We start from the raw sequence: 57,671 nt of genomic DNA, 5'->3' as shown, positions 1-57,671 counted from the left end.
CAGGCAGACAACAAAAAAAGGGAAATAATAATAGCAAGAAAGGGATTATTCTTGCGGCTATTGCCGGCATACTTATGTCTTTCTTCTACCGTTTTGTGGCTGCTGCCATGGACCTTAACAATTTTGACTCTCCGACTCCGGGCATGGCTACTCCATACACCGCTTTCTTTATATTCTCAATCGGTATCTTCCTGAGCAACTTCCTATTCAATACAGTTGTTATGAAACGCCCGTTTGTAGGAACTCCTGTAAGCTATAAAGAATATTTTGCAGGAAAAGCAAGCACACATCTGGTAGGTATCCTCGGAGGATGTATATGGGGATTGGGAACTGCTTTAAGCTATATAGCCGCAGGAAAAGCGGGAGCTGCCATCTCCTACGCTCTCGGTCAGGGAGCACCTATGATTGCCGCCTTATGGGGTGTATTTATCTGGAAAGAGTTCACCGGTAGTTCCAAATCAACCGACAGACTTTTAGGAATCATGTTTATTCTGTTCATCACAGGATTATCATTCATCGTTTTATCCGGAGGAAACTAATTATGAAAATGAACCATATTCTTTTCCTACTAACAGCAGCCTTCTGTTTTCCTTCAATAACAGTTGCCAAAATAATTGAGGCCAGTTCGCCGGACAAGAAAAATGTGATAACTATCGAGACTGACAATCAGGTCAGTTACAGCTTATCCCGGAATGGAACAAAGATTCTTGATACTTGCCCGCTCTCACTTACAGTCGGAAACGACACTTGGGGAACAGACAAATGTAGAAAGATAACTCGTAAAAGCGTTTCGGAAAAAGTGGAATTTATTGTGCCGCGTAAATATAAAGAGGCAGTGGATAATTATAACCAGGTTGAGCTTATTTACAAAGACTATAAGATCGAATTCAGAGTCTATAATGACGGAGTGGCCTATCGTTTCGTAAGTACTGTAAACAATAAACAGCCTGTGAAGAAAGAGTCGGTATCTTTCCGCTTCGGACAGGATCATACCTCGTACACTCTTTTAACCGACCAGCTACAAAACTGGTTTGAGCAGGATTATACGGTAAAGCCGATCAATGCATTACCCAAAGACAGTTTCTCTGTAGCGCCTGTAATGGTCGAAGTAGACAAATACAAAGTATTATTAGCAGAAGCCAATCTCTATAATTATCCGGGAATGTACTTACAACCCGCCCTAGAATCCTTCCATGGCATTTTTGCCAATTATCCGGATAAGGAAGTGCCATACGAAGGGGATAATAAAATCTATGCCTCCACACGCAAAGACTATCTTATTCCCACCTGCGGGAAACGGGTCTTTCCATGGCGGGTGACCGGTATCTTCGACAATGCTTCTTCCATATTACAAAGCGAGCTTATATATTTACTCTCCGAGGAGAAAGAACAAGCCGCCGACTATACATGGGTTAAACCCGGTAAAGTATTATGGGACTGGTGGAATGACCGTAATATCTATCATATAAATTTCAAAAGTGGCATTAATACCGATACATATCTCTATCTGGTAGACTATGCAGCCAAACATCACATCGAATATGTCCTGATCGACGAAGGCTGGTCGGCACGTAACGATCTGTTAACCCTCAATCCCGATGTTGACATTCCGCGTATCTGTGAATATGCAACAAAAAAAGGAGTAGGTATCCAGTTATGGTCGAAATGGGTAAACATCATGCGACAAATGGATGAGGCTTTTGCACAATTCAGCAAATGGGGAGTGAAGGGAGTCAAAATAGACTTTATGGACCGTAATGATGCCAAAATGGTTAACTTCTACGAACAAGTAGCTATTAAAGCCACTCAATACAAATTATTAGTAGACTTTCACGGTTCTTACCCCAACGAGGGCATGAGACGCAAATACCCGAATCTGATGACACGCGAAGGAGTAATAGGACTGGAGTATAACAAATGGAGCAAAAGAGCCACGGTTACACATGATGTAATCATCCCTTATCTGCGTATGTGGGTAGGCCCAATGGACTATACTCCCGGAGCTATGCTTAACGCACATCCGGAAACATTCTATGAAAATCAACATGAACCGATGAGTCAGGGCACACGTAGCCACCAGTTAGCCATGTATGTAGTCTACGAAAGCCCGTTGCAAATGATTTCGGACAGTCCTACTAAATATGACAAGAATCTCCGGAGTTTTGAATTTATCAAAAGTATTCCTACAACCTGGGATGAGACAGTCCCTTTGGAGGGAGAAGTGGGCGAATATATCGCTCTTGCACGCCGGCATGACGATACATGGTATATCGGAGTAATCAACGGAGCTACCCCACGGCATATTGAGATTGATTTATCATTCATAGGAAATGGACCGAAGAAAATAAAAGCACATATAGATGGAGTAAATGCCGGCCAACAGGCGAAAGACTCCCAAATAATAGAACAAGTTATCAAGGACAACGAAAAACTGCCCATAGATATGAGCAGAGGAGGAGGATATACAGGTATTATTCATATAGAGAAGTAACATTTTACGGTTACTCAACAAAGCAGGCTGCCTCTTTATATCGAGACAGCCTGCCTTTATTTTATTCCCAATCGTTTCAGACGGTAATATCCAGTAAAATCTTTCCTTTTGCGTTCAGAACTTTCACTCTCAGTTCGTCTTTTTTCTTTTCCAGAATCATCACCGTAGCGCCATCCATTTTATATCCGCCACCGATAATAACCGGATAATTGTTGCCCAGCTCACCTTTCGGATGATAAGCATATTTATGAGTATGTGCATTCAGACTGATATTGAAAGGTGCTTTCTCCAATAGTTTGGTCCACAGATTTGCACAAAGGTTCTTTCCGTCATTTCCATAAAGAGGAATATGATGAATAAGGACACGTTTCCCGGCTTTCTTGAATTCTTTGGAAGACAACTCCTTTTTCAGGAAATCAACTTGTTCATTACGTAACTGGGTAAAATCATTCAAACCGTAATACACCCAATGGTCATCCGGTTTGTCTTCCCCACAGTCCAGCATAACGATACGGGTATCCCCCCAATTGAAAGAGCCGTAAGTCCTGTCCCCTACGTAGTCGTAGTGGTCGCGCAAACCGATAGAATAGGCATTGCGGATTTCATGGTTGCCACGCATAAAGAAAGTCGGTATACGGTCGCCACACACTCCTTCTGTCAGTTCACTGATAAAACTGGTTGCTTGATTATGGTCCACCGGGTCGTCTACACAGTCACCATTGAAGACAACGAAGTCATAATTGACATTCTTGATTTGCTGACACAAAGCTCGGAAGGTTTGTGTATGCTGATGCAGGTCATTAAAGACAACGGCAGTAAAAGAGTCTGTATCCGTTGCCGGAAGTGTAAACTCACTGAAGGCCGACTGCGCCGTATTGCCGAACACCTTTTTATACGCCTGATAAAGCAGAATTTCTTGTGAGCATACACGGTAATAATATTTCTGACCGGGTTGCAGGCCGTCTATACGTATTTTGTGCAAGTAGTTATTGCAAACCACCTGTCCGTCGACAATCGTACGTGCACGTTTCAGTTGGGTAGTGTCCGTTCCATATTCCACCCAGCAATAAGCAGGAACGGTGGTTTCCCACATCACTGTAATACCGTTGCCTACCGGATTCTGCAAGTAAGGTTTCATGCGGAATATCTTATCCGCCTTTTCGGCAGTACGGAGTTCCACCAATATAGGACGATGATCGGAAGCCATCGGTTCATTTATGACTTTTGCAGATATCACAGCAAATCCTTTCGCATTCTGCTTTAGCGTAGCAATGTAATCTATCGTCTCTTTAGGATCAGGCGCAGGGAATGTATGCTGTTTCGGATTAGAGAGTATCTGAAAATCCTTTTGCAGTTTTTTGATAAAGCCGGATTCCGGTTCAGCATTCATGTCACCGGCCAGAAAGAGAGGCTTGGTAGAGGAGGAAGTGAAAGCCTTCACCAGCTCTAATGATTTCATACGGTCTTCTTCGGTCAGCGACATGTGAGTGCAGCAATAGATATAATCGGCAAATTCCGCCAGAATCAATGTACGCGCTTCTTCCCTTCTCGGCAAAGGTAAGGTCTGCAAACGAAGCAGGACTTGTTTCGTCAACAGTCCGATCCCATATTTTCCTCCGTCATAGTCTATTGCAGGTGCAAAATAACCATGCATTTGAGTACGTTCGGCAATTTCGCCCAACACATACTTCTGCCCGCTTCGGTTTGTCATGCTGTCAACTTCCTGTATAGCCACCACATCCGGGGATGTATTGTTTATAACATTCGCTATACGCTGGAAATTACATACATTATCCATACCGTTTGCATTCTTGATATTGTAGCTCATCAGTTTCAACGTATTCTGAGCTTGTGCCGAAAAAATAAATAGAGCGGCAAAAATGAATAAAAGATTCTTTTTCATGTTTCTCATTGGGGGTTAATTAAATGAGCCTCAAAGGTAATAAAAAAATAAAAGCTACAAAGGCATGAACGATACCTTTGTAGCTTTTATTTTTAGTTCCGGTTCTATCAAATAACGCCGCGTACTCTGTCATCAAAGGCGGAAAGTGCAGCTTTCGCCCCTTCTCCCATAGAGATAATGATTTGCTTATAAGGCACGGTGGAAACATCTCCGGCTGCATAGATTCCGGTCACGTTGGTGCGACAATGTGCGTCAATCACAATTTCACCCGGACGATTGGTTTCCACCACTTCGCGGAATGCGCTACTATTGGCAGAAAGACCGATTTGTACAAACACTCCGTCAAGTTCCACCAGACGTTCTTCTTCCGTTTTGCGGTCTTTGATACGCAAAGCAGTCAGTTTGTCGCCGTTTCCTACCACCTCGGTAGTTTGTGAGCTGACAAATACTTCTACGTTCGGTAATGTTTTAAGGCGTTCCTGAAGTACATTATCCGCTTTCAGTTCATCCATAAATTCAAAGACAGTTACTTTAGAACAAATACCTGCCAAGTCGATAGCCGCCTCGATTCCGGAATTTCCTCCGCCAACTACCGCTACGTGCTTTCCTTTGTAGAACGGGCCGTCACAGTGAGGACAGAAAGCAACACCGCGACCGATATACTCCGCTTCTCCCGGAACGTTCAGCCTACGCCAGCTTGCACCGGTCGCAATAATCAATGCAGGAGCCAGAAACTTTTCACCGACAGAAGTCGTCACCAGTTTCTGCTTTCCCAGTATTTCCACTTTCTCTATCTTACGATGTTCCAACAGATCGACCGGATAACGCAGCAAGTGAGTTTTCAGGTTATCTGCCAGTTCGCTGCCCGTTGTTTCAGGAACAGAGATTAGGTTTTCGATGCCGACAGTCTCTTTCACTTGCCCACCGACACGTTCGGCTACAATAGCTACACGCAATCCTTTACGGGCAGAATAGATAGCAGCCGACACTCCCGCAGGGCCTCCACCGGCAACAATCACATCATATTCTTTCACCTCAGCCACCGCTTTGGTTTCATCAATTCCATATTGTTCTTCCAATTTTGCAAGCAGCTCGCCGAATTCGCCACGGCCTACATGGAGCAATTTGCCGTCAGCAAACACGGAAGGCACTCCCTGTATCTTCAATGCATCTACTTCGTCCTGGTAGAGCGCACCATCCACCATTTCATGCGTAATGGAAGAATTGAGTGTTGTCATCGCATTCAAAGCCTGTACAACATCAGGGCAGTTCGTACAAGTCAGCGAAACGTAGGTAACCAGATGTATCGGGCCTTTCAGTGCTTTCACCCGATTGCAGACAGCCTCATCGGGGAAGTTCTTCCCTTTGCCGTCCAAATTCAGTATAGCCAACAATAGCGAAGTAAACTCGTGCCCGTTGGGGATTCCCCGGAAAGTGATTCCAGTACGGTCACCGTTCTTCAATAAAGCAAATTTCAGTCTGCTTCCTTCATTCACTACACAAGTGATGTGGTCGGAGCAGTCTGCTACGTCTCCTAGCAGTTCAACCAGTTCAGTTCTGTTTTCATGACTGGATGATACCGATATATCAAAAGTAAAATTCGCCTCCAGTCCGGCAAAAATACCCTTCAGTTGTTCTTTTAATGCAGATTCTAACATATACCTTTTTCTCCTTCTATTTTTTTGAAAAGAAAGGCCGGCAGCGTCTCCCGTTACCGGCCCTTCATAATCATCATTATCAAGATCTATCAAATCTTACCTACCAGGTCGATGCTCGGTTTCAGGGTAGATTCACCCTTCTTCCACTTGGCCGGACAAACTTCTCCGTCGTGAGTCGCTACAAACTGAGCAGCTTCCACCTTACGAAGCAATTCGCTCGCATCACGGCCAATATTGTTATCATTCAATTCCACCACTTTAATCTTTCCTTCCGGATTGACAACGAATGTACCACGGTATGCCATACCTTCTTCTTCGATATATACTCCGAGTGCACGGCACAGAGCACCTGTCGGGTCTGCCAACATCGGATATTGAATCTTACGGATACTTTCAGAAGCATCATGCCAAGCTTTATGTACGAAGTGCGAGTCAGTACTTACCGAGTAGATTTCTACGCCCATTGCTTTGAACTGGTCGTACTTTTCAGCCATATCCACCAATTCAGTAGGACATACGAAAGTAAAGTCGGCAGGATAGAAGAACAGAATCGCCCATTTACCTTTCAGTTCATTGTTGGTTACAGTCTTGAAAGCTCCGTTTTGAAAAGCCTGAACACTGAATTCAGGAAGCTGAGAATTTAAAATTGGTTCCATAATCTTTATTACTTTTATTGTTATTAATTGATTTGACTTATAACATCAGAAACTTCGTTTTGTTTCTTGTTTCTGATGCAAAGATAAAGGCGGAAGACCCGCCCTTGCAAAAAAAGTCCAATCGAATAATTCTATGCGGCGATAGATGAAACCGATAAGTCCGCTAAAAGTCCTATTTTTAAGATTCCCATCACAACCGGGACTGTCAAATTCTCACTAAGAGAAGAAATCGTGCATAAAGCAACGCATATATATACTATATCCAGCCTTTTTATGCATATAAACAAGACAAATATGCAAGAAACAACCGTTTCCCGACTTGTTTCCCGGTGAGATACAAAATGTTTCAAGGTGCGAAACAATCTGGACACGATAAAGAAGGATTTTAGACACCTATTTGAAGCACTATTTATTCTAGTTGGCATAAGGGCAAGAAGCAACTGATATTATCATTTTCAAACAGGATCATTAATATCTTCTTCCACACACACCACTAATCAGCAAAAGAGTGACACATTAACAGGGAATAGCCCAATATGATAACATTCGCAAACTCACTAATGCTAAATCCTTCGAGTTTTTCCCTTCAGGCCTACGCCGAGCCGTATATTTCAGAAAATAGAATGATTGAATATACAATCCTTCATATCCGGTCTTTTTCCGGACTATTTATAAATAAGCAGTACTCTCCCCTAATTTTAAGGCGTACGGAGATAATTTAAAAGAGAAGTTTGTAATTTGGTCAAGAGAAAAGTACTATAAGTCAAAGCCCGAATATTATAAATCGCTTTATTTGCATCACCATTTAAGTCTATTTGTATTCATTCTTATTATAAACTTTAATATCTGCACTATGAAGAGAAAGGTACTATTAAGCACATTGTTCCTAATGCTCCACATGACGGTAGTATTAGCACAGCAAGTAACTATTTCAGGGCAAGTGTTGGATGAGAAGAGCGAACCTCTGATCGGTGCTACGGTAAATATCGAAGGCACTACCAACGCCGTAATTACAGATTTAGAAGGAAAGTTCACTCTAAAAGCACTTCCTTCCGAAAAGATTGTCATCAGTTATCTGGGATATAAACCCAAGACAGTAGCTATCGGCAAGAACCGCAAGTTTAATATAACGCTGGATCCGTCAGTAACAGAAATGGACGAGGTAGTAGTCGTAGGCTACGGTAGCCAGAGAAAAAGCGACATTGCAACCGCTGTTGCGTCAGTTAATATAAAAGATATTGCCAAAAGCAGTTCGGCGCAAACCCTGCAAGCACTACAAGGCAAAATCAGCGGTGTGCAGATTATCCCGACAGACGGTTCGTTATCGAGCGGAATGACCTTCAGAATCAGAGGTGTCAACTCTATCACAGGCGGAACCCAACCTCTGTTTGTCATCGACGGTGTCCCCATGCCTACTCAACAGATCACCAATGAAGATTCCGAAACGGTGAATAATCCATTGTTAGGATTGAACCCGAACGACATCGAATCCATGGAGATTCTGAAAGACGCAGCGGCGGCAGCTATTTATGGTGCCAAAGGAGCCAATGGCGTTGTCATCATCACCACCAAACGGGGAGCAGCCTCTACCAAACCTAAATTCTCGTTCAGTCTGACAGGAGGTCTGGATATGAATCCAAATATTCCGTTGGAAGTATTATCTCCGGAAGAGTACGCAAAGAAGATGCTTGATTACGGAACATACGATAGTCCGAACCTCATCAATTTCTGGCAAAACGTGATTGACAACAAAGGTTGGAACAACCCGTCCGTACACAATTGGATGGATGAAATTACCCGGACAGCGAAAAAATACGAAGCAAACGCAAGTATATCCGGAGGAACCAAAGGAACAACCTATATGCTCTCACTCGGATATCTGAATAATACGGGAATTATCAAACGGTCTGCATTCGACCGTTTCACCTCACGCCTGAACTTGAATCAGGAGGTCAATTCCCAAATCGATATCGGTATTAATCTGTCTTACTCTACCTCTAAAGACAAGAATCCGGTCAGCGACTGGTCACAGTCGGGAGTCATTCTCAATGCCTTGCAGATTTCTCCTTTCCTGTTTTATCCGGGACTGGCAGATATCATGAATTACAGTAACGTGAACATAATGAGCCCTCTGGTAGCAGTCGATCAGGTCAATATCAACAATCGGTATAGTGAGCTCAATGGTAATATCTACTTCAACTATAAGATATTGAAAGACCTCACGTTCAGTACCAGCGCCTCTTATCGCCAGTATTCCATGGATCAGGACAAGCTCTGGGGTTCGGATACCTGGTACGGGCAATCGGAAAGGGGACGCATGGAAATCAGCAACCAGGAAGAAAACAGTTGGGTATATGAAGCACGGCTGCAATATGCGAAAAGCATAAAGAAGCATTCTTTCTCACTAATGGGAGCTTTTGAGGCCAGCAAATGGTCGATGAAAGATGTCTACAACAAATCAACAAACTTCGAAGACATGGCCGTCGGTATATGGGGAATAGACAAGGGGCTGGTCACTTACGCTCCCAAATACACGTATGACAGCAATCAAATGGTATCGTTTATCAGTAGGGGAACCTATACTTTCGACAATAAATATGTATTAAATGCCTCTTTGCGTGTCGACGGCTCCTCCAAGTTCGGAGCCAATAACAAATACGGCTATTTCCCTGCTGTCAGTGTCGCATGGCGCGCTTCTGAAGAAGAATTCATCAAGAAGTTTGATTTCATATCCAACCTGAGGGTACGCACCAGCTTCGGTATGACGGGTAATAATCAGATTCCCTCTTATCAATCTTTATCCCAGTTGGAAAACAATAAGGTGGTAATGCACGGAAGCACGGTGGAAATCGGGCGTTATCCTTCCAACGTAACGAATGACGACCTGAAATGGGAAAGCCAGAAACAGTACAACATCGGATTTGATTTCGGCGTATTGGATAACCGTTTCTCTATTACGGCAGACTTTTACTACAAAAGGATTGACGATATGTTACTGCAAGTAAACATTCCTTCTACTTCCGGCTATACCAAAGCCTGGAAAAATGCAGGTTCAATGGAGAACAAGGGTATGGAGTTCGCCATTAACGCGAACTGGTTTAAAGGCGCTTTCAATTGGTCGACGGACTTCAATATCTCCTTCTACAAGAACAAAATCCTGTCACTGGACAAGGGACAATACCAGCAATTCTACGACAGAGGGATTAATGCCAAAATTACCAGTGATGTCCTGCTCAGAGTAGGAATGCCGGTAGGTATCTATTACGGCTATATCAGCGACGGAACTTACAACAATGATACCGAAGTCATCAACGGATACCCCGGCCCTAACCTCGGATTGGGACAACTCAAAGTTGTCGATGTCAATAAAGACGGTGTTATCGACTCGAACGACCGTACACCGATTGCGGATGTCAACCCCAAACATACAGGAGGAATCGGGAATACATTCTCTTATAAAGGTTTCGACTTGTATGCCTTCTTCCGCTGGTCATACGGCAACGACGTAGTAAACGGCAACGCCTACTATCTCGTAGGAACGACTAGTATCAACAACGTCTTGAAGAGTGTCTACAAAGATGTATGGTCTGCCAACACCCCCACTAATAATTATCCTTTGTACGGCCGAGGAACCTGGGGAGAAAGCGTACTTAGAAGTGATCTGGTAGAAGACGGTTCATTCTTACGTCTGCAAACCCTGACCCTGGGCTATACCTTCCCCGCCAAGTTAACCGGCAAAATGGGACTCTCCAAAATGCGCATAGCACTGACCGGAACGAACTTATGGCTCTGGACCCGTTACTCCGGCTTCGACCCCGAGGCAAATACTGGTTACGGAACAGTAGCCCGTCTGGCTCCCGGACTCGACATGAGCCCGTACCCGAGACCACGCTCCTTCTCGCTTTCAATCGAACTAGGGTTTTAATCATAAAAGAACAAGGACATGAATAAGTTTAACATATTAATTGCAATGCTTGTATGCCTGAACATTTGTGGCTGCTCCGATTTTCTGGAAGAAGACCCCAAAGGCAAGCTGACAACTGACAATTTCTACAACAGTGAATCCGATGCGCGGCAAGCCATTAATGGTGTTTACCGCAGATTATCCGATTCGTGGGTGACGGGATACAATATAAAGCAAATCCCCAACGACTTGCTGAAACGCGCAAGCTGGGACGAAGCAAGCGGACTGAGTAACTTTACATACGGTTCTGAGAACACATATATCGCCGGTATGTGGCAAAATCACTATGCAGTGATAAAAGACTGCAATTCTGTGATAGACAACGTGACTACCAACAAAGAGAAAATCAACAACTGGGAAAGATATGTCGGACAGGCACATGGCATCCGTGCTTTCCTGTATTTCGACCTTGTCAGGTGGTTTGGTGATGTGCCGCTGGTATTGACCGATACCAAATCTCTTGACGGACTGGAGGTGACACGCACTCCGCAGAAAGAAGTGTTCCGGCAAATCATAGAGGATTTCGAATACTGTATCAGTCACACAATGGATAAGGGTGACACTTCAAAAGGCTATCAATACGGCAGATTGACCAAAGACGCCTGCCATGGTTTTCTGGCTAAAGTATATTTATGGCTGGGTAGCGTAGCACAACGGGACGGGAAAGAAATACTAGGCAATGCAGCCGACAATTTCGAGAAGTCACTTGAACATTCAAGTGCTGTTATTCAGGGCGGACGTTACAAACTGGTGGACTATTATCCGGATGTATTCAATGCCAAGACCCGGGACAAGGCACCGGATGAAGTTTTGTGGTGTGTTCAGGGATTGACAGGTGACGATACGGGAACATGGACAGGCATGATGTTCGGTATCAGAGGCAACCAAAATCTCGGAGGTTCGTGGGATAACATCTCAAGTTCGGACTACCACCGCATGATGTATGAACCGAGCGACTCTATCCGCCGTTTATGGAACTGCCCGCGAATGACCATACAAGATGACGGAACGTTATGGGGCTGGGACTACAAGATGTATTGGGACACAAGGGGCGACCAGAAGCTGAGCGAGGCCACGGAAAACAATAACTGGCTTCAATGGAGTATCGGCAAATTCAGACGATATCCGTTGGCAGACCCTTCATCATACAATTACACCAACTTCGGTATGGATGAACCTCTGCTCCGCTATGCGGACGTATTACTGATGTACGCGGAAGCATACAACGAAGTCAACCACGGTCCCGGCGACTACCGACCTTCTTCAGGAATGGACATGAGCGGAATCTCCATACAGTCTGCTTACGACGCTGTCAACCTTGTGCGCAAACGTTCGCGAATCGCCAACGAAGGCATTATGCACCAGGATGTACTGCCCCGTAAATTAATTACCGACTATGCTACCGAAGTAGACGAATGTGTACCCGACTGGAAACCCGGAGCATACGGTTATATCTACGACGGAGTGAGAACTGCCTGGGAGTATAACAGATACGGCGATGATTATACAGCCTTCAGAACTGAAATACTTAACGAACGGGCACGCGAACTAGTAGCCGAGTCGACTGACAGGTGGTGCGACCTCGTCCGCCGTGGCATCCTGGTAAAGCAGATGCAGGCATGGCGGCAATACAACCCGTTCATCAGTAATACGGAACGGGAAATCACAACTCCCGGAGCTCCGGAGAATATCCAATCCCGCAATATGTTATTGCCCGTGCCTTTGAGTGAAATAGATGTGAACAAGAACCTGACTCAGAACCCGGGATATTAATCTTTTGTGTCAACTTAAAACGATAAGAGAATGAAAACAACCTATACTAAATTCATACTTCTGCTCGCAGCAACTACATTTATTGCGTGCAATGAAGAGGAAGCCCCCAGCTTACATATCTCCGCCAGTGCAGACAAGACAGAGGTAAAGGTAGGAGAACCCGTTACATTCAGTATCCGGCATAATGCAATGGCCGTATCCATTTACACCGGAGATGACGGGCACGACTACAAGAGCAGTGCCTACTATCTACTGCTAGGAAAAACCAACGATGATTTACAAAACAACAATTATCGCCCTATCGATCCGGAAATTACACCGTATAATTGTAACTTTGCCGATACACCCGCCGGTTCCACTTCCATTACAGACAATCTCGCAGAAGTTGTGAACGCAGGCAGTGGCGATAACCTGATAGGTTCGGAAGCCGAAATCGAGTATGACGAGTCCATTCAGCAGAATGTACTGAAAATCACATCCGTTCATCCCGAATGGTGGTATCAAGCACTCCGCCTGCATACGGACGCCAAGCTGGGAACAAACAAAAAGCTGAATTTACGGATGAGATTCGACAAAGACATCCTGGGAGATGTCAGTTCGGGAGAACAGCGTCCGGACATAACAACCTTTCAGGTAGTCATCCGCCTCGGCGGCATCGGAGTCGGTGAAACGGAGGTTATATTCAGAGATGAAACCGTCTGGGACATATACTGGAATCCCAATACCGCGTTTACAGACTACTCCGTTGATTTGTCGAGTGTTATAGACGCCTGGCAGGGAGCTACGGGAAAAACTATGGGTACATTGTCATACATACAGATCTTATTTACTCCTAGTAATAATGCCGGATATTTAGGCGATTACTACATAGCTTCCGCAAGTTATGGTGATATAGACTATATTCCGTTCTCCACAGGCCAGTCTCTGAACATCAATGACAACTCCGGAATATTGAAATATCAATATACGTATACGCAACCGGGTAATTATCAGGTAGTCGTAATAGGCACCAATACAAGTATGAAAAACTATTCGGATAGCGGGTATAAAGACAATGTAGGAAACAATATTCATGCGAGTGAATATGATTACAACACTCAGTTCTCTACCATTGACATAACCGTTCGTCCATAACACAGACGTTTTTTGCTTATGAGATATTATAAACAAATCATTCTGTCACTTATCGTTCTTTCCTGTGCATTCATAACCGGCAATGCACAGGAAGAACTCCTGTTCCGTCATCTGACCAGAAACGAGGGACTGCTACACGATAACGTGACCTGTATCGTACAAGACTCCTTAGGATATATGTGGTTCGGAAGCCATAGAGGGCTTAATCGATACGACGGATATTCCATTGATTCCTACAAGTACGAAAACGGTATTATAAATTCAGTCTATTATAACAGAGTTTATAGTATTCAGATAGTAGGCCGCTATATCTGGCTGGCTACGGAAGCCGGACTGGCTTGTTTTGATATCAGAACCAAGCAATTTGTCAGTTACCGGACAGAGGCTCAACCCGATCCCGCCTTTTATTCCAAAGTCAGGATGCTCAAGCAGGGCATTGGTAATCAGTTATGGCTCATATCGGATAACCAAATCAGATTGGTAAAGGTTGAATCTTCCGAAAAAGATAACGGGGAACCGGTCATTTCTGCCAGAAAGATAGGAGACGCTTACAATTATATTTCCGACGAGTTGAACCCGAAGGTGGCAACAGACAGCTTGGGAAATGCCTGGATTTCAGGAAAAAGGTATCTGTCCGCCTACAAGGTTGACGCTGAGGGAGAACTGAAGTTTTCCGGCAATATCAATAATAACATAGGTTCGGGAGTCAGGGATATTTGTTATGATAACGGAGATTTATGGATCATCTACCAGGAACATCTGGCTAAATATAAAATCGAAAACGACGGCAGTTATACACTTGCCAAGCAGGTCATGTTCCATACTCCGGGCGGGGTACTGTCCTTATGTGTTGACCCCGAATATGTATGGATAGGAGCAAACGAAGGGCTTTTCCAAGTATGGAAAAGCAATGAGTCCACCTCTGTCATGGAACATAAGCACTCACCGTCCAATCCCTATTCGGTAGGAAGTGACATCAACAATATCTTCCTCGACAGGGACAATAATCTATGGGTATCCGCCTGGACCGCAGGCGTGTCTTATGCCAATACAAGGGCCCGTTTTTTCAAAACAGTCAGATACAGTCCTTTCAGAACGTCCGATACAAGTATCGGTTCCGAATTTATCAGTTCCGTACATTACAGCAAGGATGGCCATGTATATATGGGAAGCAAGTTTGGCGGATTGAGCAGTTTCGATATCAGAACAAAAGAGGTGATATGGGATTATTGTCACCTTCCCCAGTTATTTCCGAGTATCACAAGTATACAGTCGGATAGCAGGAATATCTATGCAGCTGTCAGAGATAATATCGTCATTATCAATAAAAAAACAAGAGAAGTTACCCACTCACTGCGGACAATCAACGGCGGTTATATTTTCTGGCTGGATTTCGACAAGTTCAACCGTTTGTGGGTCACGACGTATGCCGGACTGGAGTGTTTCGAAGAGATCAACGGTCTATGGAAAAACACGATGACCTATACCAGCCGGACACCCGCTCCCTGTAATCTGTCCACCGACTTGCTTCACAACATATATAGCGACACAACTAAAAATGAACTCATTATCACATCGGCAATGGGTATCAACCGTGTCATATTCGATAATGAAGGCAAGGTAGTCCGTATCGTCAAATATCTGGCGAGAGAAAACGACGAGAACAGTTTAAGCAGTAACTACATCTGGCCTATCGACAAGGGAAGTGACTCTACTTACTGGATAGGCACCATGGGCAACGGGCTTAACAAAGTGACACTGATAGACAGGCCCAACGGGATTTATGACTACTCAGCCGAAAGTTACGGGATAGAAGCCGGAGCGACGTCCAACGACATAGAGAGTATCGAAGTCGACAAGTTCGGGCGTGTATGGTGCGGAGGCTTTAATCTGAACTACTTCGACGACGGGATAAAACGCTTCAATGTATTCGACACAAACGATGGCTTACAAAGTTATGTGTTCGGTACTTCCTCTTCCGCCAAGGATGACGAAGGAAACTTATACTTCGGAGGAGCCCACGGCCTGAACTACTTCACTCCTATTGCCGAAACTCCGCATAACACCTCATATCGTGTTTACTTTACCGGTTGCCATATCAACGGAAAACCTGTAGACTCGGACATCGAATTTTCCAACAGTCTTGAACTCAAGTATCCTGATAATAATTTCTCCGTCAACTTCACCTCATTATCTTACAGTAACCAGCACCACATACGCTACCGCTACAAACTGGAAGGATATGATAATGAATGGCGATATATAGAAGCAGGCAAGGAACCAGCCGTAGCTTATCAGAAAATTCCGTTCGGTTCGCATACCTTACTGGTGGAAGCAGGCGACTGGCAAATATGGAGTAATGAACAATATGCATTGCAGATTTACTCCCAACCCCCTTTCTGGATGACTTGGTGGGCTTATACCCTATATATTCTCGCCATTCTGGGACTGTTCTACGTAGGTTTCCGTTACTTCATCAAGTGGACTCAGATGAAGAATACGATTTCCATGCAGAAAGAACAGGAACGACAGAAAGAGGAAATGATGCAAATGAAAATGAGATTCTTCATGGATGTTTCTCATGAGTTCCGGACCCCGCTGACCTTGATAAGCCACGCTATCAATGAGATTGCTGAAGACGAGGACATTTGCACAAACAAATATGTAAATATCATAAAGCATAATACAGGCAAACTGTCGAACATGGTCAACGAACTGCTTGATTTTCACCGGGCAGAAGTGAAGTCCGCCCAACTCAGGACGACCTATACTTCTATTCCTGAATACGTGAGCGATATTTACGAAGAATTCAAAGGCTGGGCGGAAGCCTCCGACATCCATGTGAACTTACAAATTGACAATCCGGAGATCGGGATGTGGATAGACCCGGAGCATTTCGGTAAAATACTGTCGAATATCCTTTCCAACAGTATACGCTATTCTCATGCCGGCAGCGAAATCAACATTCAGGTTGCTAAAGGATACGTGAATGACATTGTTCCCCGCTATAAGGATTCTTTCTGGAATACCAAAGATATGATTCCCGGCGAACAGGCGATAATAAGAGTGAGCGATACAGGGATTGGCATGGAGAAAGCCGTACTGCCTACCATTTTCAAACGTTTTCATCAGGTGCAAAATAATACAGGTAAACAGCATACCGGTTCGGGCATCGGGTTATCTTTGGTCAAATCTCTTATCGAACTCCACCACGGCGGAATTATCATCAGCAGCAAGCCAGATGCAGGAACCGAAGTTATCATAGCCCTGCCGATATCGGACACCTATCTGGCCAAAGAGGAAAAGATAGAAGAAAGTACTTTCGTACTAAAAGACTATTTATCAAACTATGCAGTAGAGTACGAACCATTGGAGATAGAAGAGACCACAGCTATTTATATGGAAGGCAAACCTACGATTCTGCTGGTGGACGACAACCACGAAATACTTATGATATTAAGGGAGTATTTCGTAAAAGACTATAATATCATCATGGCTATTGATGGACAGGAAGCCTTGGACAAATGTAACCGCAGCCTCCCGGACATTATCATTTCAGACGTAATGATGCCCAGAATGAACGGCATAGAACTGTGTGCAACTCTAAAGAAGAACTTACAGACTTGTTTTATTCCTATCATTCTGCTTACTGCAAAATCGCAGGTTGAGGACCAGATTGAAGGGATTGAAATGGGAGCGGATGCATACATCCCCAAACCCTTCAACCCCAGACTTCTCAAAGCAAACGTCCGCAATCTTCTCAATAAAAGTCATCAGATGAGGAATCTGCCTACTGCCAACAACGTCCGGCAGGAGATTCAGGACAAGAAACAAAGAGAAGTGTTCGGCAAACTAGTGGAATTGGTCAATGCCAATCTAACCGACCAGCAATTCTCCGTCGACCACCTCTGCCTCGAACTTGGAATGAACAGGACCAAACTGTATAGCTTTATCAAGTCGACAACCGGAATGTCTTTGGGAAATTACATCCGTAAGATTCGGTTGGACAAGGCAGCAGAATTGTTAAGAACCACCGATATGTCAATCAGTGAAGTCGGTTATGCCGTCGGAATCGAAAGTCCGTCTTATTTCACGAGAACATTTAAAGAGCAATTCGGCAGTTCACCCTCCGAATTTATCAAGCATTAGTCACATTAATATTTATATTATGAAGAAATTAATCCTCAGTATCCTGGCATTCAGTCTCGCTACAACTGCTTTGCCACAACAGGTAAAAGAAATAGAAATCCTTCCCAATGAAAAATGGTGGGGAGGAGCTACCGACCTCGGCAATAAAATGCCTTTCTGCGATAACACAACAGAAGCCGACCTGCAAACCCAGAATTTTAATAACCAGACTACCCCGTTACTTATCTCGAATAAGGGGCGTTATATCTGGTGTGACGGTCCATTCCGGTTTCAACTGAGAGACGGCAAAATCCGCATAGAATCCGCCAGAGGAACAATAGAGCACGCTACCGCGGGAAACACATTAAAAGAGGCTTACCTGGCCGCTTCCGGAAAGTACCTCCCACCCACCGGTATATTGCCGCCCGAACTGTTCTTCTCAAAACCGCAATACAATACCTGGATAGAGCTTATATATAATCAGAATCAAGAGGATATCCTGAAATATGCAAGAAGTATTATCGACAACGGATTTCCTACCGGCATACTGATGATTGACGATAACTGGCAAAAAGATTACGGAAACTTCAACTTCCGCCCGGACAAGTTTCCGAACCCCAAAGCAATGGTTGACGAACTTCATGCCATGGGATTTAAAGTGATGTTATGGGTAAGTCCGTTTGTGTCACCCGATAGCGAAGAATTCAGGTATCTAAAGACAAAGGGATATCTGGTAAAAAGAAAAGGTAGTGACCAGCCGGCAATTCTCGATTGGTGGAACGGTTCCAGTGCCTGCTATGACCTGAGCAATCCCGACGCTTATAACCATTTACGGAGTACGCTCAAGAAAATGCAACAAGACTATCATATCGACGGTTTCAAATTCGATGCAGGAGACCCGGAAAGATATCCGGAAAAAGAGGTAGATGTTTTCGACCGCCAATCGTATGATACCGAACAGACTTATTTATGGGCCAAGTTGGGGCTCGAATTTCCATATAACGAATTCCGCGCCTGTTGGAAATTAGGCGGCCAGCCTTTAGTGCAACGCCTGGGCGACAAGAAATACTCATGGGACGGAGTGGCAAGTCTGGTACCCTCAATGATAGCCGCCGGTCTGTTGGGATATTCGTATGCCTGTCCCGACATGATTGGAGGCGGAGAATATTCCAGTTTTCAGGGTATTGATGCGTCCGGTTTTGACCAGACATTGATTGTACGTTCCTGCCAGATACATTCCATGATGCCGATGATGCAGTTTTCGGTAGCCCCCTGGCGGATTCTAAATAAAGAGAACCTGGAAACGTGCATCAAGTATGCCAAATGGCATGAGCAACTGGGTGATTATATACTCTCACAGGCAAAAAATGCCTCTATTACAGGAGAACCCATTGTACGTCACATGGATTATGCCTTCCCTAATCAGGGATTTGAAGAATGCAGGGACCAGTATATGTTGGGGGATAAATACCTGGTAGCCCCCATTATGTCCAGCGGCAATACACGTACAGTAAAACTCCCCAAAGGTAAATGGAAAGATGATCTGGGAAAAGTCTATAAAGGAGGTAAAACGTATACCCTCGATGTCCCTCTTTCACGGCTTCCCTGGTTTGTAGAAGTTAAATAATCCCGAATATTCACACTTCATATATAGTATCCCATGAAAAGACTCTTCTTATCTCTTTTTTGTATTCCGGCTCTGTTATTGACTTTCTGCAATGACAAAGTAAACTCCAAAGAAGAAACAGAATCTCCCGCTTCCAGTACGCCGGATCAACTGGAGAAAGTAACATACCAACCCTCGGAGGAAATAATTTGTAACCCGGAGAGAGGATTCTTCACTCATCAGGAATATGCCACGGACAATAACCACTCCATTACCCCCGCCTTCTTGAAAGAATGTCGGGAGAAAGGCATGAGCCTTATATTCACCGCCTACTATATGAGAGATTTCAAAGATAAGTTGATCTCCGAAGAATATCTGCAACGGATACGCAACAATATGCTGGCTCTCAGAAAAGGAGGAGCAAAATCCGTATTACGCTTTGCATATACTTCGTCCGAAAACGAGAAGCCATGGGATGCTCCCTGGGAACTCACGGAACAGCATATCCAACAACTAAAACCTATTCTGGAAGAATTTTCGGATGTGATATGTGTACTCGAAGCCGGATTTGTCGGGGTATGGGGAGAATGGTATTATACCGACCATTATAACTACCAGCCTAAAAAGGGAGAGTATGCTCCCCGCCGTAAGGTACTGGATGCCCTTCTGAAAGTAATGCCCAAGGACAGAATGATAAGTGTACGGTATCCGGTAGCCAAGTTATTTACTTTCAATATTAACTACACCGACACCATTACCAGGAAAACGGCTTATAATGAATCCGACTTATCTCGTATAGCTTTTCACAACGACTGTTTTCTGGCCGACATAGATGACATGGGAACTTTCGGAGAGAATCCTGATTACAGAAAATTCTGGGAATGGGAAACAAAATATGTAGCCATGGGAGGAGAAACCTGTAAACTGTCGGAATATTCGAACTGCGAGAATGCTGTAACAGACTTTGCCAAATACCATTGGTCGTATATTAATATTGATTATCATCCCGCAGTCATCAACCAATGGGAGGACGAACAATGCATGAAGGAAATACAAAAGCGTTTAGGTTATCGCTTCACTCTCTCCGAAGGATATTTTACTCCCAAAGGAGAAATAGGTTGTCCTTATGAAGTGGTGTTAAAGTTACAGAATACAGGTTGGGCTGCCCCATTTAATCCGAGAGATGTCGAGATTGTATTTGTCCACAAAAAGAAGAAAGAGAACAAGTATAAGATCAAACTTAAAGAAGATCCGCGTTTCTGGTTTCCGAATGAGCAGATTACCATTCAGGCTCGATTCGGACTACCGGAATCAATGCCAAGCGGTGAATATGATATTTATTTGAATCTTCCCGACCCCAGACCAACCATTTCGGCACGTTGGGAATACAGTATACAATTAGCTAACAAAGATGTATGGAACAAACAATACGGATATAATAAAATACACAGTACAATGTTGGTTACTAATTCAAATAAAGCATCTTTCGTTGGAGAAAGTTTAGAAAATTTCCAAGTAAAATAATTCAAAGGAACGTCTTCTTTGAGGGAAAAAGAAAAGGCAGGCAAAAACGATACACTCACAAAGTTTGTCGTTTTTGCTTTTTTAGGTACTTTTGTAATCGAAAAAACCAAAATGCAGTATCTGCAAAAGAATTATGAAACATCCTCTTGACCTGTTCCAATATTGTCCCGAATGTGGTTCCTCTCATTTCGAAATCAACAATGAAAAGTCCAAAAAATGTACAGATTGCGGCTTTGTCTATTATTTCAATCCATCTTCCGCTACCGTGGCTCTAATCCTGAACGACCAAAACGAGCTGCTCGTCTGCCGCCGTGCCAAAGAACCTGCCAAAGGTACGCTCGACCTTCCCGGGGGATTTATCGACATGAACGAAACCGGCGAAGAAGGCGTAGCCCGTGAAGTATTGGAGGAAACCGGATTGAAAGTGCAACAAGCCGTCTATCAATTCTCACTTCCCAATATTTACATCTATTCCGGTTTTCCCGTGCACACACTTGATATGTTCTTTCTTTGTACCGTAGAAGATATAAGCCACTTCTCGGCAATGGATGATGTATCAGATTCTTTCTTCCTGCCTCTCTCCGAGATCAATCCGGAAGATTTTGGACTGGATTCTATCCGTCGAGGACTTAAAAAATTCTTATCCGACAGATAATTCGTTAAAATATAACAAATTACGGAAACATATCCCCTTCCATTCTGTCTAATATTTTAATGAGCTTTAAATTAACAGCCATTAAAATACGTTATTGGAAGATATATAGTACTTTTGCATAAACACCCTATTATGAAAAAAGAAATTACTAGACTCATTTGTGCGGCTATCTGTTGCGCACCAATTATAGGATTTGCCCAGACAGGTGATAAATTCACTTCAGCTGACAACCTCTATAAAGAAGGGAAAGAACTTTTCCAGGAAAAAAATTATGCCGCTGCCCTGCCGGCACTAAAGGCATTTGTAAAGCAAAAGCCAACAGCCAGCCTACTCCAAGATGCGGAGTATATGTTGGTCAGTTCAGCTTACGAGTTGAACGACAAGAACCGTATCGAATTGCTCCGCAAGTATCTCGACCATTATCCCGATACTCCTTATGCCAATCGTATCTACTCGTTACTGGCTTCCTGCTACTTCTACGAAGGAAAATACGATGAGGCTATGGCACTCTTCAACTCTACCGACCTCGATTTGCTAAACAATGAGGAACGGGACGACCGCACTTATCAACTGGCTACCTGTTATCTGAAAACAAACGATTTGCGGGAAGCTGCTATCTGGTTCGAAACCTTACGTGCCAACAGTCCCAAGTATGCAACAGACTGTGATTACTATATTTCTTATATCCGTTACACACAGAAACGCTATAACGAAGCATTGAAAGGTTTCCTGCCGCTACAAGACAATGCTAAATACAAGGCACTCGTCCCTTATTATATCGCCGAGATTTATGTACAGCTCAAGAATTATGATAAGGCACAAATCGTAGCACAGAATTACCTGTCGGCTTACCCGAATAACGAGCACGCCGCCGAAATGTACCGCATCCTAGGAGATGCCTACTACCACTTCGGGCAATATCCCCAAGCCGTAGAAGCATTCAGCAATTATCTGGACAGAGAGCACGCCGTCCCGCGCCGTGATGCCCTTTATATGCTGGGACTTTCTTACTATCAAACAAAAGTTTATTCCAAAGCAGCAGAGACGTTAGGCAAAGTAACCACAGAAAACGATGCCCTTACACAGAACGCTTATCTGCACATGGGACTTTCCTACCTGCAATTGGCAGAAAAGAACAAAGCGCGTATGGCTTTCGAACAGGCTGCTGCATCCAATGCCAATATGCAAATCAAAGAACAGGCAGCTTATAACTATGCGCTTTGCCTGCACGAAACTTCTTTTTCTGCCTTCGGCGAGTCTGTCACTGCTTTCGAGAAGTTCCTGAATGAATTTCCGACCTCTCCATACGCCGAAAAAGTAAGCAGTTACCTGGTAGAAGTTTATATGAATACCCGCAGCTACGATGCCGCATTAAAATCTATCGACCGGATTGCCAAACCGAGTGCCCAGATACTGGAAGCCAAACAAAAGATATTATTCCAGTTAGGTACACAATCTTTTGCCAACGCCGACTTCGAACAGGCTCTTAAATACCTGAACCAGTCTATCGCTATCGGACAATACAACCGCCAGACCAAAGCAGACGCTTACTACTGGTGTGGAGAGTCATATTATCGTCTCAACCGAATGGTAGAGGCAGCCCGCGATTTCAACGCCTACCTGCAACTGACCACCCAGCCCAATAACGAAATGTACGCGTTGGCTAATTACAACTTGGGCTATATCGCTTTCCATCGGAAAGACTATACACAGGCAAGCAACTATTTCCAAAAATATATCCAATTGGAAAAAGGAGAAAACACAACGGCGCTTGCCGACGCTTACAACCGTATTGGTGACTGCCACCTCCATGTACGTAACTTTGAAGAAGCCAAACATTACTATTCGCAAGCCGAGCAAATGAATACTCCTTCAGGAGATTATTCTTTCTATCAACTCGCTCTCGTATCCGGCTTACAGAAGGACTACACCGGTAAAATCACTTTATTGAACCGTCTGGTCGGCAAATATCCCGCTTCACCTTATGCTGTAAACGCCATTTATGAGAAAGGGCGTTCCTATGTGCTAATGGATAACAACAATCAGGCTATCACCTCCTTCAAGGAACTGCTGAACAAATATCCCGAAAGCCCGGTCAGCCGAAAAGCTGCCGCAGAAATCGGTTTGCTGTTTTATCAGAAAGGAGATTATAACCAAGCGATCGAAGCATATAAGCAAGTTATCGAGAAATATCCGGGCAGCGAAGAAGCACGCCTCGCCATGCGTGACTTGAAGTCTATTTATGTAGACTTGAACCGCATTGATGAGTTTGCCGCTTTAGCGAATGCCATGCCGGGACATATCCGTTTCGACGCCAACGAACAGGATTCGCTTACGTATACCGCTGCCGAAAAGATTTATATGAAAGGCAGAATGGAAGAAGCCAAAACAAGCCTCAACAAATACCTGCAGACTTTCCCCGAAGGAGCTTTCAGTCTGAATGCACATTACTATCTCTGTCTGATCGGCAGTGAACAGAAGAATTATGATATGATTCTCCTCCACTCCGGCAAGTTATTGGAATATCCGAATAATCCATTTGCGGAAGAAGCACTTATCCTGCGGGCGGAAGTACAGTTTAACCAACAAAATACGGCAGAGGCACTGGCAAGTTACAAAATGCTGAAAGAGAAAGCAACCAATGTAGAAAGACGCCAGCTTGCCGAAACAGGTATCCTGCGTTGTGCCTTCCTGTTGAGAGACGATGTGGAAACAATCCATGCCGCTACCGATTTACTGGTAGAGCCCAAGCTTAGTCCGGAACTAAGAAACGAAGCGCTCTATTACCGTGCCAAAGCTTATACTAACCAAAAAGCTGGCAAGAAAGCAATGGACGATTATCGCGAATTGGCTAAGGACACACGTAACCCTTACGGTGCCGAAGCGAAATATCAGGTTGCCCAAGGGCTTTACGATGCCAAAGAATATGCTGCTGCGGAAAAAGAACTTCTCAACTACATCGAACAGAGTACCCCTCACGCTTACTGGCTGGCACGCAGCTTTGTCCTTCTATCCGATGTTTATCATGCGACAGGCAAAGATCTGGACGCACGCCAATACCTATTGAGCCTGCAACAGAACTATCAAGGTAACGACGATATTGAGAGTATGATTGAAAGCAGACTTCAGAAACTGAAAACTGAAAATTGAGAATCTAAAAAACAGAAATGATATGAAACGAGCTTTTTATATAATAGGAGGACTTACACTGGCAATCTCAATACCGTCAGCTCTTCAAGCCCAGACTACCCAACCCAAAGATACGACCATGAACCGTACTGTCGTTGTGGAACAAGAATATAATCCGGATATTATGGACGCCTCGAAAGTGAACGTCCTGCCCAAAGTGGAAGAACCGACAGTCAGCAAGAAAAATGTGGAATACGCCACGACATTCTTTCCGGCGACCTCCGTTCCAGCAGGTCTGATGCGCCCCTATACCGGAAAAGAAACACAACCCGGCAGCACTCCCGGATATGTGCGTGCCGGTTATGGCAATTACGGCAATCTCGATGTACTCGCCAATTATTTATTCTGCTTGTCTGATAAAGACAAACTGAATGTACGCTTCCAAATGGATGGGATGGACGGTAAACTGACCATTCCTTTCACCGACAGCGAGAAATGGAATGCATTCTATTACCGTACACGTGCCAACGTAGATTATACACACCAGTTTAACAAGCTGGATTTGAATATTGCCGGTAACTTCGGACTGAGTAATTTTAACTTCAAACCGGGAAGTGCGAACAGCAAGCAAAAGTTTACATCCGGAGATTTTCATGCCGGCATTCATTTCATCGATGAAACCGCTCCCCTGCGTTTCAATGCCGAGACGAATCTGTTGATGTACGAACGTCAGCACAATATGCTCAATGAACATACAGACAATACATCGCTTAAAGAAACAATCATACGTACCAAAGGAGATGTCACAGGAGCGATCAACGACCAGCAATCGGTTACTATTGCATTAGCTATGAACAATTTCTTATACAGCGGATATACAAAGAATATCTCCACTGGAGATGAATACTTCAAAAATTATACAACCCTCCTTCTGAATCCTTATTACGAACTGGATAATGATGACTGGAAATTACACGTCGGCGCCAATGTGGACTTATCTTTCGGATTCGACAAAACATTCCGCGTATCACCGGACATCACTGCACAATACATATTCTCTGACAGCTATGTAGTTTATGCCAAAGCAACAGGAGGGAAACTTCTCAATGATTTCCGCAGATTGGAGAGTATTTGTCCTTATGGCGAACTACCGGACGCCTATCTCTCTTCCACCTGGGGATATGTGCAACGTCCTTACGATACATACGAACAAATTAATGGTACGCTCGGATTCAAGGCCAGTCCTTATCCGGGAGTATGGTTCAATATATACGGAGGCTACCAGAACTTGAAAAATGACTTATCTTATTCAGCTTTCGGAAGAGCGAGTGTTACCCATTTCGAATCTTATCTGAATTTCTCGCAAGATAATACAGACAATCTTTATGTCGGAGGTGAAGTTAGTTACGACTATAAAGAAATCGTGTCTTTATCTGCCAAGTACACTTATCGTAAATGGGACAGCAAAACAGAAGAATATCTGTTGGCTGTAAAACCTGCCAGCGAAATGTCTTTCAACGTTCGTATTCATCCGATTTCCGCCTTGAATATCAATCTCAGCTATGACTACATCAACAGGGAAGAAGTGGAAGGATACGCAAAAATGGCTGCTATCAATGATTTGCACATTGGGGCAAGCTATAATGTGTTCAAAGGAGTATCGGTCTATGCGCAAGTACACAATCTGCTGAACAAGAAGTATCAATACTATTTAGGTTATCCTGCCGAAGGATTCAATTTCCTAGGGGGCTTGAGTTTCCGGTTCTAAAGTCAGCAAAAAGATAAATCATAGCAAAATAAATCAGTTCCGGCTTAATCTATTACACACGCCAATGTAGTCAGATTAAGCCGGAACTAGTTTTATCAATCAGATTTTATCTTTCTAATCTATCGCAAAAATACTTTAATTATTTTATTCAGCCTTTATATATACTACCGAACGTCCTGTCCCATACTTTCTCAAAATACCTTGCCCAATAAAAGTATTTATATCTTTCAATGCCTGTGTTTTTGTCTTTCCGACAAGTGAAGCATAATCCTGTCGGTTAATACACGGATTCTTCACACGAAAGGGAGAATGATAACGTTGCAATACCAATTCACTCTCAATATCCTTCTTAAACTGACGGTTTATTCTCAAATTAATGTCTTTAAGAGATACTGATGGTGAACGCAAGGCTTTTGGCTTAGTCACTTCTTTGTCCACACTCAAAGAAAGAGTAAAATAGCCAATATCACCCAATTCAACGGAAAATCCTTTCAAAAGCAAATGCCGTAATTCTTTCGAGATAGCTTCTATGATACCCACCACTTGCGCATGAGGCATATGCTGAAATGCTACAACTTGATCTGCAATTTCTTCGGCAGTATAACTACCCTTCAATACCACACGTGCATGTAAAGGCAACACTTCCCCTTCCTTGTCAGGATTAGGTGTTTCGTAAAGGTCATAATTAACACTCATTACTCATTTGTTTTTCATTGGGGAAGATTATTCTTTTCATCCTCATATACTATTTACTTCATTGGCTAGTCAGTTTTCGTTCAACAGTTGTTAAACGAAAACTAAAATACTAACGAGATAAATGTACGTAGAATATACAGACATTAATCTATACTAACCAACATTTTATTTTATCCGATAGGTTTTCCTAGTGAATGTAAACATATTTACCCACAACTTCAAAAGTGGCTTCCTGTACTATCACAAAGCGTTTTATAGCATTTTGTGCACCTTATTTGGAGAATATTGCACATCTGTTTTCCACACCTCATCTAACTTTGCAGTATTGTTAAAAGCCAACAAATCCATTAATTGTTGACCTTACTTCAAATGAAGCAGATTATTAACTTAACATATTATTAATCTTTCATTATTAACCTAATTAAATTAAACAGTATGAGAAACGCGCGTAATTTAAGATTCCGTTTTCTTATTATGTTTCTTTTGTTCATACCAATGATGTATGCCTTACCCCCTGAAGGTATTACTATCAAAGGTAAAGTAACGGATGAAACGCTCAAAGAAGGTGTTCCCGGTGCTAATGTAACTGTAAAAGGTACAAGCATAGGAGCTATTACAGATTTCGACGGCAACTTTACAATCGTCGTTCCAAACAGAAAGTCGGTGTTGAGTATCTCCTTTATCGGGTATGTAACCCAAGAAATAGTAGTGGGAGACAGGAAATTTATCACAGTCACCTTGAAAGAAGACTCGCAGAACCTTGGTGAAGTAGAAGTGGTAGCTATCGCCTACGGTAATCAGGACAGGAGAATGCTTACGAGTGCCGTCTCCTCTATTGACAACAAGGAGTTGATAAAATCACCGGCAACAAGTATCACGAACATCCTTGCCGGTGCATTGCCAGGGGTATCTTCAGTACAGACTACCGGACAACCGGGTAAGGATGCCGCCGCCATTTACGTACGTGGTGTCGGTTCATTGAATGATTCACAGTCCAAGCCCTTAATTCTGGTAGATGGTGTCGAACGTGCCTTTTCACAGATTGACCCGAATGAGGTAGAAACTATCTCCGTGTTGAAAGATGCCTCTTCTACCGCAGTGTTCGGAGTAAGAGGCGCGAATGGTGTCATACTGATTACTACCCGTAGAGGTAAATCGGGAAAGACACAAATATCCGCCAGTACCAAGCTAGGATTGCAGCAACCCATTTCACTGGTAGAGCAGACAGGCAGTTACGAATTTGCACGGTTCTGGAACATGAAGCAGGAAATGGATCATGTCACCAATCCCAAACTTTACTTTACTCCGGAACAGATAGAGGCTTATCGTACAGGCTCCGACCCTATCATGTACCCTAACATGGATTGGAAGAAGTATATCTTCCATAATCTCTACCTCCAAAGCCAGAACAACGTCAACATTTCCGGTGGTAACGACAATGTACAGTATTTCGTATCGGTAGGTTATACGTATCAGAACGGACTACTGAAAGAACTTCCCGGACAGTTGTATGACAACAACTACCGCTACAACCGCTATAACTATCGTGCCAATATCGACGCGAACCTGACCAAGACCACTACCATGAAATTGGGTGTAGGCGGTGTGCTAGGCAAGATACAAGAACCACGCGACGTTCAGTCGGGTACAGGTAACGACCCGAATGCTTGGGTGATAGCGCAAATATGGTCACATCCTTTTGCCGGACCGGGGTTTATCAATGGAGTACGTACATTGGTTCCCGATGACCTGGTACCCTTAGGAGAAGTAATGCGCGATGGTATGTTCGTATTCTACGGAAAAGGATACAACCAAACGTATGACACGACGTTGAATATGGACGTGGACATCACACAGAAATTAGATTTCGTCACTCCGGGACTGAGCGTTTCCGTCAAAGGAGCCTACGACAATCAATTCAAGTTATATAAGGAACGTGCTGGAGGAGCCATAGAATCACAAACAGTATACTACCAATCATATTTCGACTCGAACGGGAATATGCCCCAGACCGATCCCGATTACGACAAGACACATATTTTCGTACCTTCCGGCAGCGATACTCCGCTGACCTATTCGGAAAGTAGCGGACGAGCACAAAATTGGTACCTCGAGGGACGTATCAACTATGATCGTATGTTCGGCGATCATAAAGTGTCCGGACTCATCCTGTACAACCAATCACGCAATTACTATCCGGACAGCTACACTTATCTGCCGCGCAACTATGTAGGACTGGTGGGACGTGCCACGTATGCCTATCAAAGCAAATACCTGCTCGATGTAAACGTAGGGTATAACGGCTCGGAAAACTTTGCTCCGGGTAGCACACGTTTCGGTATCTTCCCTTCTTTCTCAGCTGGCTGGATAGCCACTGCCGAGAAATTTATGGAAAACCAGAAAGTAGTGGATTACTTAAAGCTCAGAGCTTCCTGGGGACGTGTAGGTAACGACAAAGGCGTAAATTCCCGCTTTATGTACATGCCTGCCGTATGGGGTGGCTCAGGAAGTTACAGTTTCGGTATTAATAATCCCATATCCCAATCGGCAGCCGCCATCTCAAGTATGGGTAATCCGGAAGTGACTTGGGAAACTGCGGAGAAACAGAACTACGGTATCGATCTTAAGTTCTTCAACAGCCGCCTGTCTGCAACTTTCGACTATTTTATCGAACACCGCACGGGGATTCTTATTTCTCCAGAATCTACTCCGAGCATTATCGCAACCTCTCTGCCTAACCTCAATATAGGTAAGGTAAACAATCACGGTTACGAAATCTCTTTGGGCTGGCGCGACAGGATAGGTAAGAATTTCGGTTATTACGTAGATGCCAACGTCTCCTTTGCCCGCAACAAGATCCTTTATATGGACGAAGTACCCAAGCAGTTCTCTTATATGAACCATACCGGCGGTTCTACGGGACGTTACAGCGGATTGTACAACTTTGTCCGTCTTTATCAGTACAGCGACTTTACTACCGGTGCCGGTGGCGAGTTAGTTTTAAATCCGGAACTTCCGCAACCCTCCGTGAAGGTATATCCGGGCGATGCTATGTACGCTGACCTCAACGGTGATCATGTCGTAGACGGTAATGACAAATGTGTGACCGGCTTTGCCACCCGCCCGGAATATGTATTCGGCATGAACATGGGTTTCAACTGGAAAGGCTTTGACCTCTCCATGCAGTGGGTAGGCTCCAAGAACGTCAACAGAATGTACGAAATCGAATACCGTATCCCGTATACCAATGCAGGAAAGCGCGGTCTGCTAACCTACTTTTATGATGGTTGTTGGACAGAGGAGAACCAATTGGGTGCTGTCTATCCGCGTGCATCGGAAACTTCGGAAAGCTGGAATTCCGAGCCCTCTACTCTTTGGCTGGCAGATGCTTCTTATCTCCGCCTGAAAAGTCTGAGCCTCAGCTACACGCTCACCGGAAAAAAATTCTTGAAGAAACTGGGACTTACTTCACTCGGATTCAATTTCAGCGGTTATAACCTGCTGACTTTCTCACCGCTTAAATACCTTGACCCGGAAAGTAACCCTGACAACTATGGAGAGTATCCGCTGATTAAGGTGTACAGCTTTGGTTTAAATCTTAACTTCTAAAAGAACAACTTTATGAATAGTATATTAAAAGGATTCATGGCACTAGGATGCCTGCTAATGGCTTCTTCCTGCTCTGAAATCAGTTTCGGAGATAAATTTCTGGGCAATCAGCCTGAAAGTTCCGGAGCAACCACCAAAGAGATGTTTTCTTCGAGAATAAATGCCGAAAAGGTGCTGACAAAAGCATATACCGGATTACCTTACGGGCTGCCCACCACTTCCGACTGGAAGTTGGGTGTGAACATCCTCGAATCTCTCACTGACTTATGTTACAGTTTTCGAGACAACATCAACGACGGTCCTCTAAAACTTTATTATAACGGCGCACTCAGTCCCACCAACGTTCCCCGAAGTGCAGCCTACCGTTATGGAAGTAAAGCCGACTGGACTGCCATCCGCTACGCCTGGTGCTATATCGAGAATGTAAAAGATGTGCCCGATATGTCGGAAAGTGAAAAGAGCCAACGTATCGCTGAAGCGAAAACCGTTATAGCCCTTTGTTACTTCGAGATGCTTCGCTACGTAGGCGGCGTGACGTGGATAGACCACTATGTAGACGTCAACGAGGAGATGAACTTCCCCCGCATCACATTCGCCCAAACCGTGGAGAAGATTGTAGCTTTGCTCGACGAAGTCATCAACTCCAACTTAAAGTGGAAACAGGATGACGCGGATGACGGACGTATGACCAAGGCGGGAGCTATGGCACTGAAATTCAAAGTACTGCAATGGGCTGCCAGCCCCACTTTCAACTCTGACAAGAAATGGCATCCCCAAGCGGACGAATATACCTGCTACGGTAACTATAGCGCCCAGCGTTGGGAAGCTGCAAAGGCAGCAGGCGAGGCTTTCTTTGCGGAAGTGCAAAGACAAGGCGGATACTCGCTGATCCAGCCGGAGGAAGATACTCATCGGGCAAGACGTCTTGCCTACCGCCGGGCATACTATAATCGTGGCGGTACGGAAATACTGATCTCTACCCGTCATGGATATGATGTCAACACTATTTGGGAGTATATCGACAGCCGTCCTTGGGGGTATCTTCCCACATTAAACTATGTCGATATGTTCTCTTGGGCGGACGGAACCGATTTTCCGAAAGACTTCAACTGGCAGTCTCCTTCCCGTCAGCCTTTCTTTACCGTGGGTGATATGGAACCTACCCGTGACCCGCGCCTGTATGAAAATGTGGCTTGTCCGGGAGACACCTATTGCAATGGAACAGTCGCCCCTGTCCATCTCAATCATCCCAACTACAAAGCCGGTAGCGGATTCATGACCATGAAGTTCATCTTACAAGAGAACAGTGACCGTGAAGGGCCGATACAGTGGCCTCATACCCGTCTGCCGGAAATCATGCTGGGATATGCGGAAGTACTCAACGAAGTGAATAAACGTCCGAACGATGAAGCCTACAAGTTGGTGAACGATGTACGGAAGAGAGTAGGTCTCTCCGAACTTCCCAAGAACATGAATTACGATGAGTTTCTGGAAGCCGTACTGAGAGAAAGAGCACTGGAATTGGGATTCGAAGAGGTACGTTGGTTCGACCTTGTGCGCAGAGGTCGTGAAAACGATTTCAGAAAGCAACTGTACGGACTGCGGAGCAGAGGTAACGACCAACACAATCCCACAGCGTTCACTTTTGAGAAAGTAGAATTAAGCGACCGCTATTGGGTAGACAGTTGGGATACCAAATGGTATCTGGCTCCGATACCTCAAGACGAAATCAACAAGAGATATGGAATGACCCAAAATCCGGGTTGGTAAATTGATACGCAAACTAATATTCTATTGAACAATGAATAAAATAAACTATATATTAACCACTCTACTCCTGGGAGGTGCGGTAGTTCTGAACGCGCAGACACCAGCAACGGTATCGGATATGCAGCTGGCTGACACCTTGAGCGTAGGATACCGTATAAACGTATCTTCCCAGACCAGTAGTTATTCTGTCAACGGAGTCAATGCTTCTGCATTCGAAAAATCTCCGCATATAGACATCAGCAAAGCACTATATGGGAAAGTAGCCGGTCTGAACGTATATCAAGGCGCAGGCTCGTCAGCCGACAACGTTTCTTCTCTCTCCATACACGGTCATGCTCCGTTAGTGTTGATCGACGGTTTTCCTCGCGACATCACCGATATTAGTTCTATGGAGATTGAATCGTGCTACGTACTGAAAGACGCCGCTGCTGCTGCCCTCTATGGTATGCGCGGTGCTAACGGTGTAATATTGATTACGACCAAACGCGGCACAAGCAATGGACTAAAAGTAAAGGTAGACTATAACTTCGGCGTTAACACCCAGTTCCGCTCTCCTGACTTTGCAGACGCCTATACGTATGCGAACACTCTCAATACCGCACTGAGTGGAGACGGTCTGTCCGCACGCTACAATATCCGGGAATTGGAGGCTTTCCGTACAGGTATTTACCCATACGACTATCCGAACGTAGACTGGTGGGAAGAAACGTTGAACAAAACCGGATTTACACATAACCTAAAAATGGCTTTCAGCGGAGGTGGCGAAAAGTTCCGTTTCTATACCGTAGTAGATTACTATCGTGACCGTTCGATGCTGAAGAAAAATACGGAAGACACACGTTACGACACCACGCCCACAGATACACGCTTAACTGTGCGTACCAATCTGGACGTGAACGTGACTAAAAGTACTTATCTGAAACTCGGAATCGCCGGAAAACTGAAAGAACTTCGGGGAACCCGTTACGGGCGTAACGCTATCTTCAATGACATTTACGGCATTCCTTCGGCCGCATTCCCCATCCGTCATGAAAACGGCATCTTTGGAGGAAGTTCAGTCTATGGAGACAAGAACCCGGTTGCCTTACTGAAACATTACGGACATATCCGTAATGTATACGGAAGCCTGCTCGCCGACTTGAGCGTCCGCCAAAAACTGGACATGCTGACCAAGGGATTGGCAGTCGAGGCGGCTATTTCTTTCGATAACATCGGAGGAATGTATGAAACCAGCAGCAAAAGCTACCGTTATATGAACAGCGGAGCCAGTATTTCCGACGATGGCACATTGATAACCACTCCTACTATTTGGGGCACAGACTCCGAAACCTTGGGACACAGCCAGCCTTTTGAAAACCTGTTGTTCAGAAGCAACTTCCAGGCAAAAGCGGACTATAGCCGTACCTTTGACAAACACCGGGTAGGAGGAGCATTGATTTACGACATGCAGTCAGTAAATAGAAACGGCAGAAACAATTCACAAAAAAATCTGTCAGTTTTAATGAATGCCACCTATACTTACGACGACCGTTATACCCTTAATGCCGTATTCAACCGTTCCGGTTCGGCATATTTGCCGGATGGAGACAAATTCGCGAACTATCCTGCCATATCTGCCGCCTGGATCGTATCCAACGAAGCATTCATGGAGAAAATAACTCCGATTAATATCTTCAAGATTCGTGCCTCCTATGGTCTTTCCGGTTGGGATGGAAACTTGAGCCACGAATTATGGCGCCAGTCATACGGTTATGCTGCAGGTTACAACTTCGGCGAAAACGCCGGAAGCGTTTCAGGAGGTAGCGAAGGTAACTTGCCGGTAGTCGGATTGGTAGCGGAGAAATCCCAAAAAGCGACTTTCGGATTTGATCTTTCCGCTCTCAACAACCGGTTAAATGCTACTGTGGAAGGTTTCTACGAGAAACGTTCGGATATACTTGTGTCCGGCGCCAATTCCACGTCCGGCATCATCGGTGTCACGGTGGGGCAAGTAAACGAAGGAATCTATAAATACAGAGGATTTGATGCCTCTTTGAACTGGAATGACAAAGCCGGTGATTTCCATTACAGTATCGGAGCAACCATGTCGTACTTGAACTCGGAAGTAGTCAATGTAAACCAAGCCTATCAAGAGTATGACTACTTGTACACCAAAGGCAACCGTGTGGGACAGATGTACGGTCTGGAAGCAATAGGATTCTTCAACAGTCAGCAGGAAATCAACAACAGCCCGCAGCAAACATTCTCAGGCATCGCTCCCGGTGACGTGAAGTATAAAGACCAAAACGGTGATAACCGCATTGATGAAAAAGATGTGGTAAAAATGTTCGGTTCCTCACTACCACGTTTCTACTTCGGATTCAATCTGAATTTCTCCTATAAAAGATTCGAACTCTCTGCCGACTTCCAAGGAATGACCGGTGTAACAGTCTCTCTACTTGACAGCCCGCTTTACCGACCACTTGTGAACAACGGAAACATCTCGAACACTTTCCTGAACGAGGAAGTTTACTGGACACCGGAGAACAAAGCCAAAGCTACTATGCCGAGACTGACTACACAGGAAAACCAGAACAACTACCGTGCCAGTTCATTGTGGTATCGTGACGGTTCGTTCCTGAAATTACGGAACCTGCTGGTAGCTTATACATTTCCGAAATCTCAGACCCGTTTTGCCGATTTACAAGTATTCGTGCAAGGCACTAACTTGTTCTCGCTAGATAACATCCATTTTGCCGATCCCGAACAACTTGGTATCGCTTATCCGTCTGCAAGGAGCTATTGGGCGGGTGTGAAACTTAATTTTTAATGTAAAGTAAATGAACATTATGAGAACCAAATACATCATCTTAACCGTTTTGTCTTCGTTGAGCCTTGCTTCGTGCAATTATCTCGATTTTGATGAAACAAACGGTTTGAAGACAAAAGAAGACATGTATAAGTATTTCGGTACAAGCAAAGATATGCTGTCCCACGTATACTCATATATGCCGCAAGGATATGCGTATTTCGCAACTGAAGGAATCTTTTCCGAAGAGAGTTATTCCATGCGTGACTGTGCCTCAGACGACGGTGAGTTCGGAGCTTACGCCGCCAACATCCAAAACGCGAACAACGGCAATTGGTCACCCATCAAAACGTATGATGACGCTTGGACGCTCTATCGTGGCATCCGTGCCGCCAATAGTTTTCTTACAGAGATTGCACAAGTGGACTTCTCGCGTTATGAACACGACGGACAATATCAGAATTGGATGAAGCAATTGAAATACTTCCCTTACGAGGCCAGAGTGCTGCGCGCACACTACTTTTTTGAGCTGGCACGCCGCTATGGTGATATCGCCATGCCATTGGAAGTGCTTACAGAAGAAGAAGCGAACACTATTGGTAAAACACCATTTGCCGAGGTGATTAATTTTATTGTCAACGAATGTAACGAGGCTGCTAACAACTTACCGGATGATTATGTAAACGAACCGGAAGCGGAGATAGGCAGAGTAACCAGAGGTTTTGCAATGGCGGTGAAATCAAAAGCATTATTATATGCAGCCAGCCGCTTACATAATCCTTCTATGGATACCGAATTATGGAAGCAATCCGCCAAAGCTGCATTGGACATCATGAATACAGGACTTTACTCCCTTGACGGTCAAGAGAGTGCCAACAACTTCGCATCAAAAGAAGTGGTACTGATGAGACTCAATGCTGAAGCTACAAACTTCGAGAGATATAATTTTCCTCTTCGTTTCACTTACGGGGCACGCACTTCCATGATTGCTTACGGCAACTTCCCGTCACAAAATCTGGTGGACGCCTTTGAAACCGCCAACGGTTATAGAGTGACACTGGAAAATACCGGTTGGGTTTGCGATGACCCCGATTTCAATCCGCAAGCTCCTTATGAAAACCGTGACAAACGATTCTATCGCACAATTCTCGCCAATGGCATGACATTTAAAGAGAGTACGGTAGAAACGTTCAAAGGAGGTGTTGATGATGGTATTGTGTCAGAAGGAGGTTCGCCCACCGGTTATTTTCTGCGCCGGTACATTCAGGAAGGTACCAGTTTTGAACCGGGCAGGGAATCAGCCAACAAGCACTATTGGGCAATTTACCGTTATGCGGAAACCTTGCTCACCTATGCAGAATCCATGGTTAACGCTTTCAATGATGTCGACTACACTGATGAGACTTATGTGTATTCAGCATTGTGGGCTATCAACGAAGTAAGAAAGAATGCCGACATGCCGCTACTTACTTCTATGGGAAAAGAAGAATTCTTGGAACGTCTGTACAATGAATGGCGCGTAGAATTTGCCTTCGAAGATCACCGTTTTTGGGATGTACGCAGGTGGAAAATAGCTGATACTACCCAGCGCGAACTGTACGGAGTGAAGATTGAAAAACAACAGAACGGCACACTGAGTTTTTATAAAAACCTTTATGAAAGCCGCACATGGAGAGACTGCATGTATCTCTATCCTATACCTCAGAGCGAGCTGTACAAAAATACAAACTTAAATCCTCAAAATGCAGGATGGTAATTTATTGTCTAATCTAATAGTAAATATGATATATGAAAAAGTTATATAACAACACATTATTGCAACTGATTCTTGCATTGTGCACATTCAGTTTCGTAGCATGTCAGGAGTTCGATATCGACTCACAGCCGGAAGGACCCCTCAACATCCAGATAGATGCACTGGAGGCTTATACCGCTTTGGCAACTTCTCCCAGCAACATCGTTTTTAATATCAGTTCAAACACCCCTTGGACAATCGAGAGTAATCAACAGTGGTGCAAACCCACTCCCACTATGAGTGCAACAAGTTCACTGGTTTCGGAGATTGTAGTAACTCTCGAAAATAATGTGGGAAAACAAATGCGTACAGCTCAACTGTTCATCAAGGCTGAAGGCATTGAGGGAACTAAGGTAGTGACTATCGAACAAGCTTCTAAAGAAGACTTGGTAGTAATTCGTCCTACGGATATCGTTCCTACCGAAGGAGGCATGGTTTCATTTAATATCATTTCCAATAAACCGTGGGAAATCATTACTACGACTCAGTTCCTTGAGAATATCGATAAAACATCCGGTACGGGAAATGAGAACGGTGAGAAAGAGAACATTACAATTACTGTCCCCAAAAATACAGGAGCAATAAGAAGTGCGGAAATCACCGTGAAAACGGCTTTTCAGGAGGAGACATTCACTATTACCCAAGATGGTATTGTGATTGAAACCAAGAATGAAGAAGATGCTGTTAACACAATGAGCGGAGAAGGTGGAGAGAAAACAATAGAAATCAACTCTAGTGTAGAATGGAAAATAGAAATTCCGACTGAATACAAAGAATGGCTGAGTGCAGAAGCAGACGGCAATCGGTTAAAACTGTCTACTACGTTTAATAATTTATTCGTTCCGCGTACCGGACACATCTTACTGTATCCTAAAATGAATGTTCCGGGATTTGAAGGCGTGCCTATTGAAGTGACACAACCCAGAAATATGTCTCTAGACAGAGGAGAGGAGACCGTAGATCCGGTGACAGGATATACTACTATCCAAAGTAAAGGCGCAGCCAGATTTGTATCCAATTTTGGATTCAGAAAAGGAAAAGTTGCTTGGGAGTTTGACAAAGTGGATATACCGGACAGTAATGGAGCAATCGAACTTAACGGAGATACATGGACTTGGGGAGATGGCTCCGGTTATATCAAAGCCTGGTTGAGACCGGAAAGTTCAGAGATGACTTCAAACATTGATGCATGGGACGGAGCTTACTTTAAACTACAAAACTTTAATATAAACATCAATGACGTTAAATCTATTGCCATTGAAGCCAAAGACGATCCGGAAAATGAAGGCAAAATATGTCTAATACTTTACGTCAACGAACAAGAGGTAGCACGGATGAAAAATAAGACGGACATTTATGCGGTCAATCCGAATTTCCGTGGACAACAGTTCTACTTCGGATTTGAAAGTGAAACAGACCAGATTTGTACAATGACATTCAAATCTATCAACTTTGAGTCTTATGAATAATACTAAAAACATAAAGTGAATATGAAATCAATTATACATAAAGCAATATACTGGGCTTTACCGCTTTTGACATTGCCTACAACTGGTTTACTGTTGCAGAGCTGCGAAGAGGACAAAGCAGAGAAGTGGGTCGACTTGCGTTATAGAGTAGAAGACTCTTACGTGATCCAAGCCTCCAACCCGGAGCCTTTCTCTTTCGAAGTCAAGTCTACTGACTCATGGGAAGTCTTCGGAAAATATGACTGGTATACCCTTTCACCCTCAACGGGTGAAGCTGGTAAGACCTATACTGTAACTGTTGCCTGCAAAGAGAATACCGCACTGGACGACCGTATAGATACCATTCACATCAAGAGTGACTATTGGACAGGCAAACGCTTTGTACTCACTCAGAAAGGTACTGCCTATCTGAATGTAGAGGACGTAGAGATGATTAACCAAGAAGGCGATGCTATGACATTCAATGTGCTCAGTAACCAGAAGTGGAGTGCTAAGGTGACAGAAGGTGACATCTGGCTTTCTATCCGAGGTAACGACGGGAAGATTGAAGGCGAGCAAAACGGACAGATTACAGTAGAGGCTACCCCCAACACAGGTGAAATGAGAACGGGTGTAGTAACCATTTACGACCGCCACGGAAAAGTTGCCATGGAAGTGAAATGCACACAAGACGGCGTGCTGCTGACACCGGAAACACCAGTGAACGGTAAGTGGTTTGCCATCTATGAGCAAGAGCAGGAGCTCAAAATCTCCATAGAATCCAATGCAGAATGGACTGTTTATAAAGAGAATGAACTGGACGATACATGGTACGATTTCGAGAAAACTTCTTTCTCCGGTTCTGAAGAACTGGTAATCAAAGTATCCGAACATACGGGGTCCAGCGTTCGTACGGGAACAATCATACTGGCAACCAAAGCCGCCGAAGGCGCTACACCGCTGACCAAGACCGTGAAGTTCAAGCAGGCCAATCCCAAACGTCCTGAGGTACACAACATGGATGTTACGTTAGGTACTCAATATGGTCCCGGCAGCTTGATGCCCGGACGTTACAACTTCTACTTCGAACCTTTCAATGCCAACTTCGAACTCTTCTTTATGTGGGGAGATGTGGAACTTCGTTTCCATGTCAGTGACAATATAACCCTCCTAAGTACGAGACCTTGGTGTAGTGATGTGTTCGATGATAGATCTGATTGCCGCCACACTGTAGATTCCAGTCAACCCAATGTACTGTCGTTTGAACTCCAAGAGAGCGTAACACCTACCGGCAGCTGGCTCTACACCGAATGGATACTGAACAATAAGATAATCGCCAAAGCAACCAGCGATGGTGTGAGCGATGCAGACGGAACAGGCGACACGTGGAAAGTGCCATTCTCGCAACTTAGCTCCGGCGGAACTTTCCTTGTCAGAGCAACAAGCGGCAGTCTCGTATTTACTAAATGGGAATATGTGGCTCCGTTAAACTGGGGAGACTGATTCTTTAGTCAAAAAGTGCTTGCCCGCTTGCCAACAACAATTCGGGTAAGTGCTTATTAAACTCATAATACATAAAACCAAAAGAGTATGATGAAAAAAAAATTATTATTTATATTGAGCCTGACATTCATCGGTATTTCCTGTTTTGCTTGTCTGGACGATGAAACGAAGTACGTCACTCAAAAAAAGACTAACTATCCGCTTACAGCTTTTGCCGTAGCAGTGAATAATGTACAAACGGGTACTACCTCCTATTATCACGGAAAGATAGACCAGACCACCCACAAGATAGAAATCGGAACCATCGAAAATGCGAATGTCATCACCGGCGTGGATTATACATTGATGGACGGAGCGAGCATTTCACCAGACCCCGCTACCTTTATACAAAACTGGCAGAAAGAGCAAAAGGTGACTGTCACCACCGCGAACAATCAGTCGACTACTTATACCATCGTACTACCGAAGTATGACGAAACGTTGAAAGACATTATCTTTATAGACGATTTCAACGTAAATGGCATTCCCAACCCCAACAGCTGGGTACTCTGTCAAAAATCAACATCAGACTGGTGCGACGAGATGTCCGAAAGCTACGACCAAGCATATGTAGAAGATGGCAAACTGATACTAAAGGCAGAAAAAATAGGTAATGAATATCGTGCCGGCGGTATCGAGTCAATAGGTAAGGTAGACTTCACCTTCGGGCGTGTTGAAGTCAGAGCGAGAATCCCCAGACATCCTGACGGAGCCTTTCCTGCTATCTGGCTGATGCCTCAAAAGTCTGCTCCCTTATACAGTAGTTGGCCGAATGGCGGTGAGATTGACATAATGGAGCATATCCGGCAAGAAGATGTGATTTATCAGACAGTGCATACCCACTATACCTACGACTTGAACATCAAAGATCCTATCAACTCGACATCGGTAACATGCAACTACGAGGACTGGAATATCTATGCCGTAGAATGGACAGAAGATAAAATAACGTTCTTTGTCAATGACCAGAAGACTTTCTCTTATGAGAACCTCAAGCTGGCAAATGAAGAAGAAATGAAACAATGGCCGTTCACCAAAGATTCTTCTTTCTATATCATTCTGAATATGGGACTTGGAGGAAACGCAGATTCATGGGCAGGTCCTATTGATGACACCGATCTACCTGCCATTATGGAAATAGATTGGGTAAAGGTTAGCAAACTGAATAAATAGTTTTTCTGATTAAGGTAGAACTAAGTTTTTAGGGACTTCTTAAAGGAAGAGGAATGAAAGCATAAACATACTTTATGATTTTCATTCCTCTCATTGTTACAATCGGTTTTCTAACATCAATTACAAACAGGTGTCGCCTCCCACTTTATCCTGTTTCCGGTAAGCAGAAGGAATCTCTCCTTTTATAGATTTGAAAACCTTGCTAAAATAACGCAAGGAGGAGAAGCCAACTACTTCAGAAATCTCGGTAATATTCATAGTGGTGGTTGTAAGCAACACGATAGACCGTTCAATACGCTGCTTATTCACATAATCTACAATCCCCATACCTGTGATAGTTTTCACTTTATTAAACAACAATGAGCGACTGATACACATATTAGTAGCCAAAAACGCAACATCCAGTTCCGGATTGCTCATGTTGTCCGCAATCAATGTATTCAACTTCAGCAGAAAAGTCTCATCAGCATTACTGAAACTCATATCCTTATGTGTCAACAATTTGTCATCCTTATAGCGTATTCTGATCTGTTCACGCTGCCGTAGTTGGTTATGAATTAGCGCCAGCAAGCTATCTATCTCGAAAGGCTTCGGAAAAAAGACATCCGCACCAGTCTTATAACCGGTGTACATATTTTGTGAATTATGATAGGCAGTTAATAAAATGAATGGAATATGACTGATTTTCAAATTAGTCTTCACTTCCTTGCATAGTTCAAATCCATTCATCCGAGGCATCATGACATCACTGATGATAATGTCAGGCAATCGGTCTTTAATCTGCTCCAACCCTTCTTTACCATCTTTAGCAACGTATACACGAGCAAAATAATTACTCAACGTTTCTTTCAAATAGTTTCGTAATTCAGAAGTGTCTTCTACCACCATCACCGCATATTTCTTTAAGAATGTATAATCAATCTTGTCTTGTTCATTCACTTCCACTCCTGTAGACGTATCTGCCCGCAACAGTTCTTGTCGTCCATATGTATCCGCCAATAACGGTAACTCAAAATAGAATACCGCCCCTTTTCCTTCTGTATTCGAAGCACCCACTTTTCCCTTATGATGAGCAATAAGGCTCTTCGCATAAGAAAGTCCGATACCACTCCCTCCCTTCTCATGTATCCCTTGATAGAAACTAGAGAAAAGAGAATCTGTATCCACCATATTCAACCCCATTCCTTCGTCCTTGACAGAAACCCGTACCCGTCCTTCTCCCTCCAACAGACAGGTGATTAGCGTAGTAGTAGTATTTGATTCACTGAACTTGAGTGCATTCATCAGGAAGTTGGAAAGAACGAACTCACACTTATTCTTATCAAAAGGAACCTTCCCTATGCGCTCATCCAGTTCATATTCCAGCCAAATACCCTTCACGCGATATTCATCGGCAAATTTATCTCCGACAGACCGTACCCACTCATTCAGAGAGTAGGGCAGGATATGTAACATATCTTTTCCCTCCTCCAGTTTCCGCACGTCAAGTACCATGTCGATAATGTTCTTCATTTGGTGTGCTTGCTTATAAATTGGGACTAACAATCTTTCTACCTCACGATCACTACCTGATTCATGATTAATAATACGCTTCAACGGTGCACAAATCAGCGTAAGAGGCGTACGAAGCTCATGACTGATGTTCGTTAAGAAATTAATTTTCTCTTCATACATTTTGTTTTTCAGACGCAGAATCTCCCGTTTCTGTTTGGCTTTCTTTTTTCGATAAAAATAGAAAGTAATGCCATAAACTACTATTCCCACCAATATACATAACCCCGCATAAAACCAATTGCTCTTCCACCAAGGGGAAACAACCACGACATGAAGAATCGGCTGTTTCACACTCCACCCCCCATTACGAGTATAATAAGAAGCAGTAATTGTATACTCCCCTATCGGTAGATAATTAATAACCAAAGAGTTGGAATTGAAATTAGCCAAGTCCTGCCCGATTCCTTCAATATTAAACCGGAAAAAGTTTTTACGAAACACATCTCCCTCGTTCAACAGGACTTTCAGTTGCAGAGAGGAAAAGTCCCATGGAACCCGAATAGTTTCAATAGCTTTCTCCCGCTTCTCGGATAATGGGACAGGCAAACCATTCAGTAATACATCTAGTAATTCAACAGTATGATCTTCTTCCGTTTCTAAATGAAAGCCAGAATTTATCACTGTCATCCCCATAGTACCACCTAGAAAAACATCTCCATTATGAGCAAGAAGAGTGGCCTGAAAAAGATATTCGTTAGGCAAAACCCCGTCCACCTCGTCCAATGTAACAAAGTTCCGAGTGAGAGAAGAATAAACGAACAAATATCGTCTTGTTCCTACCCATATCCGATGTTGGTTATCAGTTACAACAGAAGATACCTCTTGAAACAAACTCGTCTTGATCAACTCGCTCTCTCCTGTTCGTGGATCGTAACGTACCAAGCCTTCGGTAGACGCTAACCAGAAAACGCCATCCTGGTCACGCGATGCATCATTAATGATATATTTCCCCTGATAAATCGTCCTGAAAATCCCTTCCGAGGAATCATATTCGCAGATATTTTTCAAATCGGTAAGATAAGTTTTCGTACCCACAGTAGCTATGATCAAGGGCGAATTTCGTTCGTATTCTCTTCCCATAGTGGCTACAATCTCAAATTTACGACGAGTAGTATCGTATATAAAAATATGTTGGCCACTGAAAAGAATCTTGTCTGGCGTTACCCGTCGGATGTTGACAGAGAAACCGTCAATACATTCACGATCATTTGTTTCTTTATCGACCAGAACAAAAGGACGTACCCGTCCCGTTTGCTTATGAAAAATAAAGAGTCCCTCGTTGAAAGAGGAAAATAATAATTCATCAGGGGTATATTCGACAATAGAAACCACCTTTTCATGCATAGTAGAAGGATAATGCTTAAAAGTTCCCGTTAACGGATCAAACCTATTGATTCCACCGCCATCAGTCCCCACCCAAACCATTCCATCACTATCTTGGAAAAAACTATTGATGGTCTGATTGCTCAACCCATATAAATTGCCAAAAGGAACATTCTGATAAGAACAAGCAAATACATTTCTTATACCAATCAACCCTCTGCGGATACTGCCCGCCCACATATTATTGGCAGAATCCAAATAAAGCCGATAAATGGTATTGGCAGGAAAGGAGTGAACATCATCCTGCTTTTGCTGAATGTTGGTAAACGAAAAATCATCCAAGGAAATGATGTTAATTCCGCCACCATCAGTTGCCACCCAAAGCTGATTATCTTTCTCCATAATATCATGAATGACATCGTACGTCAGAGAGGAATTGGATGTTGTAAAATGTTTCAAAAGTTTACCTTCTTGATAGCAGTACAGCCCACTACCATAAATGCTCACCCACAGACGCTTATGGGAATCTAAGAAAATAGTAGTATAACTCTTTCCGGTAAAAGCATCTACCTTCTTCAGTTCGTGGGTTTTAATATTGAAAGAATATATGCCATTCCAACATGAGTTAAGCAAGATATGTTCGTCATCGTAACGCACCATCTCCCAAAAAGGAACATAATAAGCAGGATCCTTTGCATAATATAAAGGTTCAAGTTTATTAGTGGCATAAGTATATTTATAAATATCACCTGACCCACCCAACAAAATTCCCCCTTCTACCAATAAACTGGAAGCAACATAAATAGGTTTACCATTACTTGATAAAGTTTTAAAGTTATCATGGCCTCTATTATAAAGACAAATACCAACTGTTGTGGCTACCCACAAATTATGCAAAGAATCTTCCGCTATAAAAATTATATTATCTGAGGGCAATGTACTTTCGTCCTCCGGCCGATGCAAATAGTGTTTCAAATGATCGCGATCGTAACAATTCAAACCAGACTCTGTACCAATCCATAAATAGCCTCTATGATCATTCAAGATACATTGTACTCTTGACTGCGAAAGTCCTTCTTTAATTCCAAGCTGTTTATAATAATAGTAAGGGGATTGGCTTCGAATGGAATGAGCCATTCCGACAAAGAAGAATATTAAATATATTTTTAACAGAACTTTACTCATATTTAGTAAGACATACAATACAATTTGTAAATATAATAAATTTTATTTTAATAGTACTGTTTTATTTCAAATTCTAATTATAAGTAAAGTACTTTTTCTTCCGTATATAAAATACGAATTAATTTCGAACCTATTTAAACATGAATTTAGCATAACCGTTGGTATGTTCTTCCACCTCCTACGAATACTTCTATACGCTGAAAAAGAAAATTTATAGTTATAACTGATTTATATCGGGCTGACGTTATTTTACTAAAAAACATTAGATTCTCCTTATATTATAAGGTAGGGAGAATCTTTTTTTTTACTTTTGTGCCCAAATATTGTGGTACAAGCCATTATAAAAGAAAGAATTATGCAGAAAAACCTTGTCATTGTCGAGTCTCCGGCAAAAGCAAAAACGATTGAAAAGTTTCTTGGGAAAGATTTCAAAGTCCTTTCAAGTTACGGACATATACGCGATCTGAAGAAAAAAGAGTTCAGTATCGACGTAGAGAAGAATTTTAAACCCAATTATGAAATTCCGGCAGACAAAAAGGCTCTGGTTAGCACACTGAAAGCAGAAGCGAAAGAGGCAGAAACCGTATGGCTCGCATCCGATGAGGACCGCGAGGGAGAGGCTATCGCCTGGCATCTGTATGAGGTCTTAAAACTAAAACCGGAAAACACAAAACGAATCGTATTTCATGAAATTACAAAAAGTGCTATCTTAAAAGCAATCGAACAACCACGTGATATTGACATTAACCTCGTGAATGCACAGCAAGCACGACGTATTCTGGACCGTATCGTAGGTTTTGAACTGTCTCCTGTACTTTGGAGAAAAGTGAAACCGGCGCTTTCGGCAGGACGTGTACAATCGGTTGCCGTTCGACTGATTGTTGAGCGCGAACGCGAAATCCATGCTTTCAAATCGGAAGCAGCTTACCGTGTGACCGCCGTTTTCCTTGTGCCCGACACTGATGGGAAACTAGTGGAGATGAAAGCCGAACTGGCCCACCGTATCAAAACGAAGAAAGAAGCAGAAGCATTCCTCAACGCATGTAAAGGAGCTAATTTTGCTATCGAAGATATTACTACCCGTCCGTTAAAGAAAACACCTCCTGCTCCGTTCACAACTTCGACATTGCAACAGGAAGCTGCACGCAAATTAGGCTATACGGTGGCGCAAACTATGATGATTGCCCAACGTTTGTACGAATCGGGATTTATCACCTATATGCGTACCGACTCCGTGAACTTGTCGGAATTTGCAACCATAGGCAGTAAGGATGCTATCATCAAAATGATGGGTGAACGTTATGTGCATCCTCGTCACTTTGAAACGAAAACCAAAGGGGCACAGGAGGCACATGAAGCAATCCGTCCTACCTATATGGAAAACCAGTCCATCGAAGGGACAGCGCAGGAGAAAAAACTGTACGACTTGATATGGAAACGTACCATTGCCTCACAAATGGCAGATGCGGAACTGGAAAAGACAACTGTTACAATATCAATTAGCAGTAGTAGTGAAGTCTTTACAGCTATCGGTGAAGTTATTAAATTCGATGGATTCTTGCGTGTATACCGTGAATCTTATGACGATGAAAATGAACAAGAGGATGAAAGTAATCTGTTGCCTCCTCTGAAAAAAGGTCAGAAACTGGAACACGGTCCTATCGTTGCAACCGAACGTTTTACCCAACGCCCACCGCGCTATACCGAAGCAAGTCTTGTACGTAAATTGGAGGAGCTGGGAATCGGTCGCCCATCTACGTATGCGCCTACCATTTCCACGATTCAGAATCGCGAATATGTGGAAAAAGGCAATAAAGACGGAGAAGAACGGATGTTCAATGTGCTGACATTAAAAGACCAACAAGTCAAAGACGAAAATCATACTGAAATTACCGGAACAGAAAAGGCCAAGTTATTCCCTACGGATACCGGAACGGTAGTAAATGATTTCCTCACCGAATATTTCCCTGATATTCTGGATTATAACTTTACAGCTAGTGTAGAAAAAGAGTTCGATGAAATTGCCGAAGGAGAAGTGAAATGGACTTCAATTCTGAAAACCTTCTACGACCAATTCCACCCGTCAGTAGAAAACACTTTGGCAATAAAGACTGAACATAAAGTAGGCGAACGTATTTTGGGTGAGGAACCGGAAACAGGTAAACCTGTTTCGGTAAAAATCGGACGTTTTGGTCCTATGGCGCAAATCGGTACGGCGGAAGATGAAGAAAAGCCACGTTTTGCACAAATGAAAAAAGGTCAGTCCATAGAAACGATCACATTGGAAGAAGTGCTGGAATTGTTCAAGCTGCCCCGTACGTTAGGCGAATATGAAGGAAAGACAGTCAGTGTAGGTATTGGTCGTTTCGGTCCGTATGTACTACATAATAAGGTGTATGTATCGCTCCCGAAAACGATGGATCCCATGGAAATTACTTTAGAAGAGGCGGAACAACTGATTCTAGAGAAACGCACAAAGGAAGCCGAACGCCACATCAAGAAGTTCGCAGAAGAACCAGAATTGGAAATTCTGAATGGTCGTTACGGACCATATATAGCATATAAAGGTAATAACTATAAGATTCCTAAAGATATTGTCCCACAAGATTTAAGCCTGCATAGTTGCATGGAATTAATCAGGATACAGGACGAGAAAGGTGTTACCTCAGCACCAAAAAAGAAATTTGCAAAAAAGAAGTAAATATCTTTTGGAAAGCTTTCGGTTTATTTCTATATTTGCCCATTAATATCTTTATATTTCATTAACATATGAAACAAACAATATTTGTAAAGACATTAATGGGCATATTTTGTATCCCATTGATATGTAGTTGTGTAGACAATGAACGTGATTTATTTCAAGAACCCGAGAAGATTCCCAAAGAACAGTTCTTTGATTTCGACATGAATCAAAGTTTAGCCTTAGATATTGACTATGGCTTTAAGGAAGAATATACGGTTCTTTTTGAGATTTATGACCAAGATCCGATCGAAGTAAATGACAAAGATGGTAGTTGGAAGAAAAAAGAAGTAGAACCCTTTTATCGGGCTGCAACTGACAAACATGGTAAATTTAGTGAAGATGGAATAAGTATACCGGCTGATATCTCAGAAGTATGGCTATCATCCGACTATCTAGGTACAGCATCTCCGGTAAAACTAACAATTAACGCCGATCATCGTATTTCTTTCAACCAAAATGACTATGTTAAGTCCCTGCTTGAAAAAGCATCAACCCCGATAAGCAGAGGGACAACAGCCAATCAGCACAAATATTTGGATGTCTGGGCACTGCTGCCTGGTATGGACTGGGATGACAACGGACGTCCCAATAACTTATCAAAAGAAAAGAATATTCCTCCTGCTGATGTACTTTATAATATAAAAAGCATCTTCGACAAAGCGGGAGGAAGGAACATTCATGATAACTATCCTGAGTTCTTTAATGGTGATATGATATCAGATATCCCTATCACTAAAGATACAGAAGTTAGTCTAGTATTTGTTAACAGTAGTGCCGCATGGTATAATACAGTAGGGTATTACACTTATCCGACCAGCGAAATACCGACCATAGAAAACATCAAAAGGATATTAGCATTCCCAAATGCTTCTCCTATTTATAAAACAGCCGGAGTAGGAGCTTTAGTCTGTGGTGATGAAGTTAAACTAAAATACTGGAATGAAGACACGGGAAAATTTGAAGACAAATTTCCTAAGGGCGTCACTATTGGCTGGTATCTGCAAGGTATGGGATTCAGAAGCACACCTTCAAACGGAGATTCACAAGGCGATCTCGTAAAAGGAATGGGCCCTCGATACTCCACCACAATTTTGAATGAACCGGGAAAGGATGGCGTACAAAGACAAAGAACCATATCGTTACGGGACAGTAAATCTAATCAGATTGTTGCTATCGGATTTGAGGACAACATAGACCTCGATTACTGTGATGCAATTTTCTATGTTCACATAGCCGAAAAAGATGCTATTGATGAAGGTGTAATTCCCGAGTTACCAACAGATCCGGAAGGTCCAACTGATGAAGACAACTATACTTCTTATTCCGGGATATTGACATTCGAAGACTTATGGCCGGAGCAGGGAGATTACGATATGAATGACGTAATGATACGATATACCAGTAAAGTATATAAATCAATACTGACTAATCGTATCTATAAGGTTGTTGACGAGTTCACTCCATTACATCGTGGAGGTTATTTAGTGAATGGTTTTGGTTATCAATTGCATAACACTACTAATAGCGATATTAGCAAAGTTACTATTGAAAGCCCTTCGTATGCGCCCAAATCCCAATATATGCCCGGAGAAACAGAGGCTGGTCAATCACATCCTACAATCTTGCTATTTGATAATATGGCAATATTTGATAATAAAGAAGAAAAAGCCAGGAAATACACTGTAACTATCCAAGTAAATGATGTTACTTCGAAAAGTATATTGCCACCTTACAATCCGTTTATCTTCGTAGGATCTGGCCAAGCCAGAGGTAGAGAAGTGCACTTGGTAAAATATCCTCCTACTGATAAAGCCGATCTTTCATTATTAGGAACAGGAAAAGACGTATCCAGGCCAGAAGAAGATTTATATTATGTTTCAATAGATCTGATGCCGTTTGCACTCAATATGCCGGTTAGTGAATTCCCGATCCCCGAGGAAGGTATAAGAATAGACGAATCGTATCCGAAGTTTGCGACATGGGTTAAATCTAATGGTGCACAAGCTAAAGACTGGTATAAGTATCCTAAGAAATAACAATTATCAGCATAAGAAACAGAATCGGGCAGGCAAGGCTTGAACTTTGTCTGCCTTTCTTTTTTACTTTATCCTACCTTAAATCCCCTATCGGTATACACTCTATCAAACAAAGAGAGAGGGGAATCATATGACACGCAACATATTTATAAAATGATCTAACGGGATTCCTTTCATTATATACATAATGAAGAAACCCCGTAGAAAGATATTTTGTTCAGAGAATGTCTTACATTCTGGAAGGTACTTCAATACCCAGTAAACTCATACCCAAACGCACGACTTTGGCCACATTAGCCGACAGAGCGATACGGAACACTTTCACCGCTTCGTTCTCTTCGCGCAAAATACTGAAGTCATGGTAGAACTGGTTGTATTCTTTCACCAAATCATAAGTATAATTCGCAATAATAGACGGGCTGTAATCTTCCCCTGCCTGCTTGACAACAGCAGCAAAGTCGGCAACCATTTGAATCAGCCCCTCTTCTTTTTCGCTCAATTCAATACCAGCAGGAATCTGTCCGGGAACCACAATACCCGATTCGGCAGCTTTACGAAGCACAGACTGAATACGAGCATAAGTATATTGAATAAACGGGCCTGTATTACCATTGAAGTCGATAGACTCTTTCGGATTAAACGTCATATTTTTACGCGCATCTACTTTCAAAATGAAATATTTCAATGCACCCAGACCGACGATACGGGCAATATCATCAGCTTCTTCCTGTGTCAAACCATCCAATTTGCCAAGTTCCTGTGAAGTTTCTTTAGCAGTGGCAATCATTTCTTCCATTAGGTCATCAGCGTCCACCACCGTACCTTCACGAGATTTCATCTTGCCCTCCGGCAACTCTACCATTCCATAAGAGAAGTGAACCAAGCTCTTGCCCCACTCAAAACCGAGTTTGTCAAGCAGAATAGAAAGCACCTGAAAATGATAGTTTTGCTCATTACCTACTACATAAATCATCTTATCAATAGGATAGTCTGCAAAGCGAAGTTTAGCTGTACCGATATCTTGCGTCATATAAACAGATGTACCATCGCCACGAAGAAGCAACTTATGATCCAAACCTTCAGCAGTCAGATCCGCCCAAACAGATCCGTCCTCTTTTTTGAAAAAGAAACCTTTTTCCAGCCCTTCCATAACCTTCTCCTTCCCTTCGAGATAAGTGTTGGATTCATAATATATCTTGTCGAAGCTGACACCCATTTTCCGGTAAGTCTCATCAAATCCAGCATACACCCAGTTATTCATCATTTCCCACAATCCGCGTATTTCCGGGTCGCCGGCTTCCCACTTCACCAACATTTCACGAGCTTCCTGCATCAAGGGAGAAGCAGCTTCCGCTTTCGCCTTAGCTTCATCCTCACTCATTCCCTGTGCCGCAAACTCAGTCATAAGTTCCTTTACCTCCGCTTTATAATGCTTATCGAAAGATACATAATAATCGCCAACGAGGTGGTCACCTTTCTTGCCGGAAGTTTCCGGGGTTTCACCGTTTCCATATTTCTTCCATGCCAGCATGGATTTACAGATATGGATACCACGATCGTTTACGATATTTGTTTTTACTACCTTATTACCATTTGCCGCCACAATGTTAGCCAATGCATTACCTAAAAGGTTATTACGCACATGACCTAAATGAAGAGGTTTGTTTGTATTCGGAGAAGAATACTCAATCATCACCAATGGCGAAGTTTCGGTAGCTTTCACCAGACCATATTGTTCGTCAGCCTGAATTTCATTCAGCAAATCGATCCACGTAGCCGATGCGATAGTCAAGTTCAGGAAACCTTTTATCACATTAAAAGCTGCTACTGCCGGTTCGTTCACCTTCAGATATTCACCGATTTCCTGCGCCGTCTGTTCCGGTCCTTTTCTTGACATTTTCAGAAAAGGGAACACGACCAGCGTCAGATGTCCTTCAAATTCTTTTTTGGTCTTTTGAATTTGCACCATTTTTTCAGGGACTTCCTGACTGTAGAGTGCTTTCAGTCCGCTAATGACGGACGCTACAAGTTTATCTTCTATCTTCATAATCAAGTTGTTTCTTGCGCGCAAAGATACAAAAAAAGGAGACGTATACGTCTCCTCTTTCTAAATTCTTTCAACTATGATATCTTATTCAACAGCTGCAGACAATTCAGCACCAGCTTTAAACTTAGCTACTTTCTTTGCAGGAATAGTAATAGTTGCCTTTGTAGAAGGGTTAATACCAGTTCTTTCAGCTCTTTCGCTTACAGAGAAAGTACCAAAACCAACGAGAGATACTTTGTCGCCAGCTTTCATAGCATTAGTAACTGAAGTGATAAAAGCATCAAGTGCTTTTTTTGCATCGGCTTTGCTCATTTGAGATTCAGCAGCCATTGCGCTAATAAGTTCAGACTTATTCATAATACGTAAAATGATTAATTAATATATATGTTACACAAAAGATTATCCTACAAGGGATTGATTCTACAAATATAGCCGAACAAAACAACATATCAAATAAAAACATAAAAAAAACGCAGCAATTTATTGAAAAAGAGCTAATAGGAAGTCTTTTTCATGCTTTAAAACAGAATTTATTCGTACTTTTGCATCTAGTATCTAAATATTCAGAATTTAAAATGATGCCAACTGTAACTAAAAACCTGATAATTATCAATGTATTAGTATTTTTCGGAACGCTTGTAGCCCAACGTTACGGTATAGATTTAGCTAATTATCTAGGATTACATTTTTTCCTCGCAAGTGATTTCAATCCGGCACAGCTCATCACGTACATGTTTATGCATGGCGGGTTCAGCCATATATTTTTTAATATGTTTGCCGTTTTCATGTTCGGACCGATTCTCGAACAAACCTGGGGTCCCAAACGTTTCCTGTTTTACTATATCCTTTGCGGTATCGGTGCAGGACTCATTCAGGAAGGGGTTCAATATATTCAGTACATAACGGAACTGAGCCAACACACGGAAGTGAACTTAATAGGTTACGGCATCATTTCTATGGACCAGTATCTCAACATGATGACTACCGTAGGTGCTTCAGGAGCCGTTTACGCCATTTTGCTGGCATTCGGAATGTTGTATCCCAACAACCAACTGTTTATCTTCCCGCTGCCTTTCCCTATCAAGGCTAAATTCTTCGTTATCGGATATGCTGCGATTGAGTTATGGGCAGGACTAGCCAACAGTGCCGGAGATAATGTAGCTCATTTTGCTCACTTGGGTGGAATGCTATTCGGGCTTATTCTGATTTTGTATTGGAGAAAAAAAAGTAAAAACAATGGGACATATTATAACTGATTTAAAAGAGACATTCAGAAGAGGGAATATATTTATCCAGCTGATTTACATTAACGTAAGCATTTTTATCATTGGCACGTTAATCAATGTTTTCTTGCAACTATTTCAGCACAGTATACCCGATATATTCGGCATATTCGCTTTACCGGCTTCCTTTATTCGGTTCTTTCATCAACCATGGTCGATTATCACTTATATGTTCATGCACGCCGGTCTTCTGCATATCCTATTCAATATGCTCTGGTTGTATTGGTTCGGAAGCTTGTTTCTACACTTTTTTTCAGCAAAGCATTTAAGAGGTTTGTACATATTGGGAGGTATCCTCGGAGGTTTATTATATATGGTTGCTTACAATGTATTTCCTTTGTTCAATCAGGAAGTAGCAGTTTCTACACTAGTAGGAGCTTCGGCTTCCGTCTTGGCGATTGTGGCTGCCACTGCTTACCGTGAGCCCAATTACCGGGTACAACTCTTTCTTTTCGGCGCAATCCGTCTCAAATATCTGGCACTCGTTGTTATAGGAATTGACGTATTATCTATCACGTCAAGCAATGCCGGAGGACATATCGCTCACTTGGGCGGCGCTCTTGCCGGACTTTGGTTTGCCGCCAGCCTAAGCAAAGGGGCGGATCTGACCGCATGGATCAACTGGCTTCTGGACGCTTTTATCTCTCTATTCCAGAAAAAGACATGGAAACACAAACCCAAAATGAAAGTACATTACGGAGGAGGCACGACCAGTCGTGAAAAAGATTATGATTACAACGCCCATAAAAAAGCACAGTCCGACGAAATAGACCGCATTCTGGATAAATTGAAAAAATCCGGTTACGACAGTCTGACGACGGAGGAAAAGAAAAGCTTGTTCGATGCAAGCAAAAGATAATAAGATGGAACATATTGGCAAAATTGTCGCATATCTGATATTAGCTATCAACGCTTTCTTCGTAGGAACGCTGATATTGAGCGCTTACAGTCCTTATCTTAATCCGAAATTGAATCCGCTTTCCTCCGGACTGGGGCTTGCATTTCCACTATTTTTGGTAATCAATATCGCTTTTATCATTTTCTGGGTATTCATCAATTACCGGTATGCTTTAGTACCGCTAATCGGTTTTTTGGTTTGCTTTCCGCAGATAAGGACCTATATTCCTTTCAATTCCACTACCAAGACAATCCCGGAAGGAAGTATCAAAATTCTTTCTTATAATGTAATGAATTTCAGCAATTTGGAAAAGAAAGACGGAAAGAATCCAATCTTATCATACCTGGTTAACAGCAAAGCAGATATTATCTGTTTGCAAGAATATAATGCAGCGCAGAATAAGAAATATCTGACAGAAGCAGACATCAAAAAAGCATTGAAAGCATATCCCTATTATTCCGTTCGCCGACAAAACAGAAGCGACGTACAGCTTGCCTGTTTTTCTAAATATCCCATACTTTCAGTATCTCCCATTGATTATGAAAGTACATACAATGGTTCCGTCAAATATGTGCTGGCAGTGAATAATGACACAGTCACTCTGATTAACAACCATTTGGAGTCCAACAAACTTACCAAGGAAGACCGGGGAATGTATGAGGATATGATTAAGGACCCGAACGCCAAGAAGGTCAAAACCGGACTTCGGCAACTGGTCAAAAAATTAGCGGAAGCGTCAGCCATCCGCGCTTCGCAGGCAGACTCCGTAAACAAAGCCATTACAGAAAGCAAATATCCGACTATTATAGCGTGTGGTGATTTCAACGACGGCTCTATCTCGTATACTCACCGTATCCTGACTCAAAAATTGGACGACGCATTTACCCAATCCGGCAAAGGATTAGGAATCTCGTATAATCAGAACAAATTCTATTTCCGTATCGACAATATCCTGATAAGCCCTAACCTGAAAGCTTATAACTGCACCGTAGACCGATCTATAAAGGCTTCGGACCACTACCCTATCTGGTGCCATATCAGCAAGCGATAAGAACTGTAAACTCTAATATAAAACACTTATGATGATAAAAAAAACACTAACCATTTTAGCTGCAAGTTGCATGATGTACTCCTGTACTACAAAAACAGAAAGTAATCCTTTCTTTACAGAGTTTCAAACAGAGTATGGTGTTCCTTCTTTCGATAAGATTAAACTGGAACATTACGAACCCGCCTTCCTGAAAGGCATCGAAGAACAAAATCAGAACATCGAGGCTATCATCGAGAGCCCGGAAGTTCCAACATTTGAAAATACAATCGTAGCACTGGACAACAGTGCTCCCATTTTAGACCGTGTCAGTGCTATCTTTTTCAATATGACAGACGCAGAAACGACCGATTCGCTGACCGAGTTGTCTATTAAACTGGCTCCGGTTCTTTCGGAACACGAAGATAATATTTCCTTGAACCAGGCACTTTTCAAACGGATAAACGATGTCTATCAACAAAAAGACTCATTGAACCTGACAATAGAACAACAACGACTGCTAGACAAGACCTATAAAAGCTTTGTCCGCTCCGGAGCCAACCTCGACACAAAACAACAAGCCCGCCTCCGTGAAATCAACAAGGAACTTTCTACACTCGGTATCACCTTCAGCAACAATGTATTGAACGAGAATAATGCTTTCCAACTTTTCGTTGACAAGCAGGAAGACCTTGCCGGCCTGCCGGAATGGTTCTGCCAAAGTGCCGCCGAAGAGGCTAAAGCTGCCGGACAACCGGGAAAATGGTTGTTTACTCTACATAACGCCAGCCGCCTGCCCTTCCTGCAGTATTCAGAAAACCGCCCACTCCGTGAGAAGATGTATAAAGCATATATCAACCGTGGAAATAATAACGATAAGAACGACAATAAAGAAGTAATCAGCAAAATCATTTCCCTCCGTCTGGAAAAGGCGAACTTATTGGGCTTCGATTGCTATGCCAACTTCGTGTTAGACGAAACCATGGCTAAAAATGCTAATAACGTAATGGACCTCCTGAATAATCTATGGAGCTACGCCCTGCCAAAAGCGAAATCGGAGGCCGCAGAACTTCAGCAACTTATGGACAAGGAAGGCAAAGGTGAAAAACTGGAAGCATGGGACTGGTGGTACTACACCGAAAAACTCAGAAAAGAGAAATACAACCTGTCCGAAGAAGACACGAAACCTTACTTCAAATTGGAAAATGTCCGCGAAGGTGCTTTTGCCGTAGCTAATAAACTATATGGTATCACCCTAAGCAAGCTAGAAGATATCCCTACTTATCACCCTGATGTAGAAGTGTTTGAAGTAAAAGACGCCAATGGTTCCCAGCTCGGTATCTTCTATGTAGACTACTTTCCACGTCCTGGAAAAAGCGGCGGAGCATGGATGAGCAACTACCGCGAACAAAGTGGGCCAATCCGTCCGCTAGTATGCAATGTTTGCAGCTTTACCAAACCGATAGGTGACACCCCTTCTCTACTCACAATGGATGAAGTGGAAACACTGTTTCACGAGTTCGGACATGCACTGCACGGCTTGCTCACCCAGTGCAAATACAAAGGAACTTCCGGCACCAATGTTGTACGTGATTTTGTAGAACTTCCCTCTCAAATCAACGAACACTGGGCAACCGAACCGGAAGTGTTGAAAATGTATGCCAAGCATTATGCTACCGGTAAAGTAATCCCCGATGAAATCATCGAAAAAATACTTCAGCAGAAAACATTCAACCAGGGATTCATGACTACCGAACTGCTGGCTGCCGCTATCCTTGACATGAACCTGCACATGCTGAAAGATGTAAAGAATTTAGATGCTGTTTCGTACGAAAAAGAAGCTATGGACAAGCTCAATCTTATCTCTGAAATTGCCCCACGTTACCGTGTGACTTACTTCAATCACATCATCGGCGGATATGCAGCCGGCTATTACAGTTACCTGTGGGCTAACGTACTGGATAACGACGCCTTTGAAGCTTTCAAAGAGCATGGAATCTTCGACAAAAACACCGCCGAATTGTTCCGTCGGAACGTGTTGGAGAAGGGTGACAGCGAAGACCCGATGACTCTCTACAAAAATTTCCGTGGCACAGAACCGAGCATGGAGCCACTGCTGAAAAACAGAGGAATGAAATAAATCGGTAAAAAAGCCCTTAAACATCAAATATTTGAGGGCTTATTACACATGAATGTGAAAAAAAAACTATATTTGCAGCCTTGTATGCGGCAAAAAGAACTTGTGTACGACAGAATTTAACTGAAAATTAAATTAAAAAAGTAATCATCATAAATTAAAAGTAAAATGCAAAACAAAGGATTTGTAAAGGTTTTTGCGGTATTACTCACGCTGGTATGCGTGTTC

At 43.1% G+C, this 57,671-nt stretch carries 31 protein-coding genes (1 of these 31 running past the window's edge); 24 read left to right on the top strand and 7 right to left on the bottom strand.

Annotated features, from left to right (window positions below):
* Both BHV72_RS08760 and BHV72_RS08755 read left to right on the top strand, forming a co-directional pair.
* On the top strand, positions 1 to 539 hold the 3' portion of the coding sequence (locus BHV72_RS08760; RefSeq protein ID WP_005675274.1) for a GRP family sugar transporter. The gene continues 466 nt to the left of window position 1, outside the view; only the last 539 of its 1,005 coding nucleotides appear in the window; the start codon falls outside the window, past its left edge; the stop codon is at positions 537 to 539.
* A gap of 2 nt (positions 540 to 541) precedes the next feature.
* Entirely contained in the window at positions 542 to 2,491 is a 1,950-nt protein-coding gene (locus BHV72_RS08755) for a glycoside hydrolase family 97 protein (protein ID WP_286855597.1), read from the top strand.
* A gap of 76 nt (positions 2,492 to 2,567) precedes the next feature.
* Here the strand turns inward: BHV72_RS08755 and BHV72_RS08750 are convergent, their stop codons facing one another.
* The 3 genes from BHV72_RS08750 to ahpC all read right to left on the bottom strand — a co-directional run bounded on the left by BHV72_RS08750 (position 2,568) and on the right by ahpC (position 6,708).
* Positions 2,568 to 4,394: an endonuclease/exonuclease/phosphatase family protein gene (locus BHV72_RS08750; RefSeq protein ID WP_286855596.1), complete on the bottom strand. Its 1,827-nt coding sequence runs from the start codon at positions 4,392 to 4,394 to the stop codon at positions 2,568 to 2,570.
* Positions 4,395 to 4,501: 107 nt separating this feature from the next.
* On the bottom strand, positions 4,502 to 6,052 hold the full coding sequence (gene ahpF, locus BHV72_RS08745; RefSeq protein WP_122134603.1) for an alkyl hydroperoxide reductase subunit F: 1,551 nt from the start codon (positions 6,050 to 6,052) through the stop codon (positions 4,502 to 4,504).
* 89 nt (positions 6,053 to 6,141) lie between these two features.
* The gene (gene ahpC / locus BHV72_RS08740; protein ID WP_122264181.1) at positions 6,142 to 6,708 is read right to left on the bottom strand and encodes an alkyl hydroperoxide reductase subunit C; all 567 of its coding nucleotides are present in this window, start codon (positions 6,706 to 6,708) and stop codon (positions 6,142 to 6,144) included.
* 853 nt (positions 6,709 to 7,561) lie between these two features.
* Between ahpC and BHV72_RS08735 the strand changes: the two genes are divergently transcribed.
* From BHV72_RS08735 to BHV72_RS08695, 9 genes are all read left to right on the top strand, one after another.
* Positions 7,562 to 10,633: a SusC/RagA family TonB-linked outer membrane protein gene (locus BHV72_RS08735; RefSeq protein ID WP_286855595.1), complete on the top strand. Its 3,072-nt coding sequence runs from the start codon at positions 7,562 to 7,564 to the stop codon at positions 10,631 to 10,633.
* Between the two features lie 18 nt (positions 10,634 to 10,651).
* Complete coding sequence (locus tag BHV72_RS08730; protein ID WP_122264179.1) at positions 10,652 to 12,445, top strand: RagB/SusD family nutrient uptake outer membrane protein; 1,794 nt, start codon at positions 10,652 to 10,654, stop codon at positions 12,443 to 12,445.
* Positions 12,446 to 12,475: 30 nt separating this feature from the next.
* On the top strand, positions 12,476 to 13,579 hold the full coding sequence (locus BHV72_RS08725) for a DUF5017 domain-containing protein (protein ID WP_022043277.1): 1,104 nt from the start codon (positions 12,476 to 12,478) through the stop codon (positions 13,577 to 13,579).
* A gap of 18 nt (positions 13,580 to 13,597) precedes the next feature.
* Positions 13,598 to 17,728: a response regulator gene (locus tag BHV72_RS08720; RefSeq protein WP_286855594.1), complete on the top strand. Its 4,131-nt coding sequence runs from the start codon at positions 13,598 to 13,600 to the stop codon at positions 17,726 to 17,728.
* Positions 17,729 to 17,747: 19 nt separating this feature from the next.
* On the top strand, positions 17,748 to 19,334 hold the full coding sequence (locus BHV72_RS08715; RefSeq protein WP_122264177.1) for a glycoside hydrolase family 31 protein: 1,587 nt from the start codon (positions 17,748 to 17,750) through the stop codon (positions 19,332 to 19,334).
* A gap of 33 nt (positions 19,335 to 19,367) precedes the next feature.
* Entirely contained in the window at positions 19,368 to 20,837 is a 1,470-nt protein-coding gene (locus BHV72_RS08710; RefSeq protein ID WP_149921795.1) for a DUF4832 domain-containing protein, read from the top strand.
* A gap of 133 nt (positions 20,838 to 20,970) precedes the next feature.
* Positions 20,971 to 21,492, top strand: coding sequence for an NUDIX hydrolase (locus BHV72_RS08705; protein WP_286855593.1), 522 nt, complete (start codon positions 20,971 to 20,973; stop codon positions 21,490 to 21,492).
* Between the two features lie 132 nt (positions 21,493 to 21,624).
* Complete coding sequence (locus BHV72_RS08700; RefSeq protein WP_122264175.1) at positions 21,625 to 24,642, top strand: tetratricopeptide repeat protein; 3,018 nt, start codon at positions 21,625 to 21,627, stop codon at positions 24,640 to 24,642.
* Between the two features lie 22 nt (positions 24,643 to 24,664).
* Positions 24,665 to 26,389: a porin family protein gene (locus BHV72_RS08695; RefSeq protein ID WP_286855592.1), complete on the top strand. Its 1,725-nt coding sequence runs from the start codon at positions 24,665 to 24,667 to the stop codon at positions 26,387 to 26,389.
* Between the two features lie 144 nt (positions 26,390 to 26,533).
* Here BHV72_RS08695 and BHV72_RS08690 read toward each other — a convergent pair whose 3' ends face one another.
* Positions 26,534 to 27,085, bottom strand: a complete 552-nt coding sequence (locus tag BHV72_RS08690) for an HU family DNA-binding protein (RefSeq protein WP_286855591.1) — start codon at positions 27,083 to 27,085, stop codon at positions 26,534 to 26,536.
* Between the two features lie 435 nt (positions 27,086 to 27,520).
* Between BHV72_RS08690 and BHV72_RS08685 the strand changes: the two genes are divergently transcribed.
* The 7 genes from BHV72_RS08685 (at position 27,521) to BHV72_RS08655 (ending at position 41,210) form a co-directional block, all read left to right on the top strand.
* On the top strand, positions 27,521 to 30,694 hold the full coding sequence (locus BHV72_RS08685) for a SusC/RagA family TonB-linked outer membrane protein (protein ID WP_286855590.1): 3,174 nt from the start codon (positions 27,521 to 27,523) through the stop codon (positions 30,692 to 30,694).
* Positions 30,695 to 30,706: 12 nt separating this feature from the next.
* Positions 30,707 to 32,464, top strand: coding sequence for a RagB/SusD family nutrient uptake outer membrane protein (locus BHV72_RS08680; protein ID WP_005675253.1), 1,758 nt, complete (start codon positions 30,707 to 30,709; stop codon positions 32,462 to 32,464).
* A 31-nt stretch (positions 32,465 to 32,495) separates the two neighbouring features.
* Positions 32,496 to 35,273 carry a SusC/RagA family TonB-linked outer membrane protein gene (locus tag BHV72_RS08675; RefSeq protein WP_286855589.1) on the top strand — a complete coding sequence of 926 codons (2,778 nt, stop codon included), beginning with the start codon at positions 32,496 to 32,498 and terminating at the stop codon, positions 35,271 to 35,273.
* Between the two features lie 19 nt (positions 35,274 to 35,292).
* The gene (locus BHV72_RS08670) at positions 35,293 to 37,008 is read left to right on the top strand and encodes a RagB/SusD family nutrient uptake outer membrane protein (protein WP_286855588.1); all 1,716 of its coding nucleotides are present in this window, start codon (positions 35,293 to 35,295) and stop codon (positions 37,006 to 37,008) included.
* A 32-nt stretch (positions 37,009 to 37,040) separates the two neighbouring features.
* Positions 37,041 to 38,516, top strand: a complete 1,476-nt coding sequence (locus BHV72_RS08665; RefSeq protein ID WP_286855587.1) for a BACON domain-containing protein — start codon at positions 37,041 to 37,043, stop codon at positions 38,514 to 38,516.
* Positions 38,517 to 38,537: 21 nt separating this feature from the next.
* Positions 38,538 to 39,998 carry a BACON domain-containing protein gene (locus BHV72_RS08660; protein WP_022043265.1) on the top strand — a complete coding sequence of 487 codons (1,461 nt, stop codon included), beginning with the start codon at positions 38,538 to 38,540 and terminating at the stop codon, positions 39,996 to 39,998.
* 87 nt (positions 39,999 to 40,085) lie between these two features.
* A complete protein-coding gene (locus BHV72_RS08655) occupies positions 40,086 to 41,210 on the top strand; it encodes a DUF4971 domain-containing protein (RefSeq protein WP_022043264.1) in 1,125 nt (374 codons plus the stop codon).
* Positions 41,211 to 41,330: 120 nt separating this feature from the next.
* Here BHV72_RS08655 and BHV72_RS08650 read toward each other — a convergent pair whose 3' ends face one another.
* A complete protein-coding gene (locus tag BHV72_RS08650; protein WP_286855586.1) occupies positions 41,331 to 45,272 on the bottom strand; it encodes a hybrid sensor histidine kinase/response regulator transcription factor in 3,942 nt (1,313 codons plus the stop codon).
* Positions 45,273 to 45,627: 355 nt separating this feature from the next.
* On the opposite strand from BHV72_RS08650, the gene topA reads away from it, so the two are divergent.
* Positions 45,628 to 47,973 (top strand): type I DNA topoisomerase, encoded by a 2,346-nt coding sequence (gene topA, locus BHV72_RS08645; RefSeq protein WP_005675246.1) that lies wholly within the window; start codon positions 45,628 to 45,630, stop codon positions 47,971 to 47,973.
* 68 nt (positions 47,974 to 48,041) lie between these two features.
* Positions 48,042 to 50,051 carry an LruC domain-containing protein gene (locus tag BHV72_RS08640; RefSeq protein ID WP_286855585.1) on the top strand — a complete coding sequence of 670 codons (2,010 nt, stop codon included), beginning with the start codon at positions 48,042 to 48,044 and terminating at the stop codon, positions 50,049 to 50,051.
* A 229-nt stretch (positions 50,052 to 50,280) separates the two neighbouring features.
* Here BHV72_RS08640 and argS read toward each other — a convergent pair whose 3' ends face one another.
* Positions 50,281 to 52,098 carry an arginine--tRNA ligase gene (gene argS / locus BHV72_RS08635; RefSeq protein WP_005675244.1) on the bottom strand — a complete coding sequence of 606 codons (1,818 nt, stop codon included), beginning with the start codon at positions 52,096 to 52,098 and terminating at the stop codon, positions 50,281 to 50,283.
* A gap of 84 nt (positions 52,099 to 52,182) precedes the next feature.
* The gene (locus BHV72_RS08630; protein WP_005675243.1) at positions 52,183 to 52,455 is read right to left on the bottom strand and encodes an HU family DNA-binding protein; all 273 of its coding nucleotides are present in this window, start codon (positions 52,453 to 52,455) and stop codon (positions 52,183 to 52,185) included.
* A gap of 221 nt (positions 52,456 to 52,676) precedes the next feature.
* Between BHV72_RS08630 and BHV72_RS08625 the strand changes: the two genes are divergently transcribed.
* The 4 genes from BHV72_RS08625 to BHV72_RS08610 are packed head-to-tail and all read left to right on the top strand — an operon-like array spanning position 52,677 to position 57,446.
* Positions 52,677 to 53,354: a rhomboid family intramembrane serine protease gene (locus tag BHV72_RS08625; protein WP_032837909.1), complete on the top strand. Its 678-nt coding sequence runs from the start codon at positions 52,677 to 52,679 to the stop codon at positions 53,352 to 53,354.
* Entirely contained in the window at positions 53,335 to 54,240 is a 906-nt protein-coding gene (locus BHV72_RS08620; protein ID WP_055172453.1) for a rhomboid family intramembrane serine protease, read from the top strand. The genes BHV72_RS08625 and BHV72_RS08620 overlap by 20 nt, the downstream gene beginning before the upstream one ends.
* Before the next feature lie 4 nt (positions 54,241 to 54,244).
* A complete protein-coding gene (locus tag BHV72_RS08615) occupies positions 54,245 to 55,330 on the top strand; it encodes an endonuclease/exonuclease/phosphatase family protein (protein ID WP_032838214.1) in 1,086 nt (361 codons plus the stop codon).
* Between the two features lie 31 nt (positions 55,331 to 55,361).
* Positions 55,362 to 57,446 carry a M3 family metallopeptidase gene (locus BHV72_RS08610; RefSeq protein ID WP_286855601.1) on the top strand — a complete coding sequence of 695 codons (2,085 nt, stop codon included), beginning with the start codon at positions 55,362 to 55,364 and terminating at the stop codon, positions 57,444 to 57,446.
* Positions 57,447 to 57,671: the final 225 nt, after the last annotated feature.

Origin of the sequence: Bacteroides sp. 43_46 (assembly GCF_001915455.1) — a bacterium.
In the GTDB taxonomy this organism is placed as follows: domain Bacteria; phylum Bacteroidota; class Bacteroidia; order Bacteroidales; family Bacteroidaceae; genus Bacteroides; species Bacteroides caccae.
Note: the sequence above shows the minus strand (reverse complement) of the source record. Positions and strands in the feature narration are given on the sequence as shown.

Excerpts from the sequence above, each read along its gene's own strand:
- BHV72_RS08755 (WP_286855597.1), top strand. The coding sequence starts at position 542 with ATGAAAATGAACCATATTCTTTTCCTACTAACAGCAGCCTTCTGTTTT.
- BHV72_RS08750 (WP_286855596.1), bottom strand. The coding sequence starts at position 4,394 with ATGAAAAAGAATCTTTTATTCATTTTTGCCGCTCTATTTATTTTTTCG.
- ahpF (WP_122134603.1), bottom strand. The coding sequence starts at position 6,052 with ATGTTAGAATCTGCATTAAAAGAACAACTGAAGGGTATTTTTGCCGGA.
- ahpC (WP_122264181.1), bottom strand. The coding sequence starts at position 6,708 with ATGGAACCAATTTTAAATTCTCAGCTTCCTGAATTCAGTGTTCAGGCT.
- BHV72_RS08735 (WP_286855595.1), top strand. The coding sequence starts at position 7,562 with ATGAAGAGAAAGGTACTATTAAGCACATTGTTCCTAATGCTCCACATG.
- BHV72_RS08730 (WP_122264179.1), top strand. The coding sequence starts at position 10,652 with ATGAATAAGTTTAACATATTAATTGCAATGCTTGTATGCCTGAACATT.
- BHV72_RS08725 (WP_022043277.1), top strand. The coding sequence starts at position 12,476 with ATGAAAACAACCTATACTAAATTCATACTTCTGCTCGCAGCAACTACA.
- BHV72_RS08720 (WP_286855594.1), top strand. The coding sequence starts at position 13,598 with ATGAGATATTATAAACAAATCATTCTGTCACTTATCGTTCTTTCCTGT.
- BHV72_RS08715 (WP_122264177.1), top strand. The coding sequence starts at position 17,748 with ATGAAGAAATTAATCCTCAGTATCCTGGCATTCAGTCTCGCTACAACT.
- BHV72_RS08710 (WP_149921795.1), top strand. The coding sequence starts at position 19,368 with ATGAAAAGACTCTTCTTATCTCTTTTTTGTATTCCGGCTCTGTTATTG.
- BHV72_RS08705 (WP_286855593.1), top strand. The coding sequence starts at position 20,971 with ATGAAACATCCTCTTGACCTGTTCCAATATTGTCCCGAATGTGGTTCC.
- BHV72_RS08700 (WP_122264175.1), top strand. The coding sequence starts at position 21,625 with ATGAAAAAAGAAATTACTAGACTCATTTGTGCGGCTATCTGTTGCGCA.
- BHV72_RS08695 (WP_286855592.1), top strand. The coding sequence starts at position 24,665 with ATGAAACGAGCTTTTTATATAATAGGAGGACTTACACTGGCAATCTCA.
- BHV72_RS08690 (WP_286855591.1), bottom strand. The coding sequence starts at position 27,085 with ATGAGTGTTAATTATGACCTTTACGAAACACCTAATCCTGACAAGGAA.
- BHV72_RS08685 (WP_286855590.1), top strand. The coding sequence starts at position 27,521 with ATGAGAAACGCGCGTAATTTAAGATTCCGTTTTCTTATTATGTTTCTT.
- BHV72_RS08680 (WP_005675253.1), top strand. The coding sequence starts at position 30,707 with ATGAATAGTATATTAAAAGGATTCATGGCACTAGGATGCCTGCTAATG.
- BHV72_RS08675 (WP_286855589.1), top strand. The coding sequence starts at position 32,496 with ATGAATAAAATAAACTATATATTAACCACTCTACTCCTGGGAGGTGCG.
- BHV72_RS08670 (WP_286855588.1), top strand. The coding sequence starts at position 35,293 with ATGAGAACCAAATACATCATCTTAACCGTTTTGTCTTCGTTGAGCCTT.
- BHV72_RS08665 (WP_286855587.1), top strand. The coding sequence starts at position 37,041 with ATGAAAAAGTTATATAACAACACATTATTGCAACTGATTCTTGCATTG.
- BHV72_RS08660 (WP_022043265.1), top strand. The coding sequence starts at position 38,538 with ATGAAATCAATTATACATAAAGCAATATACTGGGCTTTACCGCTTTTG.
- BHV72_RS08655 (WP_022043264.1), top strand. The coding sequence starts at position 40,086 with ATGATGAAAAAAAAATTATTATTTATATTGAGCCTGACATTCATCGGT.
- BHV72_RS08650 (WP_286855586.1), bottom strand. The coding sequence starts at position 45,272 with ATGAGTAAAGTTCTGTTAAAAATATATTTAATATTCTTCTTTGTCGGA.
- topA (WP_005675246.1), top strand. The coding sequence starts at position 45,628 with ATGCAGAAAAACCTTGTCATTGTCGAGTCTCCGGCAAAAGCAAAAACG.
- BHV72_RS08640 (WP_286855585.1), top strand. The coding sequence starts at position 48,042 with ATGAAACAAACAATATTTGTAAAGACATTAATGGGCATATTTTGTATC.
- argS (WP_005675244.1), bottom strand. The coding sequence starts at position 52,098 with ATGAAGATAGAAGATAAACTTGTAGCGTCCGTCATTAGCGGACTGAAA.
- BHV72_RS08630 (WP_005675243.1), bottom strand. The coding sequence starts at position 52,455 with ATGAATAAGTCTGAACTTATTAGCGCAATGGCTGCTGAATCTCAAATG.
- BHV72_RS08625 (WP_032837909.1), top strand. The coding sequence starts at position 52,677 with ATGCCAACTGTAACTAAAAACCTGATAATTATCAATGTATTAGTATTT.
- BHV72_RS08620 (WP_055172453.1), top strand. The coding sequence starts at position 53,335 with ATGGGACATATTATAACTGATTTAAAAGAGACATTCAGAAGAGGGAAT.
- BHV72_RS08615 (WP_032838214.1), top strand. The coding sequence starts at position 54,245 with ATGGAACATATTGGCAAAATTGTCGCATATCTGATATTAGCTATCAAC.
- BHV72_RS08610 (WP_286855601.1), top strand. The coding sequence starts at position 55,362 with ATGATAAAAAAAACACTAACCATTTTAGCTGCAAGTTGCATGATGTAC.